Origin of the sequence: Oryzifoliimicrobium ureilyticum, assembly GCF_037199735.1 — a bacterium.
GTDB classification, from domain to species: Bacteria; Pseudomonadota; Alphaproteobacteria; order Rhizobiales; family Rhizobiaceae; genus Rhizobium; species Rhizobium ureilyticus.
In genome coordinates this window covers 1-57,526 of the sequence record NZ_JBBBVQ010000010.1, presented here as the reverse complement: position 1 = coordinate 57,526, position 57,526 = coordinate 1, and the positions used below count along the sequence as shown (strand labels likewise).

Annotated in this window: 51 protein-coding genes (1 of these 51 cut by a window edge); 23 read left to right on the top strand and 28 right to left on the bottom strand. The window is 54.6% G+C overall.

The window, feature by feature from the left end; genetic code table 11:
* A protein-coding gene (locus VQ830_RS14900; RefSeq protein WP_337268921.1) for a calcium:cation antiporter crosses the window boundary here: on the bottom strand, positions 1–1,040 show its 5' portion. 58 nt of this gene lie to the left of the window's left edge; the window shows 1,040 of its 1,098 coding nt (coding positions 1–1,040); it begins with the start codon at positions 1,038–1,040; its stop codon lies off the left edge, out of view.
* A gap of 152 nt (positions 1,041–1,192) precedes the next feature.
* Between VQ830_RS14900 and VQ830_RS14895 the strand changes: the two genes are divergently transcribed.
* Complete coding sequence (locus tag VQ830_RS14895; RefSeq protein ID WP_337268920.1) at positions 1,193–1,444, top strand: DUF2188 domain-containing protein; 252 nt, start codon at positions 1,193–1,195, stop codon at positions 1,442–1,444.
* Position 1,445: 1 nt separating this feature from the next.
* On the opposite strand, the gene VQ830_RS14890 is transcribed toward VQ830_RS14895, so the two are convergent.
* Positions 1,446–2,378: a LysR family transcriptional regulator gene (locus VQ830_RS14890; RefSeq protein WP_337268919.1), complete on the bottom strand. Its 933-nt coding sequence runs from the start codon at positions 2,376–2,378 to the stop codon at positions 1,446–1,448.
* Between the two features lie 89 nt (positions 2,379–2,467).
* On the opposite strand from VQ830_RS14890, the gene VQ830_RS14885 reads away from it, so the two are divergent.
* Positions 2,468–3,427: an SDR family NAD(P)-dependent oxidoreductase gene (locus VQ830_RS14885; RefSeq protein WP_337268918.1), complete on the top strand. Its 960-nt coding sequence runs from the start codon at positions 2,468–2,470 to the stop codon at positions 3,425–3,427.
* 12 nt (positions 3,428–3,439) lie between these two features.
* Here the strand turns inward: VQ830_RS14885 and VQ830_RS14880 are convergent, their stop codons facing one another.
* From VQ830_RS14880 to trxB, 7 genes are all read right to left on the bottom strand, one after another.
* Positions 3,440–4,360 carry an alpha/beta hydrolase gene (locus VQ830_RS14880; protein ID WP_337268917.1) on the bottom strand — a complete coding sequence of 307 codons (921 nt, stop codon included), beginning with the start codon at positions 4,358–4,360 and terminating at the stop codon, positions 3,440–3,442.
* Between the two features lie 120 nt (positions 4,361–4,480).
* Positions 4,481–5,281, bottom strand: a complete 801-nt coding sequence (locus VQ830_RS14875) for an aminoglycoside phosphotransferase family protein (protein ID WP_337268916.1) — start codon at positions 5,279–5,281, stop codon at positions 4,481–4,483.
* Positions 5,282–5,493: 212 nt separating this feature from the next.
* A complete protein-coding gene (locus tag VQ830_RS14870) occupies positions 5,494–6,615 on the bottom strand; it encodes an alkene reductase (protein WP_337268915.1) in 1,122 nt (373 codons plus the stop codon).
* 28 nt (positions 6,616–6,643) lie between these two features.
* Positions 6,644–7,807: an MFS transporter gene (locus tag VQ830_RS14865; RefSeq protein WP_337268914.1), complete on the bottom strand. Its 1,164-nt coding sequence runs from the start codon at positions 7,805–7,807 to the stop codon at positions 6,644–6,646.
* Between the two features lies 1 nt (position 7,808).
* Entirely contained in the window at positions 7,809–8,102 is a 294-nt protein-coding gene (locus VQ830_RS14860; RefSeq protein ID WP_337268913.1) for an ArsR/SmtB family transcription factor, read from the bottom strand.
* 680 nt (positions 8,103–8,782) lie between these two features.
* Positions 8,783–9,679, bottom strand: coding sequence for a LysR family transcriptional regulator VtlR (locus VQ830_RS14855; RefSeq protein WP_337269073.1), 897 nt, complete (start codon positions 9,677–9,679; stop codon positions 8,783–8,785).
* A gap of 19 nt (positions 9,680–9,698) precedes the next feature.
* Complete coding sequence (gene trxB / locus VQ830_RS14850; RefSeq protein ID WP_337268912.1) at positions 9,699–10,673, bottom strand: thioredoxin-disulfide reductase; 975 nt, start codon at positions 10,671–10,673, stop codon at positions 9,699–9,701.
* Positions 10,674–10,901: 228 nt separating this feature from the next.
* Between trxB and VQ830_RS14845 the strand changes: the two genes are divergently transcribed.
* A complete protein-coding gene (locus VQ830_RS14845) occupies positions 10,902–11,369 on the top strand; it encodes an Lrp/AsnC family transcriptional regulator (RefSeq protein WP_337268911.1) in 468 nt (155 codons plus the stop codon).
* Positions 11,370–11,421: 52 nt separating this feature from the next.
* Here the strand turns inward: VQ830_RS14845 and VQ830_RS14840 are convergent, their stop codons facing one another.
* Positions 11,422–13,422, bottom strand: a complete 2,001-nt coding sequence (locus VQ830_RS14840) for an acyltransferase family protein (protein ID WP_337269072.1) — start codon at positions 13,420–13,422, stop codon at positions 11,422–11,424.
* Positions 13,423–14,006: 584 nt separating this feature from the next.
* Here VQ830_RS14840 and VQ830_RS14835 point away from each other — a divergent pair.
* Entirely contained in the window at positions 14,007–14,696 is a 690-nt protein-coding gene (locus VQ830_RS14835) for a glycosyltransferase (protein WP_337268910.1), read from the top strand.
* A gap of 149 nt (positions 14,697–14,845) precedes the next feature.
* Here VQ830_RS14835 and VQ830_RS14830 read toward each other — a convergent pair whose 3' ends face one another.
* From VQ830_RS14830 to greA, 3 genes are all read right to left on the bottom strand, one after another.
* Entirely contained in the window at positions 14,846–15,565 is a 720-nt protein-coding gene (locus tag VQ830_RS14830; protein ID WP_337268909.1) for a membrane-anchored protein, read from the bottom strand.
* Positions 15,566–15,690: 125 nt separating this feature from the next.
* Positions 15,691–16,749 carry a glycosyltransferase family 4 protein gene (locus VQ830_RS14825; protein ID WP_337269071.1) on the bottom strand — a complete coding sequence of 353 codons (1,059 nt, stop codon included), beginning with the start codon at positions 16,747–16,749 and terminating at the stop codon, positions 15,691–15,693.
* 30 nt (positions 16,750–16,779) lie between these two features.
* The gene (gene greA / locus VQ830_RS14820; protein ID WP_337268908.1) at positions 16,780–17,256 is read right to left on the bottom strand and encodes a transcription elongation factor GreA; all 477 of its coding nucleotides are present in this window, start codon (positions 17,254–17,256) and stop codon (positions 16,780–16,782) included.
* Between the two features lie 261 nt (positions 17,257–17,517).
* Between greA and VQ830_RS14815 the strand changes: the two genes are divergently transcribed.
* Both VQ830_RS14815 and VQ830_RS14810 read left to right on the top strand, forming a co-directional pair.
* Entirely contained in the window at positions 17,518–18,747 is a 1,230-nt protein-coding gene (locus VQ830_RS14815) for a putative DNA modification/repair radical SAM protein (protein ID WP_337268907.1), read from the top strand.
* A complete protein-coding gene (locus tag VQ830_RS14810; protein WP_337268906.1) occupies positions 18,748–20,190 on the top strand; it encodes a UdgX family uracil-DNA binding protein in 1,443 nt (480 codons plus the stop codon). It begins immediately after the preceding gene.
* A 73-nt stretch (positions 20,191–20,263) separates the two neighbouring features.
* On the opposite strand, the gene carB is transcribed toward VQ830_RS14810, so the two are convergent.
* Both carB and VQ830_RS14800 read right to left on the bottom strand, forming a co-directional pair.
* Positions 20,264–23,752 carry a carbamoyl-phosphate synthase large subunit gene (gene carB / locus VQ830_RS14805; RefSeq protein ID WP_337268905.1) on the bottom strand — a complete coding sequence of 1,163 codons (3,489 nt, stop codon included), beginning with the start codon at positions 23,750–23,752 and terminating at the stop codon, positions 20,264–20,266.
* Between the two features lie 166 nt (positions 23,753–23,918).
* On the bottom strand, positions 23,919–24,947 hold the full coding sequence (locus tag VQ830_RS14800) for a zinc-dependent alcohol dehydrogenase family protein (protein WP_337268904.1): 1,029 nt from the start codon (positions 24,945–24,947) through the stop codon (positions 23,919–23,921).
* A 184-nt stretch (positions 24,948–25,131) separates the two neighbouring features.
* Between VQ830_RS14800 and ypfJ the strand changes: the two genes are divergently transcribed.
* Together ypfJ and VQ830_RS14790 are read left to right on the top strand one after the other, a co-directional pair.
* On the top strand, positions 25,132–26,040 hold the full coding sequence (ypfJ, locus tag VQ830_RS14795) for a KPN_02809 family neutral zinc metallopeptidase (protein WP_337268903.1): 909 nt from the start codon (positions 25,132–25,134) through the stop codon (positions 26,038–26,040).
* 174 nt (positions 26,041–26,214) lie between these two features.
* The gene (locus VQ830_RS14790) at positions 26,215–27,630 is read left to right on the top strand and encodes an MATE family efflux transporter (protein WP_337268902.1); all 1,416 of its coding nucleotides are present in this window, start codon (positions 26,215–26,217) and stop codon (positions 27,628–27,630) included.
* A 223-nt stretch (positions 27,631–27,853) separates the two neighbouring features.
* Here VQ830_RS14790 and carA read toward each other — a convergent pair whose 3' ends face one another.
* Entirely contained in the window at positions 27,854–29,059 is a 1,206-nt protein-coding gene (gene carA / locus VQ830_RS14785) for a glutamine-hydrolyzing carbamoyl-phosphate synthase small subunit (protein WP_337268901.1), read from the bottom strand.
* Positions 29,060–29,331: 272 nt separating this feature from the next.
* On the opposite strand from carA, the gene VQ830_RS14780 reads away from it, so the two are divergent.
* Positions 29,332–29,781 carry a GatB/YqeY domain-containing protein gene (locus VQ830_RS14780; protein ID WP_337268900.1) on the top strand — a complete coding sequence of 150 codons (450 nt, stop codon included), beginning with the start codon at positions 29,332–29,334 and terminating at the stop codon, positions 29,779–29,781.
* Positions 29,782–29,952: 171 nt separating this feature from the next.
* Here VQ830_RS14780 and VQ830_RS14775 read toward each other — a convergent pair whose 3' ends face one another.
* Positions 29,953–30,858, bottom strand: coding sequence for a hypothetical protein (locus VQ830_RS14775; protein ID WP_337268899.1), 906 nt, complete (start codon positions 30,856–30,858; stop codon positions 29,953–29,955).
* Positions 30,859–31,321: 463 nt separating this feature from the next.
* On the opposite strand from VQ830_RS14775, the gene dnaG reads away from it, so the two are divergent.
* Both dnaG and VQ830_RS14765 read left to right on the top strand, forming a co-directional pair.
* Positions 31,322–33,310, top strand: a complete 1,989-nt coding sequence (dnaG, locus tag VQ830_RS14770; RefSeq protein WP_337268898.1) for a DNA primase — start codon at positions 31,322–31,324, stop codon at positions 33,308–33,310.
* A gap of 155 nt (positions 33,311–33,465) precedes the next feature.
* The gene (locus VQ830_RS14765) at positions 33,466–33,891 is read left to right on the top strand and encodes a plastocyanin/azurin family copper-binding protein (RefSeq protein WP_337268897.1); all 426 of its coding nucleotides are present in this window, start codon (positions 33,466–33,468) and stop codon (positions 33,889–33,891) included.
* 99 nt (positions 33,892–33,990) lie between these two features.
* On the opposite strand, the gene VQ830_RS14760 is transcribed toward VQ830_RS14765, so the two are convergent.
* A complete protein-coding gene (locus VQ830_RS14760; protein ID WP_337268896.1) occupies positions 33,991–34,419 on the bottom strand; it encodes a universal stress protein in 429 nt (142 codons plus the stop codon).
* A 721-nt stretch (positions 34,420–35,140) separates the two neighbouring features.
* On the opposite strand from VQ830_RS14760, the gene rpoD reads away from it, so the two are divergent.
* From rpoD to VQ830_RS14740, 4 genes are all read left to right on the top strand, one after another.
* Positions 35,141–37,189 (top strand): RNA polymerase sigma factor RpoD, encoded by a 2,049-nt coding sequence (rpoD, locus tag VQ830_RS14755; protein ID WP_337268895.1) that lies wholly within the window; start codon positions 35,141–35,143, stop codon positions 37,187–37,189.
* A gap of 130 nt (positions 37,190–37,319) precedes the next feature.
* A complete protein-coding gene (locus VQ830_RS14750; RefSeq protein ID WP_337268894.1) occupies positions 37,320–38,564 on the top strand; it encodes a DUF930 domain-containing protein in 1,245 nt (414 codons plus the stop codon).
* Between the two features lie 177 nt (positions 38,565–38,741).
* Positions 38,742–38,903 (top strand): hypothetical protein, encoded by a 162-nt coding sequence (locus tag VQ830_RS14745; RefSeq protein WP_337268893.1) that lies wholly within the window; start codon positions 38,742–38,744, stop codon positions 38,901–38,903.
* A gap of 335 nt (positions 38,904–39,238) precedes the next feature.
* On the top strand, positions 39,239–40,462 hold the full coding sequence (locus tag VQ830_RS14740; RefSeq protein ID WP_337268892.1) for an MFS transporter: 1,224 nt from the start codon (positions 39,239–39,241) through the stop codon (positions 40,460–40,462).
* A gap of 52 nt (positions 40,463–40,514) precedes the next feature.
* Here VQ830_RS14740 and VQ830_RS14735 read toward each other — a convergent pair whose 3' ends face one another.
* The 3 genes from VQ830_RS14735 to VQ830_RS14725 form a co-directional block, all read right to left on the bottom strand.
* Complete coding sequence (locus VQ830_RS14735) at positions 40,515–40,940, bottom strand: DUF2934 domain-containing protein (protein WP_337268891.1); 426 nt, start codon at positions 40,938–40,940, stop codon at positions 40,515–40,517.
* A 220-nt stretch (positions 40,941–41,160) separates the two neighbouring features.
* Positions 41,161–41,505, bottom strand: a complete 345-nt coding sequence (locus VQ830_RS14730) for a hypothetical protein (RefSeq protein ID WP_337268890.1) — start codon at positions 41,503–41,505, stop codon at positions 41,161–41,163.
* Positions 41,506–41,995: 490 nt separating this feature from the next.
* A complete protein-coding gene (locus tag VQ830_RS14725; RefSeq protein ID WP_337268889.1) occupies positions 41,996–42,418 on the bottom strand; it encodes a secondary thiamine-phosphate synthase enzyme YjbQ in 423 nt (140 codons plus the stop codon).
* 291 nt (positions 42,419–42,709) lie between these two features.
* On the opposite strand from VQ830_RS14725, the gene VQ830_RS14720 reads away from it, so the two are divergent.
* The 3 genes from VQ830_RS14720 to VQ830_RS14710 all read left to right on the top strand — a co-directional run bounded on the left by VQ830_RS14720 (position 42,710) and on the right by VQ830_RS14710 (position 44,526).
* Positions 42,710–42,970, top strand: coding sequence for a hypothetical protein (locus VQ830_RS14720; protein WP_337268888.1), 261 nt, complete (start codon positions 42,710–42,712; stop codon positions 42,968–42,970).
* A gap of 10 nt (positions 42,971–42,980) precedes the next feature.
* Complete coding sequence (locus VQ830_RS14715; RefSeq protein WP_337268887.1) at positions 42,981–43,436, top strand: NUDIX hydrolase; 456 nt, start codon at positions 42,981–42,983, stop codon at positions 43,434–43,436.
* A gap of 154 nt (positions 43,437–43,590) precedes the next feature.
* Positions 43,591–44,526, top strand: coding sequence for a DMT family transporter (locus VQ830_RS14710; protein WP_337268886.1), 936 nt, complete (start codon positions 43,591–43,593; stop codon positions 44,524–44,526).
* Positions 44,527–44,611: 85 nt separating this feature from the next.
* On the opposite strand, the gene VQ830_RS14705 is transcribed toward VQ830_RS14710, so the two are convergent.
* Positions 44,612–44,986: a hypothetical protein gene (locus VQ830_RS14705; protein WP_337268885.1), complete on the bottom strand. Its 375-nt coding sequence runs from the start codon at positions 44,984–44,986 to the stop codon at positions 44,612–44,614.
* 164 nt (positions 44,987–45,150) lie between these two features.
* Between VQ830_RS14705 and VQ830_RS14700 the strand changes: the two genes are divergently transcribed.
* Positions 45,151–45,513, top strand: coding sequence for a hypothetical protein (locus tag VQ830_RS14700; RefSeq protein ID WP_337268884.1), 363 nt, complete (start codon positions 45,151–45,153; stop codon positions 45,511–45,513).
* A 129-nt stretch (positions 45,514–45,642) separates the two neighbouring features.
* Here the strand turns inward: VQ830_RS14700 and VQ830_RS14695 are convergent, their stop codons facing one another.
* The 3 genes from VQ830_RS14695 to VQ830_RS14685 form a co-directional block, all read right to left on the bottom strand.
* Positions 45,643–45,873 (bottom strand): hypothetical protein, encoded by a 231-nt coding sequence (locus tag VQ830_RS14695; protein ID WP_337268883.1) that lies wholly within the window; start codon positions 45,871–45,873, stop codon positions 45,643–45,645.
* Positions 45,874–46,164: 291 nt separating this feature from the next.
* Positions 46,165–48,717 (bottom strand): methyl-accepting chemotaxis protein, encoded by a 2,553-nt coding sequence (locus tag VQ830_RS14690; protein ID WP_337268882.1) that lies wholly within the window; start codon positions 48,715–48,717, stop codon positions 46,165–46,167.
* 322 nt (positions 48,718–49,039) lie between these two features.
* Positions 49,040–49,756 (bottom strand): Crp/Fnr family transcriptional regulator, encoded by a 717-nt coding sequence (locus VQ830_RS14685; RefSeq protein WP_337268881.1) that lies wholly within the window; start codon positions 49,754–49,756, stop codon positions 49,040–49,042.
* A gap of 400 nt (positions 49,757–50,156) precedes the next feature.
* On the opposite strand from VQ830_RS14685, the gene VQ830_RS14680 reads away from it, so the two are divergent.
* Together VQ830_RS14680 and VQ830_RS14675 are read left to right on the top strand one after the other, a co-directional pair.
* Complete coding sequence (locus tag VQ830_RS14680) at positions 50,157–51,842, top strand: Hsp70 family protein (protein WP_337268880.1); 1,686 nt, start codon at positions 50,157–50,159, stop codon at positions 51,840–51,842.
* On the top strand, positions 51,842–53,272 hold the full coding sequence (locus VQ830_RS14675) for a J domain-containing protein (protein ID WP_337268879.1): 1,431 nt from the start codon (positions 51,842–51,844) through the stop codon (positions 53,270–53,272). The genes VQ830_RS14680 and VQ830_RS14675 overlap by 1 nt, the downstream gene beginning before the upstream one ends.
* 117 nt (positions 53,273–53,389) lie before the next feature.
* Here the strand turns inward: VQ830_RS14675 and VQ830_RS14670 are convergent, their stop codons facing one another.
* The gene (locus VQ830_RS14670) at positions 53,390–54,781 is read right to left on the bottom strand and encodes a GntP family permease (protein WP_337268878.1); all 1,392 of its coding nucleotides are present in this window, start codon (positions 54,779–54,781) and stop codon (positions 53,390–53,392) included.
* Positions 54,782–54,859: 78 nt separating this feature from the next.
* The gene (locus VQ830_RS14665; RefSeq protein ID WP_337268877.1) at positions 54,860–54,991 is read right to left on the bottom strand and encodes a hypothetical protein; all 132 of its coding nucleotides are present in this window, start codon (positions 54,989–54,991) and stop codon (positions 54,860–54,862) included.
* 59 nt (positions 54,992–55,050) lie between these two features.
* Between VQ830_RS14665 and VQ830_RS14660 the strand changes: the two genes are divergently transcribed.
* Together VQ830_RS14660 and VQ830_RS14655 are read left to right on the top strand one after the other, a co-directional pair.
* Positions 55,051–56,109, top strand: a complete 1,059-nt coding sequence (locus VQ830_RS14660; RefSeq protein WP_337268876.1) for a hypothetical protein — start codon at positions 55,051–55,053, stop codon at positions 56,107–56,109.
* Positions 56,110–56,528: 419 nt separating this feature from the next.
* Positions 56,529–57,044: a hypothetical protein gene (locus VQ830_RS14655; protein WP_337268875.1), complete on the top strand. Its 516-nt coding sequence runs from the start codon at positions 56,529–56,531 to the stop codon at positions 57,042–57,044.
* A 102-nt stretch (positions 57,045–57,146) separates the two neighbouring features.
* On the opposite strand, the gene VQ830_RS14650 is transcribed toward VQ830_RS14655, so the two are convergent.
* A partial coding sequence (locus tag VQ830_RS14650) for a transposase (protein WP_337268874.1) occupies positions 57,147–57,526 on the bottom strand: 380 nt, incomplete at its 5' end.

Genomic DNA, 57,526 nt, shown 5'->3' with positions numbered 1-57,526 from the left:
CCCTCGATCGCATTTGTTTCGCCATCGTTGAGGTTGATGGCAGCGGCGATCAGCGTGATCATCACCATGACCGTCTGGACCGGAGACATGGCCATGATGAAAGGCTGCCCGGTGTAAAGCGCGATGCCTTCCATGACTGGCACAGTCAAAATCACCGTTGAAAGAGAGGCACCCATGGCGATGTTGACGGTTGCCTGCATGCGATTGCGCAGTGCCGCGCGCAAAGCCGTCAGAATTTCCGGCGCAGCCGAAATCGCGGCGACGACGATCGCCGTCAGGGCAAGCGGCGCTCCGGTATCCTTCAAGCCTGCGGTCATGAATGCAGACATGAATTCTGCCAGGATACCGATAATCACGACGCCGATCAGAATGATGACGATCGAGACTACGGTCGGATCTTCGGCGTGGGGTTCTCCTGGAGTCTCACGGCGCTTTTCCGCCTTTGGGTAGCTGTAGCTGAAAAAGTAGCTGTGTTGGCCAACCTGCATGCGCAGAAAGAGTGCGTAGAGCGCAATCATCGCGCAGATCGTGAACGCCGAGTAGTAATGCCAGCGATCCGATGGCACGAATTCCGGCACGATCATCGAGATGCCGATGGCTGTCAGGATCATGACGCCATAGGTTTTACCCGAATTGTCGTTGTACGGTTGCTCTCCGTGCTTCAGGCCGCCAAGCAGAGCAGCAAGCCCCAGGATGCCGTTGATGTCGAGCATTAATGCTGCATAGATCGTGTCGCGGACCAGCGTCGGTGACGGGTCGCTGCTCATCAGAATTGCCAGAATGATGACTTCGACAGCGACGGCAGAGAGCGTCAGGATCATCGTGCCGTAGGGATCGCCCACCTTGGCGGCCAAGATCTCGGCGTGATGGGCGACCCGCATCGACGCCAGAACAATGGTTACGACGAGCAGTCCGGCTGCGACGGCGGCCACGCCTCGTCCCATTTCCAAAACACTATGCTCAGTCAGATAAGCGATAACTGCGACCAAAGCAGCAATACATAAAAATATCTCGCCTCTTAGGCGCGATAGTATCATCATTCCCATGACTCCCCGTTTCCAGGGCAATCTAATCTGGCGTCGCTTCTTATCAACCCAGGCTGGCACGGCTTTGTTTGCGAGAGTGTAAAATCAGTGAGATAATGAACTTGCCCCTGAAATTCAGGGAAGATCAACTGAAGGAGGAGCCAGCGATGAAAGCGGTTTATCAGGTCGTTCAGCATGATGGCGGATGGGCCTACCGTCTCGGCGATGTTTATTCCGAAACATTTGTGACCCATGCCGATGCTTTGGCTGCAGCGCGGATCGTCGCCGCAGAGCAGCAGGTTGGCGGTGATCCGGAGGAAATCAGTTGGCAGGACGAGAAGGGCCGTTGGCATACGGAATATTCGGATGGCGGGGACCGACCGGAGACAGAAGTCGTTGATAGTGAGCCATTGAAGTGACTCAAGCTGCCGGGTTGCCTTGCCTGCGCTTGCCACCAATGTAATCCCGTAAGCCGCTTGCTAAAGCATCGAATACAGTGCGGCAGGTTGCCGACGCCTTAAGGTCTTCGTGCATGACGACATAGGTTGGCAGACTGAGCTTGATGTCGGGCAAGACTCGCAAGAGATTGTCATCGCGCTCGGCGAGCTTGCAATGACATACTCCAATGCCTGCTCCAGCCCGCAAAGCAGCGTTTTGAGCAGAGCCGCTATCGGTGCGAAATGACCATCGCGTCTCAGCTTCGTCCGGAAAATCTGGCACAGCCTTCCGCAGTGCCGCCAGCGAGTCTCGGATAAAGGGCGTTACGCTCTGAAATCCGATCAGCAAGTGATCGCGCAGGGCCGAAGGATCGGCCGGTTCTCCAAATTTTTCGATGTAGATACGATGGGCATAAAAGCCGAGGTAGATCGTGCCGACGGAGCGTGCAACAAGTGCTTTTTGCTTGGGTTCTACCATCCTCACGGCAATATCTGCATCGCGGCGAAGCAGGTCCTCCACCGCATCTGACGGTGATAGCTCGATCTGCAGAGTGGGATGATCGCGTTGAAGTTTCGCCAAAATCGCAGGCAAAACCTCTGCGCCGACGACCTGGCTTGCGGAGACTTTCACAATCCCTTTGATGAGATCCGGATCATTTTTCGAATGCCGGACGATTGCATCGGCTGCCGCCGCCATTGCCTCTGCGAAAGGCTGCAGGATGAGAGCTGCTTCGGTAGGCTGAAGGCCTTGCGGTGACCTTGTGACGAGGCTTCGTTGAAGCTGGCGCTCCAGTTCTTCGACATGACGACCGGCACTGGGCTGCGTTATGTTCAACATCTTGGCCGCGCCAGATAATGAGCCTGCCTTCAGGACGGCGCCGAAGGTCCGATAAAGATGCCAATCAGGGTCATTCATTTTTGAATATCTTCTATAGAGCTTCCATCAATTACGCATAGTCAATCATGCTGACATAATCCACTCCATGAAAACGTGGAGAGATCATCATGGAACATCATGTCTCAGAACAGAAGGTTGCTCTCGTCTTGGGGGCAACAGGCGGCGTTGGCGGTGCCATTGCCCGTCGATTGTCGAAAGCAGGCTGGAAGATCCGTGCCCTCCATCGTTCTCCATCCAAGGTTGAAGCGTTTCACACGGACTTTGACTGGATTGCGGGCGATGCAATGTCGGCAACGGATGTGGCAAGCGCTAGTGTCGGCGCTAACCTTATCGTCCACGCCGTAAACCCTCCTGGCTACAAGGATTGGGACAAGGTTGTCCTGCCGATGCTGGAAAACAGTATTGAAGCGGCGCGCATTAACAACAGCCGTCTCTTTGTGCCCGGCGGCGTTTATAACTTTGGGCCGGACACCTGGACCGATATTGCCGAAGATAGTCCGCAGCGGCCAATCACACGCAAAGGCGCGATCCGCGCAGAAATGGAACGCCGCCTGCGGATTGCTGCAGAAGGAGGCGTTCGCGTTCTTATCCTGAGGACCGGCGATTTCTTTGGCCCTCAGGCGGCAAATAACTGGTTTTCACAGGGTCTGGTGAAAACGACTCCAGGCGGCCGGAAAGTAACCCATGTCGGCCGGGACGGCGTCGGCCATCAATGGGCATATTTGCCGGATGTCGCTGAGACGGTGGCCCAACTCATTGCAAGAGACGGCGAGCTTCCGTCCTTCGCAGTCTTCAATATGCAGGGTGTCTGGGATCATGATGGCCGGCAAATGATAAAGGCCATTTTGCACACGGTTGGGGCCTCTGCCAAAGTCAGTCGCTTTCCCTGGTGGATGGTTGCTGTTGGAAGACCGTTCGTTCCGTTTTTCCGCGAGGTGTACGAAATGCGCTACCTATGGACCGTGCCTGTCAGGCTACGGAATGACCGCCTTCGAGAATTTCTTGGAAAGGAGCCGCATACACCTCTCGATCAGGCCGTGAGGGCGACATTGGCTGCCTTGGGCTGATCGATAACGACATCAAATGTGCAGGAAGCCCGCGCTCCTGCACCAATGGTGAAACTCGTTTGGCCACGCAGCCGGTTCGGTACCCGCACGCCCCATCCCCCAACCATGGCCGCCCGTATGGAAAAGTTTCAGCTCGGCGGCCACACTTGAATCTTCCAGGGCACGATACATCATCACGCTATTTTCCACGGGCGAAATTGGATCGTCCTCTGCATGGGCGAGAAACATGGTCGGCGAATCTGCATCGACGTGATGTTCAACCGACCATTCTGCGCTGTCGTGGTGGGACGGATGATGACCAATGAGTTGGACTCGCGTCGAGGAACCATCGTAAGGCGCCATCAACGTAATGATGGGATAGAGCAAGGCTGCAAAATCGGGCCTTGCACTCTTGGTGTCGATATCATCGAGAACAGGCAGGTATTCGGTGTTTGGCCTTGTCGCTGTTATCCCGGCTAGATGACCTCCCGCAGAAAAGCCCATCATACCAATCGATCCGGATTCAAAACTATGCGTGGGAGCCAGGGACCTGACCACGCGCATAGCGCGCTGGGCGTCTTCAAACGGCGCTGTCGTCGATGCCATTTCGCGGGGTAATCTGTAGATAAGTTCGAACGCTGCAATGCCCAACGACTGCAGCCAAAGGCAGGCAGGGGTGCTTTCCTTTGCTGCCTCGATGCGCTTATAGCCTCCGCCCGCGGCGACGAGAATGGCCGTGCCGACCGGTTTTGAAGGCCGATAATAGCGCAGGCGCGGGCGCAAGACGCCGGTTATCGCGCCCTTATCATCCGTGGTTTCCGTAAGTTGTGTTCCCTCAGGAGCTGCAAAGGGAGCCGGCCAAAGATCTATCTCTTCGACATCTTGCGCCGCCCGCGCGGCGCCGCTTGCCATGCTTGCTGCCAGAGCGAGGAAAAAGCGGCGCGAGATGTCCATGAAAAGCTCCTTGCCCAACAGCGCCGCCATGATGGCCGTAGAATGTTGGATCGAAACTTACTTTGCCCAATCGGGCGCTTTCAAGGCAAGTGCTGCGGGACGGATCCAGCCTTCTTCCTTCTAGCGATCTACCTGGCTCAGGGCGAGGGCGGCGAACCGTAGCTGTCGCTCCGCCTCGATCGGAAACCCATCTTCTGCAAACCATGCCGCTGACAGTCCCGCATGGGCGATGACCCAGCACAGCAGACGCTTGCTTTCAACCGCGAGAAGCTCTGCGACAAAAGGAAGTTCTGTTTGCAACCGCTCCACGGATGCGACATCGGCAAGATCAGGATTTGCAAAGATATTGGCGTAATCATAGGCGCGCTCACCAACCAATCCCCTTGGATCGATCGCCTTCCATCCCGCCTCGCCGAATTCCAGAATATTCTGTTGGTGGATGTCGCCATGCAAGACGGTAATCTCTTGTTGTTCGCTCAGCAGCGCCTCTGCAATCCGCCAGCACCGCGCATAAAGCTCTTCCTGGCTTTGGCTTGCGCGTTCCAGAGATGCAAACCATGCGCGGAGCGGAATGAGTGGCGGTCGCGGGTGAGGGTGAGGCTCGTGCAATCGTGCAGCAACACCGCAGATAATTTCTGTGGCTTTTCTATCCTCTCCATCAAGCGCCATATGAAGCAATGACGGCGAACCTACGGCTCGTTCCATGAGAATATGGGCGCCTTGGCGGCGGTAGACCCTCGCGGCGCCTTGTCCCGCCCACCACTGCAAAACCTCGCATGCGGCTTGTTCTGCAGGATCGTGAGCAATTTTCAACATTGCTGGATGACCCTCCCAAAGCACGGGAAGAAGGTGGCTCGAGCGCGTCACGATTGGCTCGCCGTCGGGAATGAGCGCCCAGAGGGCAATGCTGGTTTCAAACATAAGGCGAGCTTACGACAGAATCGGTCCGAACATCATCCGTCAAATCAGTAAAACCCGATGCATGAGTTGGGGGGCGAACCCGCTGCCATGCGCCCGCTTGAATGTTTCGGTATGCTACATGCTGATGCGAGGAACGAAGCGTTACGGAAGGCACTCAGAACGCATTGCTAAAGAAAGAAACCCGCCATAGGGCGGGTTTCGACGGAAGTAGGTTAGCTTGCTTTCGAGAGCGTGGGATAGTCTGTGTAGCCCTCAGGTCCGCCGCCATAAAGCTTTTCCTGGTTCAGCTGATTCAGAGGTGCATCGCTTTTCAAGCGCTCGACAAGGTCCGGATTTGAGATGAACGGTTTGCCGAAGGCCACGAGATCGGCATGCCCACTATCAACTGCATCGATCGCCGTGCTGCGCTGATAGCCGTTGTTGACCATCCAAGCCGCCTTGCCGCCTGCCTTATGATGAGCGGCTCGCAATGCATCATAGTCAAAAGGCTTGTCGCCTTGCTGGAAGTTCCTATCGCCTCCTGTCGCGCCTTCGATGACGTGGATATAAGATAGCTGATGGGCGGCGAGTTTTTCCACGACATAGGTGAAGAGAGGTTGCGGATCGCTGTCCGACGCATCGTTCGCCGGTGTAACAGGCGACAGGCGGATCCCTGTGCGTGACGCGCCAATGGCGTCGGTAATAGCGTCTACAACTTCAAACAGGAAGCGCGCACGGTTTTCGATCGAACCGCCGTAAGCGTCCGTGCGATCATTGATGCCGGAGCGCAGAAACTGGTCGATGAGATAGCCGTTTGCCGCGTGGATTTCGACCCCATCAAAGCCGGCCTCAATGGCAGCCTTGGAAGCTTTTCTATAGTCTTCCACGATCCCCTTGATTTCCTCTGCCGTCAGCGCACGCGGCTCTGACGTATCGGCGAATTCGCCGCTTCCGTCTGCCTTGAGGATGTAGGTCTTCGCCTTGGCCGCTTTGCTTGTTGACGAGACCGGCTTGCCGCCGTTTGGTTGCAGGCTCGTATGGGAAATCCGGCCGACATGCCACAGTTGTACGACGATCTTGCCGCCTTTTTCGTGGACGGCGCTCGTCACTTTCTTCCAACCGGCAATCGCTTCCGGCGTATAGAGACCCGGAACATCAGCATAGCCTTGGCCCTGGTGCGTGATGGCAGTTGCTTCCGTGATTATCAGCCCCGCGTCGGCCCGCTGACGATAATATTCAATGTTCATGTCGTTTGGGGCTGCGCCCGGCGAACGATTGCGCGTTAGGGGCGCCATGACGATTTTGTTTTTCAGTTCGACGTCGCCCATCTTAAAGGGTTCAAAGAGACGAGACATAAAGTTTCCTTTTCAATGACTTGGTTGATTATTCAGCGGCAGCCAGTTTTCTGCCGCCGGCGGAAAAGTAAGTCGCTCCTGTCAGGCCAAGGCCAATGACTGCAAGCAGGGCGGCTGCGAGCGGAACGAGCGAGATATCCGCTCCGGCCTGCAGCACCATGCCGCCGGCCCATGCCCCGACTGCATTTCCGACATTGAAGGCGCCGATATTCACGGTGGAGACGAGATTTGGCGCTTCCTTGCCAAAGCGAACGACGCCCACCTGGAGTGCAGGAACGGCAGCAAAGGTTGCCGCGGCCCAAAGGAAAAGAGTGATTTCCGCTGCGATGAAGTAGTGGCTCGTCAGGACGAAGACGGTAGAAAGCACGGCGACTAATGCGAAAATGGTGGTGAGCGAAGCACCAAGCTTCCAGTCCGCAAATTTTCCGCCAATGAGATTTCCGACAGTCAGTCCGGTGCCGATTAGGAACAGAGTCCAGGTCACTCCCTGCGGCGATACACCAGTTACATCCCGCAGCAGGGGCGCGATGTATGTGAACATTGCAAACATCGAGGCAGCGAAGAAAACAGTGTTGGAGAGCGCCAGCCATAGATGACGGTTTCCAAGCGCTGCGACTTCTTGCAGAATGCTCTTCGTCGCCTCAGACTTATCGCGCGGCAACGCCATGATGAGACCGACGATGGTGATCACGCCGATACCCGTCACGACAGCAAAGGTCGAGCGCCAGCCATAAGCTTGGCCGATGGCGGTTCCCAATGGCACGCCGAGAACATTGGCGAGTGTCAATCCGGTAAACATCAGGGCGACAGCGCGTGCACGACGATCGGGGCTAACGAGGCTCGCGGCGACGATCGACCCGATGCCGAAGAACGCGCCATGGCAGAGTGCGGTCACGATGCGGGCGACGAGCAGGAGCCAGTAATTTGCAGCGAATGCGCACAAGAGGTTGCCTGCTATGAAGAAGGCCATCAGCAGGATCAAAGCTGCACGGCGGGGGAGCTTGGCTGTGGCGATGGCCATCAAAGGCGCACCAAAAGCGACAGCCAGTGCATAGCCGGTGACCAGCCACCCGGCATCCGGTATCGTGACACCGAGATCGGCCGCAACTTCGGGTAATAGCCCCATAATGACGAATTCGGTCGTGCCGATCGCAAAGGCGCTGAGAGACAGCACGAGGAGAGCAAGTGGCATTCTAGAGGTCCTGGGAGAGTTGTTTCAGAAAGGCGGCGATGGTGTCTTCATTGCGCTTGTAGAAAACCCACTGGCCGATCCGGCGCGTGCTGAGAAGACCAGCTTGCGTCAGTGTGCTGAGATGCGCTGAAACCGTCGACTGAGACAGGCCGCAGCGTTCGAATTGACTGGCGCATACTCCCATGTCGAGTGGATGTTCCTGTCCGGAGAAATGAGCTTCCGGCTCTTTGAGCCAGTTCAGAATTTCAAGGCGAACCGGATGGGCGAGCGCCTTCAAAATTTTGTCCTTGTCCATCGCCGTTCTCCGAAGTGTAAATCGGATTTATCCGATATATAGATCGGCAAAGAACGATTTCAAGAAAGATTTTGGAGAATGGGTTTCTGGCTGCATCGGTAATCGTGTCGCTCCCAAAGGGCCGAGATCTCACAGGAGGTGTTAGCAGTCGGCCAAGGGCACTCGTTCAGTTGCACTGACAGCCGGACGATGCGCAAAAAAAAGGCTCGCAAAAAATAGCGAGCCATAGGTGTGAAGGCTTAAAACCTCCAGAGGGGAACAGCCGATGCAGCGGCACTGGGAGAGAACCGCGTCAGTGCATCAGCTATTACCAGATATGGCCCTTGCCGGATGAAAATCAAGAGAGAATAAAACAATCTTTAAGTTGCGCCCGCATTATCTATAAAATCCCCACATGCGTCGGGCTGCCTCTTGCTTCTCCTCGGCAAATCTCAAAAGCATGAATAGAAAGCAGATTTTTAGGCAAAAAAAGAGGGCCACCAGAAAACCGGGGCCCTTTAAAGTTGTGAAGGTAAAAACCTCCAGAGGGGAACAGCTAATGCGGTGGAACTGGGAGGAAAGCCACCGTGTGCATCAGCTGTGTGCGATATGACGCTTTAATGGGCAGACAGCAACCTTTTTTTGTGCATGTCAGTCATGCGTTTACCGCATGTTGAATGTTTAAGACCAGTTTTGCGGCCTTAAAAGCTCCAATTACGTGCTTTCGCGACGATAAAGTCTCGGAAAGCTTTCAGCTTTGCGGCGTTCTTCATTTCCGTCGGATAGCAGAAATAGGTGTCAAACGACGGCACATCGGCGTTGATCGGAAGTTGAATGAGACCAGGGTCCCTGCCAACAATGTAGTCAGGCATGCAGGCAATGCCAATTCCCAGAAGGCAGGCTCTTTTAATCGACGTCTGACTGTTGATCTGCAAATGAGGAAGACGCTTGTTGTCGGAAGACCGGCCGGCAATTTCGAGCCAGTTCACATCGAGCAGATAGTTCGGTGCTGGCTCGCCGAAGGTAATGATGCGGTGATTATCGAGATCCTCGATAGTCTGAGGCTCTCCATATCGGTTGATGTACGAGGGGGCAGCATAGACATGCATATGCACCGTAAAGAGCTTACGCTGGATCAGGTCCGACTGTTGCGGTTGGCGAAGCCGTATCGCGCAATCTGCATGCCGCATGTTGACGTCCAGTTCCTCATTATCGAGGATCAACTGGATCTGGACGTCGGGATAAAGCTGCATGAACTCCTGAATCTTGTCGGTCAGCCAGCCTTGTCCAAGGCCGACTGTGGTCGTAATGCGCAGTTTGCCCGAAGGCTTCTCGTTGGTTTCGGTCAATTGCATCTTGACCGTTTCCAATTTCAGCAGGACATCGTGCGCCGTCCGATAGAGAAGCTCACCTTGCTCCGTCAGTATCAAGCCGCGAGCATGGCGGTGAAAAAGCTTTGCGCCCACGTCCTGTTCAAGTGCGCTTACCTGGCGGCTGATCGCCGATTGCGATAGGTGCAGCTTGTCTGCAGCATGGGTAAAGGAGCCGGCTTCCGCCGCGGCGTGGAATATCCGCAACTTATCCCAGTCCAGGGGCATTCCAACGCCTCTCATCGGCTCACTCCGCGGCAACGGCAACGGGCATATGACCCGTCAGATAGCGTTCAGCCTCGAGCGCTGCCATGCAGCCCATGCCCGCAGCGGTGATTGCCTGACGGAACGTATCGTCCGTGACGTCTCCGGCCGCATAAACGCCTTCCAGGCTGGTTGACGTTGAATCGGGTGCGGTCCAGAGATAGCCGGTTTCCTTCAGTTTGAGCTTTCCCTTGAAAAGCTCGGTTGCCGGTGCGTGGCCGATCGCCACAAAGACACCGTGAACTGATAGCTCGGTGATGACCCCGCTTCTGGTATCTCTCAGGCGAGCGCCTGTCACAGAGGGCGGCATTGGCGGCTTTGCCGGCGTTCCGACAATTTCAGCGACCTCGGAATTCCAAATGATCTTTACGTTGTCCTTGGCAAAGAGCCGCTCTTGAAGAATGCGCTCTGCGCGGAAGCTGTCCCGGCGGTGAACGACCGTGACGCTCTTTGCGATGTTGGAAAGATAAAGAGCTTCCTCAACGGCACTATTGCCGCCGCCCACAACGATCACGTCCTTGTTGCGATAGAAGAACCCGTCGCAGGTTGCACAGGCAGACACGCCAAAACCTTGGAAATGCTGCTCGCTTTCGATCCCAAGCCACTTGGCCTTGGCGCCCGTCGCGATGATCAAAGTGTCAGCGGTCCAAACAGTGCCAGAATCTGTTCTTGCCACGAAAGGACGGCGGTCCAGATCAACCTCAGTGACGAGGTCATTGACGATTTCCGTGCCCACGTGCTTTGCTTGGCCCAGCATTTGTTCCATCAGCCATGGGCCTTGGATCGGATCAGCAAATCCCGGATAGTTTTCAACGTCCGTCGTGATCATCAACTGGCCGCCTTGCTCCATACCAGCAATCAGCACCGGCTCCAGCATGGCACGCGCCGCATAGATCGCAGCGGTATAGCCTGCAGGACCAGAGCCAATGATCAACACCTTCGTGTGACGGGCAGACATAGAATTTCCTTTCAAGTGACGGATGGCGGGAAGGCCTTTAGATTTCGATCTCTGCCAATCCACTGCCCATTTATGAACGACCAATGCTTTAATGCAAGGCCAGCCTTGCGTTACCAACAAGGCAAATCAAGGAGATTGTGTAACATTCAATCGCAAGAGCGAAACATTCTTGCGTAATCTTTCGCGTTATATAGAAGTTTGCGCAGGGGATTTAAAGAAAGGCCTATATTGGTGCGCGCCGAACTTGATGCCATCGATATCAAGATCCTGCGGGAGCTGCAGAATCACGGACGGATGACCAATGTCGAGCTCGCCGATAGAGTGGGAATATCGGCTCCACCTTGCCTTCGACGTGTGCGCAAGCTGGAAGAAACAGGCATTATCGAAGGTTATCAGGCGATGCTGAACAGCCCGAAGCTGGGGCTTGATCTTGTCGCATTTTGTATGGTCGGCCTCAAGCACCAGTCTGAAGCCAATCTGAAAGCTTTTGCTGCCGCGACGGCTGGCTGGCCTCTCGTCAGGCAGGCTTGGATGGTTTCGGGCGATAGTGATTTTCTCCTTCACTGCGTTGCGGAAAATCTGACCCGCTTCCAGGATTTCGTTATTGAAGTTCTGACGGCCAACGAACATGTCGATACGGTGCGGACCATGCTGACGATCCGTCAGGTCAAGCGCTTGGGCTTGGTCGAAATCTAGCTTACTACTGACGCCGCTATCCGGTCCAGAACCGCTTTTTTGCGATTTGAGATTACTGTCCTGATGCGCCGCTCCGCTTTATTTGCTCCATGATCGGTCCGAAGGCTGGCGATAGTATCGCGGCACCTTTTGAGGAAAGGTGGTCCTTATCCCTGTAAAGAACAGTGTCTCCCACAATCAAACGGCATTTGGTGTCGTCGCAAATTTCCTTTAATGGATCGGCCAGAGGCAGGTCGTTGGCCTTTGCGACATCTTCCAGAACCTTCCTGGAAAGCGCCTGACGCTGCCTTGTAAAACTGAGGGGAAGGGCGATGTCGAACGATTTGTCTGACAGTTCTGCCTTCGCCAATACTTCAGGGACTGCATAGCCTGCTTCAGGCACATCGAAGATCAGTACAGGGATGATGTTCTGGGCCTTGAGCTCTGCGGTCACGCGCATCAGACCGTCACGGATCGGAGCAGAATGGTCTTCCAAGGGCGGTGGCTTGGTCGGATCAAAGAATATTCCCTGCGAGGGCAATTCTGCCCTATGCACGTATTTAGGCCAATATCCCGCCATGAAGACATAGGGATATTTGTGGCGCTTAATGAGTGCCATGACTGCGTCATTGTAAGGTTTGCAAATCTCGTCGATGCTCGATTGGGCAAAGTCCCCATCTGGTAGTGGTGGGCATGACGCCTTCGCAACGAACGTGCCAGTGAGGCCGAACTCTCGGGCGGCGCGATCGATTGCGGGTGCAATTGCAGCCGCATGAGAGTCTCCCCACAAAAGAAATTGCGGAGGACCAGGCTTATCGGCGCCGATGGTGCAAAGCCTGTCATGCTCAATGTCGTCAGTGCTGATGCCAGGGGTGTTCGCTTCAGCAAAGCATTTTTGCGAGAAGAACTTCCCCCGGTCATAGGTCGCTTCGTAAATCCGCAGTGCCTGATCCGGAAGACGGTTTGGAAATCCTTGTTTGTCTTGCACGACATTGCTGAACAGCACCGCAAGGATGAAGGCGCAACTGCTCGCGCCAATTAGCGCAAGCTTGGAAGGCGCTCTGGGACCGTGGCGCATGGGTTGTTCGATAAAGCGCCACGACAATGCCCCGAGGCCAAGAGACATCACGACAACAAACAAAGACCATTCAACATTAAGGGCATGCCCGAGAAAATATCGCAGGAATACGATGAGCGGCCAATGCCACAAATAGACCGAATAAGAGATGCGGCCGACGAAAATGGATATTGGATTGTTCAAGATCGGCGAAACGAAGCCCGTTTGGCACGAGGCGTGAATGATCAGCGCGGCGCCGAGACAGGGTAGCGCAGCGGCAACGCCCGGGAAGGGCGTGTCCTTGGTGTAAAGGAATATGCTGATGAGGATCGCAATTAAACCCGCCGCTGTAAGAGCGTTGGTGGTGATCATACGATAAGCGGGCCGGGGCAGGACGGCCACAAGGCTTCCGAGCAAAAGCTCCCACACCCGACTGTAAAGAAGGTAGAACGCCTTTTCTGGTGAATTCGCGACCGACCACTGACTCACCGCAAAAGAAATAACGGCAGTGGCAATTACGATATGAAGGATCCGGCGGCGTGCAAAACGAAAGCAGAGCGTCATCGCAAGAGGAAGCAGGAGATAAAACTGCTCCTCCACCGCGAGCGACCACGTATGCAGTAGGGGTTTCATATCCGCTGCAAGGTCAAAGTAGCCGCTTTCCCGCTGAAAATGGACGTTGGCGTAAAAGAGTGCTGAGGCAGCCACGCTTCTTGCATAGTATTCAAGCTCCTCGGGCATGAAGAGGAACCATGCCGCCACGCTGCTGCAGGCGATCATCGCGAACAAAGCTGGAAAAATTCGCCTTGCGCGCCGCAGATAGAAGTCGACAAAGCTGAAGCTGTCTGTTTCCAAGCCACCCAGTATGATGCGGGTCATCAAATAGCCTGACAGAACAAAAAAGACGTCGACGCCGACATAGCCTCCGCTCACGACGGAAAAGCCCGCGTGAAACAACAAAACCGGCAAGATCGCCAGTGCTCGCAGACCGTCGAGATCCGGCCGATAGGTAAGCATCCTGTTGCTGCTTATCGTGCCCGTAACATGCGCTTCAGCGATCTGTTGCCCTTTTTCTTTCGGCGGAGCTTTCGCTATACCCAAGTTTGTTTCCTTTGTCTTTTTCGTGCCGACGGGCTTTTTTAGTTTGAGGGACCACTACAGCATCAGTCCGAAAATCGGAATCCTTTTCGGCAGAACCCAATACAGGGGTTTCGAAGTGCGTTACCCTTCTGCATCATTTGCCATGTACGGCCTCTCGAGGTTTGCCTCGGCTCGGCAGTACCACCGGATTTAGGCTTATCCATTGCAAAAGTCGCTGTGGAGGAAGGGAAGGGCCGTCATATTCTCGACGGCTCAGATCAGATCGAATTTGCGCAGCGATCGCGTCATGACGCTACCTTTTCCTCAAAATCTTGTATGGTTTTGGAAGGCATTGCTGTTAAAGCATTGCCCTTGTGCAGCTTCCGCCCTAGCCTAATCGCCGTTGCCAAGGGAGCGATAGACTTCATCCGTGATCGAGGGCGCGCGGGGCGGCGTTTCGATCGCGCTGCGAGGTCGTTTTCCGGCTGGGCCTACAAAAGAGAATATGAGGATAGGATTTCATGACGCATGGTGCTCACGTCTATATCGGTTTTGACAGCAAAGAAGTCGTCGCCTACCACGTCCTTTGCCAGAGCATTCTCGAAAAGAGCTCCATTCCGGTTACATTCACGCCCATCTACCTCAACAATGTCGGGAGCGTCTTTACGCGAGAGCGAAACGCTTTGCAGTCGACCGAGTTTTCCTTCTCACGGTTTCTGACGCCGTATCTCAGCAATTTTGAGGGCTGGTCGCTGTTCATGGATTGCGACATGCTGATGCGCACCGATATCGCCGAGCTGTGGGAATTGAGAGACGACCGCTACGCAGCCATGTGCGTCAAGCATGATTATGTTCCCAAGGTAGAAACGAAATTCTTGGGGCAGGTTCAGACCAAGTACGAGAAAAAGAACTGGTCGAGCGTTATTTTGTTCAACAACGCCAAGTGCCGAAAGCTCGACCTTGACTACGTCAATACGGCCACCGGACTTGAGTTGCATCAGTTCAAGTGGCTGGAATCAGACGAACTTATCGGCGAATTGCCCGCTCAGTGGAACTGGCTCGTCAATGAATACGCGTACACGCCTGATGCCAAGCTGGTGCATTTCACCGACGGCGGCCCTTATTTTGACGAGTACAAGGATGACGATTATGCCGAAGAATGGTTTGCAACTCGCGAGCGCGTACTGAGTGTCACCCAGCGTTCATCATGATGCATATGTGATGCTTTTGATCCTGCGATCGGACCCAAGATCGATTCAGTCTTGGGTCCTGTCCTAGGGCGGTTTGGATAGCGCTCCTCGGTGAGCAGCACCACCTACTTTTCAAAAGTGCCAGAAATGCAATCGCTGGTATTTCCGCGTCACTTCCAAAGCGGCATGTTCATTTCGGCAGCGACGGTCGGATCTGCCGTAAAGATGGGATGACCGGCATCCAGCAATTTTCGAAGCACGAACATATCCATTTGAGTGTGCTGCCGGTGCAAATCGGCGGAATTGTAAATATGGCCGGATGAGTTTGGATTAATTCCCGAAATGATGACGGCAGGAGCTTTGTGATAGAGTGCGAAGAGGACGGCCGTGACGCCGTTTGAGCACTTCGCTTCGTCATCCATTTCGAGTGTGCGGAATCCAGCCACGCGATCGAGAAGCGACATCCGTGCGTAGCGATTGACGATATGCAACTGGTCATAGCTGTAATCAAAGGCCCGGAGGCCTTCGGCAAGCTCGTCCCGTTTGTTTCGCGGCCAGAGCATAACGTAAAGGGCGCCTGTGCTTTTGCCGCGCAAGACACGCCGCACCTCGACAGGGTTTTTCGCTGTCCCTTTTACCTGATTATAGCGCATGAATGTGATGTCAGGCTTTTCAATTCCCCAGCCTTCCAGCACGGATTGCGACCCGTTGATGGTGATAACCGAGAAGCTGCTGTCGAAACGCTCCGGTTTATGGGAGACTGGCGCGGAGCCGAGAACAAGCACTGGTCCATTGAACGGTGATGGCGCAGGAGGAGGCGATGGCCTTGTGAGCGTGTACCTTATGTTGCGAAGGCAACGCTTACGCACTTCAGTAAATCGCGAACTCATTCCCTGGCTTTATCTCTGATTGTTGCGAGGTAGGCGCAATATGGCGCGGTAGTTTCAAAATGGAAGACTAAAATAGTCGCATGCTCAGATGCTTGCCTTACTTAAGACGTTCGGTAAAGCGGCTTTTATTGATTTAAGATTGTATTGTAGAGCTGTGCCAGTCTGCGCGCTTCCGTTTCGATCGCAAAACGGCTGCGCGCGTGACGTAAAGCATTTTCAGCCATCAGGCTTCGTGCATCGTTATTATCCATGATGCCACCGGCACCGGCCTCCATGGCTGCAAGATCATCGCGCGGTATGATCATCCCTGTGCTATCTTGTCCGCCCTTCATCAGTTCAGGAAAGGCCCCGACATCGGTGGCGAGAACGGGAACGCCGCTTGCCATCGCTTCAAGCGGAGTGAGCCCAAAGCCTTCCCAACGTTGCGGAGCGACAAAAAGATCGAGTGCCTGGTACCAGCGTTCGATATCCTTGTGCTCGCCGACGAACAGGATGCGCTCGCTCAAACCTGCAGCCTCGACCTTTTCGCGCAAGCTTTTTTCAAAGGTCACGTGTTTTTCGGTGGCGCGGCCAGCGATCACGGCGCTCCATTGCGGACGCGACGGCAGGAGCTTGATCATGGCATCGACAAAAAGATCCGTACCCTTCTGATGCCTGATACGTCCAAAGCAGCCGACAAAGTTTTGTTGGGGATCAAGATTGCACGCCCGTTTTGCTTCAATCTTGTCAGTTGGGGGTGCAAAGCGGTCGGCATTGATGCCGTGCATGATCACTGTGCTTGGCACCTCCAGATAGGACGCCGTTTTTTCACTTGTCGAAACGACCGCGTCCATGCGTGAGATGAGCCATTTCGTCCAACCTGTATGATGGCGCTGAGACGCTGACGTGAAGACGATCCGAAGGGGCATGCGGAAAACATCACGCATCAAGATCGCTGGCAGCATCTCAATATTGCGGCGTGCGTGCCAGATTCTCATGCGCCGTCCGGCTGGCGGCGTCCAAAGTTGGAAAAGATCACTGAAGCGAATGTGCGGCAGACGCTCTGGCAGGCCTGGTCCCAGTGTCGCGATCTTCTGGCCGAGCGCAACTTGGGCCGGTATGAGCTGGATGAGCGTCGAGGTTACGCCAGAAAGGCGCCGCTTGAAATGCGGCGCAATGACTTCGACGTTTTCAATAGCGACGATGTTTGCCTGACCGGCTTCAGCCACTGAGGATCAACCCCAGGAGACCGCAATGATTTCGTAGGCTTTGGAACCGCCGGGTGCGTTCACTTCAACGGAGTCACCCACTTCCTTGCCGATAAGCGCGCGCGCGATCGGGGAGGAAATCGAGATCATGCCGGCTTTCACATCGGCTTCTTGGTCGCCCACGATCTGGTAGGTCTTTTCCTCTTCGGTATCCTCGTCCACAAGCTTGACCTTGGCGCCGAACTTGATCTTGCTTCCCGACATCTTTGTCAGGTCGATGACTTCGGCACGCGTCGTCAGGTCTTCAAGTTCGCTGATGCGGCCTTCGTTGTGGCTCTGTGCTTCTTTTGCAGCATGGTATTCGGCATTTTCCGAAAGATCGCCATGGGCGCGTGCTTCCGCAATAGCCTCGATGATTCTCGGACGTTCTTCCTGCTGACGCCAACGCAGTTCTTCCTGCAGCTTGACGAAACCGCCCGGAGTCATCGGAACCTTTTCAACCATGTCTTTTCATCCTTCGATCTTCTTATCAGCCCGAGATAGGGGCAGATACAAAAGAAAACAGGTCCCGAAGCAGAACTTCGGAACCATCCAGCAAATAATCTTTAGGCGGGTTATAGCAGAATGATGACAACGATTTCCATCAAATTCGACATTTTCCCGCCGCGCGTTCCTCGCAAACATGTCGGTCGATCGGTAAAGACCGTCCAAAAGCCCGGGCAGCACGACCTTGACATCCCTGTAAGGAACATTTAGTGAACAAACATGAAGAAGTCGTTGAAAGAGCGATTGGCAATCCTTTCAGATGCCGCAAAGTATGATGCGTCCTGCGCGTCCAGTGGAACGACGAAGCGTAATTCTGCGCATAGCGGCGGGTTGGGTTCGACTGAAAGCTCAGGCATCTGCCACGCCTATGCTCCGGACGGCCGGTGTATCTCGCTTCTGAAAATTCTTCTGACGAATTTCTGTATCTACGATTGCGCTTATTGCGTTAATCGCTCTTCCAGCAATGTTGAGCGAGCGCGGTTTTCGCCAGAAGAGGTCGTATGGCTGACACTGGAATTTTATCGGCGAAATTACATTGAGGGCCTATTCCTATCCTCCGGCATCATCCAGTCTTCCGATTATACGATGGAACAGATGGTTCGCGTCGTGCGGGATCTTAGAACCAAGCATCAGTTTCAGGGCTATATCCATCTTAAGTCTATCCCTGAAGCATCACCCAAGCTCATTGAGGAAGCTGGCCTTTACGCTGATCGTCTTTCTTTGAATGTTGAGCTTCCGACGGACAAGGGTGTGGCTGAGCTTGCTCCCGAAAAGCGGCCCGAGGGCATTCGCCGCGCAATGGGAGACCTGAGGTTGAAGATCGAGGAGGCCTCCGAGGTCAGTTACAAGGGCAAGAGACGAAAGTTCGCGCCCGGCGGCCAAAGCACTCAAATGATTGTCGGAGCTGATGGGGCGGATGACGCAACTATTCTTGGCTCCAGCGCACGCCTTTACTCGAGCTACGGCTTGCGCCGAGTGTATTACTCTGCGTTCAGTCCTATTCCGGATGCGTCGAAAAATCTGCCATTGATCGAACCGCCTTTGCTGCGGGAGCATCGCTTGTATCAGGCGGACTGGCTCTATCGCTTTTACGGCTTTGGCGTGGACGAAATCACCTCCGTCAACGACGATGGTATGCTCGATCTGAAGCTTGATCCAAAGCTCGCCTGGGCGCTAAAGCACCGAGGCAATTTTCCCGTTGATGTCAATTCAGCCGATCGGGAACGTTTGTTGCGCGTTCCAGGTTTGGGCACAAAGAGCGTCAAGGCGATTTTGTCGGCGCGACGGTTCAGGCGGCTTGGTCTTGATGATCTCGGACGGCTTGGGGTTTCCGTTCGCAAGGTGCAAGCCTTCGTAACGGCAGAAGGCTGGACACCACGACGCCTGATCGATCGTGCGGACCTGCGCGTGATGTTCGAGCCGCAGCCAAAGCAGTTGGCGCTCTTTTAGATGTATCATATCCGCTTGCGAGGAAGAGGCGATTTGGCAGAGTGGCGGCAGTGTGCGCGGGCGCTGGTGCTGGCAGAAACACCCCCCGAGACGATCGAGTGGCGGTGTACCGGCGATGATCCCGACCTTTTTGCGGAACACCATCCTTTGCCAGAGGTCAGGGAAGAGGCTCAGCTGAGCGTTCCTGCTGCTTTTGTCTCTCTCGCGCAACGGGTCATCTGTCATAGTGATCCGACGCGTTTTGACCTTCTTTACCGCCTTTTATGGCGTCTGCGTTCGCAGAAGCGTCTTCTGGAGATCGCCTCTGACCCTGATGTCGTGAAGGCCCATTTCATGGAAAAGAGCGTTCGACGAGACGCCCATAAGATGACGGCCTTTGTTCGCTTCAAGGAGGTTGAGGTTATAGCGTCAAGGAGACGATTTCTTGCTTGGTTTGAACCGGAGCATTTCATCGTTGGACTGAAGGCGCCGTTCTTTCGCAACCGGTTTGCCGATATGGACTGGATGATCCTGACGCCAAAAGGCTCAGCCGGATGGGATGGCGAGGAGCTGAGCGTTAGCGATGAGCCTTGTCAAAAACCTGATATCAGCGACACCACCGACGATCTTTGGAAGACGTATTACGCGTCTATCTTCAATCCGGCTCGATTGAAGATCAAGGCAATGCAGGCTGAAATGCCCAAGAAGTACTGGAACAATCTTCCGGAGGCCGAGCTTATTCCTCATCTGATTGCAGATGCTAGAGAAAAGGTTCGATCCATGACCGGTCGTGCGGCAACGGAGCCACCCGTTCATCATCATCGCATGCGAAGTCCGGCTCGTGTCGCGCCGCCTGTGCCAAAACCGGAGGAGGGCACTTTAGAGGCGGTCAGAGAAGAAGCGCGCGGATGCACCCGATGTCCCCTTTATAAACCGGCGACGCAGACGGTGTTTGGCGAGGGGCCGGAACGCGCCGATGTGATGTTTGTCGGCGAGCAGCCGGGAGACCAGGAAGATCTCGCTGGCCGGCCTTTTGTCGGCCCTGCGGGAAAGGTGTTCGATCAGGTCGTGCAAGAGGTCGGCATTGACCGAAAGGCGGTGTATGTCACGAACGCGGTCAAGCATTTCAAATATGAACCCAAGGGCAAGCGCCGCATTCACCAAAGGCCGAACATGGGCGAGGTGCGTGCCTGCCGATGGTGGCTCGATCTTGAGCTCGATCTGATCCGGCCAAAGCTGGTGGTCGCTCTTGGCGCGACAGCCTTGGCATCTCTCACTGACGGTCATGGCAAGCTGAGTGAAATGCGCGGGCAGGTGCTGACCTTTGATAATGACAGGCGTCTTTTTGTCACTATCCATCCATCCTACCTATTGCGCATTCCCGATCGCGAGCGGAAAGAAAGCGAGATGGCGCGCTTTCGTGAGGATATCCTGAAAATTAAAGAGCTTATGACCGCAGATTAAGAAACTGATTCCTCTTCTTCACAAAGAGATTCAAGGTAATCGCGAATTGATCGCGATTACCTTTGAAGGCTTCTTAGTTGAAATAGCTTTGCAATGTGCGAACTTCGAGATTGCCGGCACGCAGAGCCTTGATCGCCCTTGCCGCCGCTTCTGCACCTGCCATCGTCGTGTAATAGGGCACCTTCTGCATCAAGGTTGCCCGACGCAGTGACTTGGAGTCAGAGATCGCCTTATTAGAGTCGGTGGTGTTGAACACGAGCTGCACCTGACGGTTACGGATCGCGTCTTCGATATGCGGCCGACCTTCCAGCACCTTGTTGATTTTGATGGCCTCAATGCCGTTTTCAGCCAAGAAGCGTGCAGTGCCGCCGGTTGCCATGACCCTGAAGCCTTCCTCGACCAAAAGACGGATGGCAGGCAGAACGCGCACCTTATCATCGTCCCGGACAGATACGAAAACCGTTCCTTCGCGCGGCAGCTCCACTCCTGCGCCAAGCTGGCTCTTGGCGAAGGCCAGTGCAAAATCGCTGTCGAGGCCGATAACTTCGCCTGTCGAGCGCATTTCCGGTCCGAGCAGGATATCGACACCCGGGAAGCGGGCGAACGGAAAGACAGCTTCCTTGACAGAGATATGCGTGAGGGCGCGTGGATTGGGCTTTCTCCCATAGGCTGAGAAGGCGGTATCGAGGCCTTCTCCCGTCATGATGCGCGCTGCGATCTTGGCAATCGGGGCGCCGATCGTCTTTGCGACGAAAGGCACCGTTCTCGATGCGCGAGGGTTGACCTCGAGCACGTAGATCGTGTCATCCTTGATGGCATATTGCACGTTCATCAAGCCGCCGACGTTGAGGGCTTTTGCCAGCGCTTTCGTCTGGCGCTCCAGCTCGTCGAGCATTTCGACTGATAGAGTGCGAGGCGGCAGCGAGCAGGCCGAGTCGCCGGAGTGGATGCCAGCCTCCTCAATATGTTCCATGATTCCCGCAACATAGACATCCTTGCCATCGCAGAGCGCATCAACGTCTACTTCCGTTGCATTGGACAGATAGCTGTCGAACAAGAGCGGGTTTTTGCCGAGCAAGGTATTGATCTGGCCCGTCTTATCGTTCGGGTAGCGTGCTTTGATATCCTCAGGCACGAGTTCGGGAACCGTGTCGAGGAGATAGGTTTGCAACTGGCTTTCCGAGTGAATGATCTGCATGGCGCGGCCGCCAAGAACGTAGGATGGGCGCACCACAAGTGGGAAACCGATCTCGCCGGCGATGAGACGTGCCTGTTCGACCGAATAGGCGATGCCGTTTTCCGGCTGGGTCAGATCGAGCTTCTGCAGCAGCTTCTGGAACCGGTCGCGATCTTCTGCAAGATCGATGGCGTCCGGCGCGGTTCCGAGGATCGGAATACCGTTCTTTTCAAGTGCCTCTGCGAGCTTCAGCGGGGTCTGGCCCCCGAACTGCACGATCACACCGACAACCTCGCCATTTTCCTGCTCTGCGCGCAGAATCTCGATTACGTCCTCGGCTGTGAGCGATTCGAAGTAGAGCCTGTCCGACGTGTCGTAGTCGGTCGATACCGTCTCCGGATTGCAGTTGACCATGATGGCTTCGTAACCGGCGTCCTTCAGGGCGAAGGCGGCATGGCAGCAGCAATAATCGAATTCAATCCCTTGACCGATACGGTTTGGACCACCGCCAAGGATAACGACCTTCTTGCGATCGGAAACCTTGGCTTCGGAGCGCGGCGCACCTGCGAAGGGGACCTCATAGGTCGAGTACATGTAAGCTGTCGGTGAGGCGAACTCAGCCGCACAGGTATCGATGCGCTTGAAGACGGGACGCACACCGAGCTTGTTGCGCAGTTCAGCGATTTCCTTGGGGCGCTTGCCTGTGAGGGTGGCGAGCCTTGCATCGGAGAAGCCCATTGCCTTGAGCATACGCAGGTTGGTTTCGTCCTGGGGCAGGCCGTGCTCGCGCACGCGTGATTCGGTATCAACGATGGCTTTCAGCTGCGCGATGAACCATGGGTCGATTTTCGAACCTTCATGCGCTTCCCCTTCGGTAAAGCCGAGACGCAAGGCCTGGGCCACCATACGCAACCGGTCGGGCGTTGGCGTGCCAATCGCTGCACGGATAGCATTTTTCGCGCCCGCATCGTCGTCCAGACCGGGAATTTCAATTTCGTCAAGGCCCGTCAGGCCGGTCTCCAGTCCGCGCAAGGCTTTCTGCAAGCTTTCTGCGAAGGTGCGGCCAATTGCCATGACTTCGCCAACCGATTTCATCGCCGTGGTCAAAGTCGGCTCGGCCCCGGGGAATTTTTCGAAGGCAAAGCGTGGGATCTTCGTGACGACATAGTCGATAGAAGGTTCAAAGGACGCCGGCGTGGCACCACCGGTAATGTCGTTTTCCAGTTCGTCCAGCGTGTAGCCGATGGCTAGCTTGGCTGCAATCTTTGCAATCGGGAAGCCCGTTGCCTTGGACGCGAGTGCCGACGAGCGCGACACGCGCGGATTCATCTCGATGACGACAAGGCGGCCATCTTTTGGATTAACGGCGAATTGGACGTTTGAGCCCCCCGTTTCCACACCGATTTCCCGCAACACAGCGATCGATGCATTTCGCATGATCTGGTATTCTTTGTCGGTTAGCGTCAGGGCTGGAGCGACGGTGATCGAGTCGCCGGTGTGGACGCCCATGGGGTCAATATTTTCGATGGAGCAGACAATGATGCAGTTATCCGCCTTGTCGCGGACGACCTCCATTTCATACTCTTTCCAACCGAGCACGCTTTCCTCAATCAGGACCTCGGTCGTCGGCGATGCGTCGAGACCGCCAGATATGATTTCGAAAAACTCCGACCGGTTGTAGGCGATGCCGCCGCCCGTACCGCCGAGCGTAAACGAAGGCCGAATGATCGCCGGCAGTCCCACATGGTCAAGCGCCTGAGCAGCGATGGCCATCGCATGGCTCATATAGCGCTGTTTGCGGTCACTTTCGCCAAGGTTCCACTGATTTTCCAGCGCATCGAGCGCCTTGTCCAATTCTTCGCCGGAGAACTTCTCTCGAAGTGCAGCGCGTTCGGCTTCATGCGCGGTGCGATCCTGAACCTTGATATCAGTGGCGTTGGCCAACATCGAACGCGGCGTCTCTAGCCCGATTTTGGCCATGGCTTCACGGAATAGGGCGCGGTCTTCCGCTTTGTCGATCGCAGCAGGCTTTGCGCCGATCATCTCGACATTATAGCGATCGAGCACGCCCATCCTTTTCAAGGAAAGAGCCGTGTTCAATGCAGTCTGCCCGCCCATGGTCGGCAGCAGTGCGTCAGGCCGTTCCTTGGCGATGATCTTGGCGACGACCTCGGGCGTGATCGGCTCCACATAGGTTGCATCGGCAAGATTTGGATCGGTCATGATCGTGGCTGGGTTGGAGTTGACCAGGATAACCCGAAACCCTTCTTCCTTCAGCGCCTTGCAAGCCTGAGTTCCAGAATAGTCAAATTCGCATGCCTGACCAATGACAATCGGTCCCGCGCCGATGATGAGGATGGACTTGATATCTTGGCGCTTCGGCATGGCTCTATCCGTTTCTTGCTGCGCAAAAAGCCGGCCAGTGCGGTGCAATACCACGGCCGGGTCGCGCAAGGAGGTTTTTCAGGCTAGAAGCGGCTTATAGGCAAATGTTTTTGTAAACGGAACCCCATAAATCGTGGAATCGACAGGATTCGTTCCAGGTGAAGCTTCAGCCAAGCGAGGGCACCAACAAGGCACGAATTTCGCCGCCCGGTGCAGGCGCATGGATTGTTTCCAGTGCTTCGGAAAAACCGATCTTGCGCGTGATCAACGGCTCGACTTTGATCGCGCCCGAGGCGATGAGACCTGCCGCGCGCGTTTGCGTGAAGGGATTGACGAAGGAACCGATCAGTTTGATTTCGCGAAACAGGATGTCGAAAGGTTCGATTTCGACCTTCTCGCCCTGAGGCAAGACGCCCAAAATGACGACAGTGCCGCCACGCCGGGCGAGAGAGGGCGAAAGTTTCACTGTTTCAGCAACACCAGCACATTCGAAGACTGTGTGTGCCCCAGAGGCCAACAGGCCACCTTCGGCCAAAGCTTCTGCCAAGGCTGCTTCGTCCGATGGATCAATGGTGGCTGTCGCGCCGATGCCTTCCGCCAGCTTGCGCTTTTCGGCGCTTCTGGTCAAAAGGACGACATTGGTCGCACCAGCGAGACGCGCGAGCTGGACGACTAGAAGGCCGATGACGCCGCCGCCCAGCACTGCCACCGAACTGCCTGTGCGGATGTTTGCGAGATCAACGCCATGCAAGCAGCAAGCGAGCGGCTCGCATAGCGCACCGTATAAAGGATCCAGCGCGTCAGGAAGCACAACAGCCTGCGTTTCAGGCATGGCGACGTATTCGGCAAAGCCGCCATTGCGATGGATGCCGATAGCACGCAGGTTGCGGCAAAGATTGACATGACCGTCTCTGCATTCGGGGCATATGCCGCAGGCAATGTTCGGATCGCATGTGACGCGCATTCCCGGTCTGATCGACCTTACTTTCGCGCCGACGGATTGAACGACGCCGGTCAGCTCATGTCCCAGGGTGACCGGCGGTGCTGCCGGAAATTCGCCATGCAGAAGGTGCCTGTCCGTACCGCAAATGCCGCAGGCTTCGACCTTGACCAGAATTTCATCGGGCTGGGTTTCAGGCATCTCTACATCACGAAGGACGAGTTTTCCAATTTCCTCAAGAACAAGCGCCTTCATGACATTCTCCCATTTCTCCCCGACGAAGAAGAAAGCGAAAGGCGCGGAAGGTCAAGTCCATCATGGATGGTTGCCGTGCGGCAGATGAGATTGTTGTGACGGATTTTTTCAAGAATGGATTTGGGCGATTTGTCATCTATATGCGTTCTCGTTCCGAACGATGGTTTGCGCGGGGAGATGCGTCATGGAATGGAAAGGTCGGCGGGAGTCTGATAATATCGAGGATCGCCGCAGTGGCGGCTTTGACGGTGGCTTTGGCGGTAATGACTATGGCGGCCGGCGCGTTCGCATACCTATTGGGGGTCGCGGCGGCGGTATAAGCATTGGCGGTCTTCTCGTCATCCTGGTCATTTGCTGGTTTCTCGGCATCAACCCGCTTACGCTTCTTGATGGCGGCGGCATGACGCCCTCAAATTACGATCAAAGCCAGTCCGGTTCGGGCGCTCCGCCAGCCAATGATGAGATGACATCTTTCGTCAGAACGGTTCTTGCCGATACGGAAGACGTCTGGACAGGGATCTTCCAGAACAGAGGAGCCGTTTATGAAAAGCCGACGCTTGTGCTTTTCAATGGCTCCACCCAATCCAGTTGTGGTGCCGCGTCAGCTGCGACTGGCCCATTTTATTGCCCCAATGATCGCAAGGTTTATCTCGATACCAATTTCTTCCGGCAGCTTAGTCAGCAGTTCGGTGCTTCAGGTGAATTCGCCGAGGCTTACGTCGTCGCGCATGAAGTTGGCCATCATGTTCAGAATCAACTGGGGATCCTCCAGAAGTTCAACGAACAGCGTCAGCGTGTCAGCGAGACGGAAGCCAACAAGATGTCGGTGCGCGTCGAGCTGCAGGCTGATTGCTTTGCGGGTGTCTTCGGCAAGTCAGAACAGGCAAAAGGCTATATCAACGAGAAAGATGTCGCTGATGCCCTGAATGCTGCTCAGCAGATTGGCGACGACACACTTCAAAAGCGCGGCCAAGGCTACGTCGTTCCTGATAGCTTCAATCATGGCACGTCAGAGCAGCGGGTTCGCTGGTTCAAGCGGGGCTTTGATGCTGGCCGGATCGATGCCTGCGATACATTTGCAGGACCGGTATAAGACGTTCCTCAGAATTGGCGTGCCAAGCATCAGAAACGGTGATGAGATGATGAATATTTCATCATCTGCCTTGTTTCGGGTGGTTCAAAGCAATTTCTTTAGCTAAGGCTAAGGGATCGCTGCTACGTCGCAAGATCGTGCTGCAGCTAATTCGAGACGACCAGGAAGAATGAAATGGACACCCAGGCTGACGCGAACGTTTACGCGCCCGCAACAGATAATCGTTGGGCTTCGCATATTCGTGCGACGCTGATGCTTGGAATCCCTTTCATTGGAGCGCAGCTAGCTCAGCTCGGCATTCACACCACCGATGTGATGATTGTTGGCCGTCTAGGTGCCGAACAGCTGGCGGCGATGGTTCTTGCTGCCCAATTCCTTTTCGTCATCCTGTTTTTCGGTTCAGGTTTTTCCATCGCCGTTATTCCCATGGTCGCGCAGGCTTATGGACAATCTGATATCATCACCGTTCGCCGTTCGATGCGAATGGGTCTTTGGGTTGTCATTGCCTACTGGCTATTGTTGCAGCCCGCTTTTTTCTACGCCGAGGATATTCTTCTGGCTGCCGGACAAAAACCCGATGTGGCGCGACTTGCCGCCGATTATGTTGCAATTGGGCACTTTGGTCTGCTTCCCGGCCTGCTCTATAACGTGTTGCGCGCTCTGATCAGTGCAATTGGCCGGGCGGCTGTGATCCTTAACGTGACAATCGCGATGCTCGTCACCAATGCAGTGCTGGCATATGCCTTGGTACTCGGACATTTCGGACTTCCTGCGATGGGGCTGCATGGCGCTGCGATCGTTTCGGTCGTCGTGCAACTCGCAGGCTTTCTCTTTGCGGCGGGCTATGTGCAGCTCCAAGAAGAAACGCGCCGCTATGAAATATTCGTCCGCTTCTGGCGGCCGGATTGGCGAGCCTTCTTTGAGGTCGTTCGCCTCGGTCTGCCGATCGGCATTACCATCCTTGCTGAAGTCAGTCTTTTCACTGCGGCTTCCTTGCTCATGGGACATATCGGCACAATCGAGTTGGCTGCTCATGGCATCGCGCTGCAATGGGCCTCGATTGCGTTCATGCTGCCGCTTGGGCTTGGTCAGGCGGCAACGGTGAGGGTTGGCGTTGCCCATGGGCAGGGTGATCATCTCGGCGTTTTGCGGGCCTCCATCACCGTGCTCGTCATGGCGGTAGCAACATCATCGATTGGAGGCCTGCTGTTCTTCCTGGAGCCCACCTATCTTGCGAGCTTGTTTCTCGACACAAGAGCGCCGGAAGCAGAGGCGGTTCTCGCCTATGCCGGCCCACTTATTGTCATTGCCGGCATCTTCCAACTGGTGGATGGTTTGCAGGCCGTCGCTAATGGCGTTCTGCGTGGCCTCAAGGATGCGCGCATCCCTATGATCCTGGCGTTGATAGCCTACTGGCCTGTCGGCTTTTTCCTGGCCTGGGTTTTCGCATTCCCGTTTGGCATGGGCGGCAGGGGTGTTTGGTTTGGCTTTCTCGTCGGACTTGCCGCCGCGGCAATCATGCTCATTGCGCGGTTTTATCTGCTGATGCGCAAGGACACCTCTGGCCGCCATCAAGCTGCATTGATCTGATCGGTTTTGCCCCTTAGCTTTGCTCTAGCGAGCGTTGGAGCTTTTCCAGGTCAAATGCGCGCGGGTCAGTCATGCTCTTTTCCGAGCCTGCGCTGTGTCCTTTCAGGACCGAACGGCAGCTGTTGGTCCCGCTTTGCTTCTAAGCATCAACGACAAGAAAATCGCGCAGCTCATAATGGAGCTGCGCGATGATCAAGATCAGGTCTCTCGAGACAATGGTCGATTATCTCTCTGCGAGAGCCGGTTCGCCCTTGCGCTCACGCACGAGGTTGACGAAGCGACGGAAGAGATAATGGCTATCCTGTGGGCCGGGCGAGGCCTCTGGGTGGTGCTGAACAGAAAATACGGGCTTGCCGGCAATCCGCAGACCGCAATTGCTGCCGTCGAAGAGGGAAATGTGAGTCTCTTCAACGCCTTCAGGAAGCGACTTCGAGTCGACTGCGAAACCGTGATTCATGGAAACGATTTCGACTTTGCCCGTCGTGTGATCCTTGACCGGATGGTTGGCGCCGTGATGACCTTGGTGCATCTTTTCGGTCCGCGCTCCGACCGCAAGACCAAGCATCTGGTGGCCGAGGCAGATCCCAAAAACAGGAATATCTGTATCGATCAATTTGCGGATAACCGGGACGGCATATTCTCCTGTTGCGGCCGGATCGCCGGGTCCATTGGACAGGAAAATGCCATCGGGCTTGAGAGCGAGAACATCGTCCGCGCTGGCATCTGCAGGCAACACGGTAACCTTGCAGTCAAGCCCGGCGAACAGGCGCAGAATGTTGCGCTTCACCCCATAGTCAAGGCAGACGATGTTGTATTTCGCTTCCCCGTCGCCAAGCTCTCCGTGACCTTCGTTCCAGATCCACGCTGTCTGGCTCCAAGTTGAAGACTGGCCGGACGACGCCACCTTAGCAAGATCGAGCCCTTCCAGCCCGCTCCAGGCGCGTGCCTCGGCCTTCAGCGCTTCAATATCGAAAATGCCGTTCGGATCGTGGGCGATCACGGCGTTGGGCGAACCGTTCTCGCGGATCCACGCGGTCAGCGCACGTGTATCGATGCCGCTGAGGCCCACAATGCCGCGAGCCTTGAGCCAGTCATCAAGATCACGCGATGCCCGGTAATTGGACGGTTCGGTAATGTCCGCTTTGAAGATCACGCCGACAGCGCCATGTCGTGCAGCCGGTGTCAAATCTTCGATATCGTCATCGTTCGTGCCGATATTTCCGATATGCGGGAAAGTAAAAGTGACGACCTGGCCAAGATAGGAAGGATCCGTCAGAATTTCCTGATAGCCGGTCAACGCGGTATTGAACACTACTTCGGCTTGAACCTTACCGGCTGCGCCAACTCCCTTTCCTTCAATGACCGTTCCATCAGCAAGAACGAGCAAGGCAGTCGGCTTTTCGGTAGTCCAAGGTGATGTCGCGGTCATCTTCATCCGTTTCCGGCTGCGCGTCGCCACGGCGGAGGCGATCGCCGGCCTTTGGTTGCAAGCAAACTCCGCGCATTGGCGTGCGCGTTGTATGCCTTGTCAAAAATGTCGGTGCAGGCGGCGGTAAATAACACGTCAACGCCTCAGGTCAATCTATATAGGAATGTTTTGCGCCGCTTTCCTGTATTTTACGCCTGCCTTAGTCAATTCGTTTGATCCGGCGTACCCGCTTGGTTTAAGAAGCGGCATTCTTAAACAGGAGTTCGACCAACATGCGCGATCAGCTTGCCGCCGCCCTTAAAGATGCGATGAAGAGCAAGAACGCTGAGCGTCTTTCCACTGTGCGACTCATTCAGGCCGCGATCAAGGATCGCGACATTGCCAATCGCGGTGTCGGCAAAGCCGAAGCGAGTGACGACGAGATCCTCCAACTGCTTGCCAAAATGGTGAAGCAGCGGGAAGAGTCGGCAAAAATCTATGAGGAAAATCAGCGGCCTGAACTTGCAGCAAAGGAGCGTGCCGAAATCCTTGTGATTCAGGAATTTCTGCCTAAGCAGCTTTCTCAATCTGAAGTCAGAAGCAATATTGCAGAGATCATAGCGGAAACGGGCGCCAGCGGGGCAAAGGACATGGGAAAGGTTATGGCCGTTCTCAAGGAGCGCTTTGCCGGGCGCATGGACTTTTCCAAGGCGTCAGCGACAGTGAAGGAACTTTTGGGCTGACCTCTCGTCAAGACGGCTAACATGCGCTGACGAATTAGGACCTGATGCATGTCGCGCGTTATCAGGTCTGATTCCGTCAGGCCGACATGCACCGGGTTCAAAATGATCAATATGGTGTTCGCGTCGACGGTATCCGCGAGCTTTCATACATCCGCTAATATGTGACCCCCGCTAGCTGAGCGCAAGCGGAGAGCGCCGGGCCTGGCGCTGACGAGCTGAATCCGGCCAAAAGCGGGCAAAGACGTGATTTGCGGCTGTGTCCACAATAACTATTTTTTCTGCCTGATAGCGAAGATATTCATCGACAAAGGACCGCGCTAGCCAAAGCTCATTTTTATCTGGCTCGGGCATCCATCCCGTACTGCCTATCTCCTTTGATTGCTTGAGCAGCCGCTTTAGGTTCGTGTTGGAGATCAGGAACTGATCGCAGATCTTGCTCAGCGACAGACGGCCAATAGGAATGCGCTTGGCGGAAATATCTTTGTCAGCCAGTCGGCTCATGAGGTAGTCCATGACCGCACCGCCCGCATTGGCGTCATTGAAAAGATCAAATGTCGGGCTGACTTTGCGTATTGTTTTGCTGGTCAAGATCAACTCTGCAATCTTGGCTTCAATAGCGGCAAAAGCTGCTGCATCGCCGAGGATGCGCTCTACGCGGCTTTTTCCCGTGATGTGATCGGCGATCGATACATGCGTGCGAAGCCAGTGACCGAGATAGGTTGTTGCAACTTCTGTGGGTTCTAAGTTGCGCGTGCGCGCGTCGTTGCTTTCGACCAGACGCAAAAAGCGATAGGCCTGCATCTCCTGAAGAAAAGAGGCAGCAGTGTTTCGGCTTGCAATGTCATATTTCGCGCAGGCTCGAATAAAGCGGCCCGAATAAAGCCCTGTGCCATTTTCTCCCGGCAACCCATAATAGAGGGCGAGACCAAGATGAGCCATCAGCCATCTTTGTTGCGAGGCAAAGATGGAGGCGATACGGGCATTTTCATTATAGACTTCGAGCAAAGCATCGATGCAACTCATCACGATGGGAAAGAAGTCAGGGTCTGCAGCGAGCTTACGGGCTGAAAGAGACATAACGATGCCTGCGATAAAACAATATGCTGAGCTATTAGCGATGAAAGCTAATTTTGCATATAGGTCATAAAACGTAGAAGCTAAGAGCTTGACCTTGCGACAATAAAAGAAGGCAGGAACTGGGGGAGTTCCTGCCTTCTTGCTCTTTGCCTACCGTCAGCGACGCAGGACGCAAGGTCCATGCCGGCGGCTATCTTGCAAAGACACCCTTTTGCGAGGCGGCGCCGGGGGTAGGGATGGTGCCTCGCGAGGGGATCGCTCTGTTGAGTTAGAAGCTATTGCGTCGCACCATCGATTTCAAATTACAAAAAAATAATAATTGCTGCCTTGTTGGCGCCCTAAATGATAAACCCGTGGCTGAGCGTCCGCCAATGCTGTAAGGACACGATCAGATGGGGTTCTTCGCTTCTGCGTGGAGCCGCAGGACGAGTGGGCCGATCTGGCCTTTGTCCATGAGGTGTAGATGCGTTTTTCAAATTCCTTTCTTGACGAAATTCGTGACCGAGTTCCGATATCGGAACTGATCGGTCGACGTGTGACGTGGGATAGGCGAAAGACCAATGCCCCGCGCGGTGACTACTGGGCGTGCTGCCCGTTTCATGGAGAAAAGTCGCCGAGCTTTCACTGCGAGGACCGCAAGGGGCGCTATCATTGCTTTGGATGCGGCGTAAGTGGCGATCACTTCCGGTTTCTTGTAGAACTGGACGGTATGAGTTTTCCCGAGGCTGTCCAGCACGTCGCCGATATGGCCGGCGTTCAACTGCCCGCGCCCGATCCGGCAGCTGCCAAGCGAGAGAAAGAGCGCACTAGCCTTATCGATGTGATGGAACTTGCCGCGAGCTATTTTCAGGATCAACTGCAAACTGCTGCCGGTGCGCGGGCCAGAGCCTATTTGCGCGATCGCGGCCTTACCGGGCGCACCATCGAGACCTTTCGTCTTGGCTATGCTCTCGACAATCGAAGCGCTCTTAAGGAGTATCTGGCCGGTAAAGGCGTGCCTCGCGAACAGATCGAAGCTTGCGGTCTTGTCGTTCATGGCCCCGACATTGCCGTATCCTACGACCGCTTTCGTGACCGCATCACATTTCCTATTTTGTCGTCACGGGAAAAGGTTATTGCCTTTGGCGGGCGTGCCATGGCGGCGGACGCGACAGCCAAATACCTGAACTCGAATGAGACGGAGCTCTTCCACAAAGGTAATGTACTATATAATTTTGCGCGGGCGCGCCGCGCACTCCAAACCTCTGGAACGATTATTGCCGTCGAAGGCTACATGGACGTGATCGCTCTCCATCAGGCTGGCGTCGAGAATGTAGTCGCGCCTCTTGGGACGGCGCTGACTGAGGCTCAGCTCGAACTTTTATGGAAGATGAGCTCGGAACCCGTCCTGTGCTTTGACGGAGACGGCGCAGGAATACGAGCGGCCAATCGCGCTGCTGATCTTGCGCTGCCGCATCTTAAGCCAGGCCGCAGCGTTCGATTTGCGCTTTTGCCGGATGGCAAGGATCCGGATGATCTCGTGCGTCATGAAGGCCGAGCTCCTTTTGACAAGGTTCTCACCGATGCGCGTCCTCTGTCGGACCTCCTCTGGAACCGGGAGATTTCCGGCGGTCGTTTTGATACGCCCGAAGCAAGGGCAGAGCTCGAAGCGAGATTGAAGCAAAAGGTCGCTGTCATCAGCGATGAAAATGTGCGCCGGCACTATCAGCAGGCCATGCGTGAGCGCTTGAACAGTTTCTTTCAGCCGGCCTATCAGCAGCGGTCGACAGGTGGCGCGCGGCGCGAATTTCCTGCCGGGCGTGGCGGTTTTCGCGAAGGGCGCAATGGACAAAGAGGCGCACAGGCCAGCGCTTCAGCGCATGTCGTGTCGGACAGGCTGGCGCGCTCCGGGCTTGTCCGCGGCCATCAGCACATTCCGGCCCTTCGCGAAAGCGTGCTGGCACTTACCGTTGTCAATCACCCAGGTCTGATGATTGACGATTACGACGAGATTGCAGCTATTTCCTACGATAACCGCGAACTGCAACGCTTGTGGTCAGCCATGTTGGCGGCTGCCGCCATGGTGGCAGCGCCTCATCTGACGCGGGACTATCTTTTGGAAGTCCTCGAACATCAGGGGTTTGGCGAACTTCTCGCGGGTCTTGAGCAGCAGATTCGCAATGCGCGTCTTTGGACCGCCACCAAGGAAGCTGCCTTGGAAGATGCGCGGGAAGGCTATCGCCAGGCACTGGCATTTCACAACCGCGCCAAAACGCTTCGTGTGCAAAAGAATGAGCTTGAGCGGGAGATTGCAGAGGCGACCGAGGCTGGCGACGCGTTTGCGGTCGAAAAGCTGATGGAGGCTTTCCAAGAGGTTCATCTTGAAGGCCTTCGATTGGAAAACCAAGAGGCAATCATCGATGGCTTCGGTGTTCTTTCCGGCAAAGTAAAGGGTTCGGCCGGCGCGCACTGACATCAGCAGAGCAGCATCAGGTCGTCAATCGGAACGCCCAGCGCCAAATTCAACGTAAGGGTTTGGTGAGCAAGATACCCAGGGCGTTGCCGTTCAGGCATGTGTCAGCAATCTACGTTAGTGCAGGCGCAGGCTTATGAGAGAGGTTATACCTGATGCGTCAACGCCGTTTTGCTTTTGCTGCAGCGACATTTTTCTGTCTGGCTTCCGCCTCGTGGGCGGCGACCGCCGTCAAGGTTACAGAAGGTGGGGAAGGGGGCGGCCCCATGACCCTGACGATCGACCAGCCAACGATCAAGGCAGGGGATGTTGTGTTTTCCGTCCACAACGCCGCTATGACGGAAGAGCATGAAATGGTGCTGGTAAAGTTGAAATCCCCCGATCAGCAAATTCCGCTCGTGACAGCGAAGCATCGAATTGATGAAAAGAAGTTGAAAAGCTTGGGTGAGGTCTCGGATCTGAAGCCGGGAGCTGACGGTAAGCTGAAGGCGAAGCTAGAGCCGGGCAGCTATCTGCTTTTCTGTAACATCAAGGGGCATTACGAGGCTGGCATGCATGCTATGCTGACGGTCACGAAATAGCGGTTTTCGTGAAAAGCACGGCGTTTTTGCGCCGTGCATCCACGTCCCGATGCGATCATTTACATTGATCCGCACGAGGCGAAGAACAGGAAGATGAAATCAAGCGCCAGCGGCAACAGACGGGCGCTCAATATAAACCGAACAGTCCGCTTTGTGCACGATGTGGTCAACGACGGAGCCGAAGAGCTTGTCGAGAACATCTTCTTTATGCGCCGCCATGACGATCAGGTCGGCTTTCACCTCTTTGGCAATAGCCAACACGACTTGATCGACGCGGCCGGTGCGCACGCAAATAACAGGCGTGATAAGAAGATCCCGACTGATTTCGGCCAATCTCGCTTCCGCATCCGCAACCACCATTGTAGCCCAGGCATCGGGGGATGACTTCGCAGTCGACGGAAACTGATCGACGGCGTGAACAAGATGCAGCGTGCCTCCGGGAGCCAGCAATCGCGCCGAGGTTTGAACGAGATGCTCGATCTTCTTCCTTGATCCTAACCCGATCGCGCAGACGATGGTGCTGAACATCGAAAATCATCCCTTCCGTGGTCTTCTCAAAAGTTTCTGCCTTGATCTGGCAGTTGGCTTTCGGCCTGTTGCAGCCTAGCGCTCATATTTCTTCACGCTAAAACGCTAGGCTTAACCAAGTCTACTTGCCCGACATTGATCTTCCTCAAACAAATTCGGCAGGGCAAGCAAGCAGTTCATGGCTGTTGCGCTCCGGGTGATAGCGGTGGGCAAGGACGCCGCGAAGATTTCCGTCCGTCAGCAATGACTTTTGGCGGGCGATGGGAAATTGGCGCAAGCCTGTCTTTTATTGAAGATAATTGGTATTAAAAGGTGCTATGTGGACGGTTCGAATTCGGGCTCGAAGCAGGGGGCTTGTCTTTAACCTGTCAGTCCCTATCTAAGGTCCGCAACCACGCGTAAGGTGGTCTAGCCTGTGGATAAGGCTTTTTCCGTCATTTATTCGAGTTTTTTACTGGAAAAGCTTGACGGGAACAAAAATTGTGGGAATCACCGTTTCGCTTATCGGCGAGTGAACTGGGTCAGGCGGATCGCAACTATCATGGCCGGATTTTTTGATGCACGTATGCTCTGTCTTTTGGCGCCGGCAATCGTGGTTAATCAGGCTTTAATCTCGCCCCGGTAGTTGAGGGTGAGATTCAATGCAGCTGCGTCTGGCGGCGCGCCTTAGGCCGTAGTCGCTGCAGCGAACTGGAATAGCGTCAGGAAGGCGACGAACTACATGGCAACGAAAGTCAAAGAGAACGAAGAAGCGGAAGTCGAACGCGACGGCAACAGCGACGGCCCTCTTCTCGATCTTTCCGATGACGCGGTCAAAAAAATGATCAAGGCCGCGAAGAAGCGCGGCTACGTCACGATGGATGAACTGAACGCAGTTCTGCCCTCTGAAGAGGTGACGTCTGAGCAGATCGAAGACACCATGGCGATGCTGTCCGATATGGGCATCAACGTCGTGGAGGACGAAGAAGCCGAAGAGCAGGCTCAGAACGAAGAAGAGGACAGCGGCGACGAAGAGTCGGAAGGCGGCGAGATTGCCACCACCGGCGGGACCGCCCTCGCAGCGACAAAGCGCAAGGAACCGACGGACCGGACAGATGATCCTGTCCGCATGTATCTGCGTGAAATGGGCTCTGTAGAGCTGCTGTCGCGCGAAGGCGAAATCGCGATCGCCAAGCGCATCGAGGCTGGCCGCGAGACGATGATTGGCGGTCTGTGCGAAAGCCCGCTGACGTTCCAGGCGCTTATCATTTGGCGCGACGAGCTGAATGAAGGCACGACGCTGCTCCGCGAGATCATCGACCTCGAAACAACCTATTCCGGCCCTGAAGCCAAGGCGGCTCCGCAGTTCCAAAGCCCGGAAAAGATCGAAGCTGACCGAAAGGCGGCCGAGGAGAAGGAAAAGACCCGCCGCGCCCGTTTTTCAGGCGATGACGACATTACCGATGTCGGCGGCGAAGGCATGCCTCTCGAAGAGGAAGAAGAGGACGATGACGAGTCGAACCTCTCTCTTGCTGCTATGGAAGCCGAGCTTCGCCCTCAGGTCATGGAAACGCTCGACATCATTGCCGAGACCTACAAGAAGCTGCGCAAGCTTCAGGACCAGCAGGTCGAGCAGCGTCTTGCTGCAACCGGCACTTTGTCGTCGGCGCAGGAGCGGCGTTACAAGGAATTGAAGGACGAGCTGGTTAAGGCAGTGAAGTCGCTGTCCCTGAACCAGAACCGTATCGATGCCCTTGTCGAGCAGCTTTACGACATCAACAAGCGCCTTGTTCAAAACGAAGGCCGCTTGCTGCGTCTTGCTGAATCCTACGGCGTTAAGCGGGAAAGCTTCCTGGAGCAGTACCAAGGCGCGGAACTTGATCCCAACTGGATGAAGTCGATTTCCAACCTTGCTGCGCGCGGCTGGAAGGAGTTCGCCAAGAGCGAAAACACGACCATCAGGGATATCCGCCAGGAGATCCAGAACCTTGCGACCGAGACCGGGATTTCGATTTCGGAGTTCCGCCGTATCGTGCACATGGTCCAGAAGGGCGAGCGTGAAGCCCGTATTGCCAAGAAGGAAATGGTCGAAGCTAACCTTCGTCTCGTGATTTCCATCGCCAAAAAGTATACGAATCGCGGGCTGCAGTTCCTTGACCTCATTCAGGAAGGCAACATCGGCTTGATGAAGGCCGTCGACAAGTTCGAATATCGCCGCGGTTACAAGTTCTCTACCTACGCCACATGGTGGATCAGGCAGGCCATTACGCGTTCTATCGCCGATCAGGCGCGGACGATCCGTATTCCTGTTCACATGATCGAGACGATCAACAAGATCGTTCGTACCTCGCGGCAGATGTTGCACGAAATCGGTCGTGAGCCGACGCCGGAAGAATTGGCTGAGAAGCTTGCCATGCCGCTCGAAAAAGTGCGCAAGGTTCTGAAGATCGCCAAGGAGCCGATTTCGCTTGAAACCCCTGTCGGTGACGAAGAAGATTCGCATCTCGGCGATTTTATCGAAGACAAGAATGCTCTTCTTCCGATCGATGCCGCGATCCAGGCTAATCTTCGCGAAACGACAACGCGCGTTCTTGCCTCTCTCACGCCGCGTGAAGAGCGTGTTCTACGCATGCGTTTCGGTATTGGCATGAACACCGACCATACATTGGAAGAAGTGGGTCAGCAGTTTTCTGTTACGCGTGAGCGTATTCGACAGATCGAAGCCAAGGCGCTTAGAAAGCTCAAGCATCCGAGCCGTTCAAGAAAGCTGAGAAGCTTCCTCGACAGCTAGGCTGATTATCTTCCGGTTATTAATTGACATGGACAAACCCGGCTTTTGCGGCCGGGTTTTCTGTTTCGGGGCTTGATGGCTGGTGTCGGGAAGTCCACATGCGTTCGAATGGCAAATTGATCGGACGGACATGACGACTGATCCTAAGACAGGCGGAAAGGTGACGGGCTGGGGCTTGGCGGCTGCCGTCGTCCTTCATCTCGCGCTTTTGCCATTCCTCTTTGCGCCGATGCCGGGCCTTTCCTCAAATTCTGCGGACGAAACCGTAGATATTTCGCTGGTTCCTCCACCTGAGGAAGAAAAGGCTAAGGAGGAGAAACCTCCGGAGCCAGAGGAAAAGCCCGAAGAAAAGAAGCCGGAAGAGAAAAAGCCAGAAGAGAAAAGGCCGCAGGAAAAAGAACCCGATCGACCACTTCCGCCTGCCGAGACCGCAGGCGGGCAGAAACCACAGCCTGAAAAGGCCGAACGCGCTGAACAGGCCGCTCCGAAACCCGAGCCGGAAAAATCCGAAGAGCCTGCTAAATCTCCTCCGCCTAAGGAGGAGGAAAAAGCAGACAAGCCTGAAGCACCGCCGCCTTCGGCGGAGGATGCCGCAAAGCGATCGGAAAGTGCCAATGCTCAATCTGAGCGAGCTCCCGGGGCGCCCGTTGCGGAATTTGGTGAAAAAGATACGGGTCCAGAGAAATCCTTGGAGGGATCTATATCCTCTTCTCTGAAGGGACCCCATACACCCAGTGACGAAGCTCAAGAGCCTCAATCCCAAGCGGGTGGTGAAGAAGCCAAGAAAGAGGTCACCGAACCGCAATCCTCGACATCAACTCCGCTTCCTCCTGACGTTGATCTCCCGAAAGTCGATGCTCCAGACACATTGGCATCTCTAGAGGGGCCGGATGCGCTTCGAGCAGATTCACAAACAAGGCTTCCCGACGTCGCGCCAAGACCGCTGCCCAAACCGGAGATGTCGCCAGCCAGCAATGCCGGTGGCGGTGGAGACATGCAAACTGTGACGCTGACGCCTGTGTCCAAGATCTATTCCAGGGCCGCAACGGGTGATCCGAGGGTTCGAACGGCCATAGGCAAGCTGCCTCCTCAACAGCGGTTGATCATACTGTGCTCCAATGAGTTGACGGCCCATCTTATTAGGCTAACAGGAGGTCGTAAGGTGGATAGCGTTCCAAAATACGAGACTACGGATGCAGCAATCATCTTGGATAAGCCGGACGCTGCTTATCTTGCTGTAGATGGAAAATGGTATCACCTCAGCTTCCGTTGTCAGGTCGATCAGGACTCAATGCGCGTTGACTCCTTTGCCTTTAAGGTGGGTGCCCAGGTTGCAGCCTCCGAAAGAGCCAAATACGGCATCAAAGACGATTAAATGATGTGTTGGCTCGGCAAAGCAAACAATTGTTGGCTGTCGATAGGCGCGCTGAGAATAGAATTCGTCTTCTGTCTTGACGTTAATACTTTGTTAATCTCTCGACAGCTTTGCGCAAGCCACGCTCGTTAGTTCTGTTTCAACCGGAATGGTTCCGGAAATGAGGGGGACAATGATATGTCAAACGAAATCGAGACTTCTTCCGTCGTCAACGACGCTGCATTCAAAGCTTTCATTCTAGATGGTATGGCAGACGAGCTTACGGATGTGCTTGTCGAAGCCTTGGAAAAAGCTCTCTTGTTCCTTTCCGACGATACTTCGGGCGAAACACGCCATTGACGGATGCGGGCATGGTCGTTCCGTCTCAGAACGATCATGTCATTTGAGGGCGTAGTGGCGAGCAACTGAGCGCTGCGCACGTCCCTTCAGGGTTGCTGCATGTGTCCATTGTGCTGGCGTCTATGGCCGGATGTTGCAGCGTGGACGGTTGGCGATGGCAAGGGCATCGAGGTTTCTGGTGCGCGGATAATGCAATCATAACCTCAGAACGAAGTTCCATGATACATCAGATGCGCCAACAAAAATGATCTTGAATCATTGACAGGCCACACATTAGGGCACACTGGTTTCCAGTCAGCAATACAGAGGCGGTGCCCTTCCGCCGGACAGTGATCATGAGCGTTTCCGTAAAGCCTGACGGCGGTGTCTTTCGTCATCCAGGCTATCTCAATTTCGCAGCTTCCCGCGTCTTCTCTTCCATCTCCTACCAGGGTGTTGCCGTAGCGCTTGGTTGGATGATCTACGACAAAACCCACAGTGCCTTTTCTCTAGCGCTCGTCGGCTTTTGCCAATTTTTTCCCATGGTCATTTTTACGTTTCTGGTCGGCCATGTCGCTGATCGCTTCGATAGGCGCAAAATTGGTCTCATATGCCAAGGGCTTGAAGCTGTGGTGTCGCTCGTCCTTGCAATTGCCGTTTGGCAGGACTGGCTGACGCCCACTGGTATCTTGATTGCCGTCACAATAATCGGCGCAACGGTTGCATTCGAGCGGCCGACAATGGCGGCTCTTTTACCCAATATTGTGCCCGGCAACATGTTGCAGCAGGCGATCGCGACATCGACCTCTCTCATGCAGACGGCGTTGATCGTCGGGCCGTCGTTGGGCGGTCTGCTCTACGGTTTTCACCCGACCGCGCCCTTTTTGGTATCGTTCGTATGTTTCACGGTCGCCAGCATCAATGTCATTTCCATTCGTATGACCTGGAAACCGTCCAAGCGTGAGCCGGTGACGCTTTCTTCCGTTTTCGCGGGTGTATCATTTATCAAGAGCCAGCCCGTCATGCTCGGCACGATTTCTCTCGATCTCTTTGCGGTCCTGCTGGGAGGGGCAACGGCACTGTTGCCGATTTTCGCGCGAGACATTTTGCATGCGGGGCCTTGGGGCCTCGGTTTCCTTAGAGCTGCTCCCGCTATTGGCGCCCTTTGCATGTCGATCGTTCTTGCGCGGCGACCGCTAAATAATCAGGTGGGCAAGAAGATGTTGGGCGCAGTTGCCGTTTTTGGGCTTGCAACGATCGTCTTTTCTTTCTCGACGAGCATCGTGCTATCGGTCGCGGCGCTATTTGTCGTGGGAGCGGCCGACACGGTCAGCGTAGTAGTGCGCAGTTCGTTGGTGCAATTGCTGACGCCGGATGCGATGCGCGGACGGGTCAACGCGGTCAATTCTCTCTTTATCGGAACGTCAAACCAGTTGGGCGAATTTGAGTCTGGACTTGTTGCCGGTGTGGCGGGTCCGGTTGCAGCGGGCGTCATTGGTGGCTTTGGAACCCTTGCCATCGTCTTGCTATGGATGCGGCTGTTTCCAGCCCTCCGCAAGGTGGACACCTTAGCTGGTTGACGGCACCGACTACCGGTGTGCTCGTGTATCGGTTGCCGTCTATCACCTGATGCTAAGCGTTTGGAGCGGTTTTCGCTCCTACTTTGACGCTGCCGTTTTCCGCGGCGCCATTAGCGTTTGATTTTGCCGCTGGCTTCTCTTTGGCTGAAGATGCTGCAGTCTTCTTAGCCGCTGGAGTTTTCTTTGGCTTCGCTACCGGTGGGGAAGCGACTGCTGGTTCGCTTTGAGCGGCTGTTTCGGTCTTTGCCTCTGCAGCCTTTTTAGGAGCCCGGCTCTTGGGCGCCGGTTCTGCTTTGCTGTCGGCCTTCGTCGCTTTTTTCGACCCTGATGGTTTTGCTGCTGCTTTTGTCGCAGAGCCAGACTTCAATTCTTCAGCGGCTTTTTTCCAATGGTCGTGATGCATGCCATGCGGCTTGCCTTCGCGTTCCCAAATCTCATAAGCACGCTGTCTGATTTTCTCTTCGTGATCCGCACCCATTCATGCTCTCCCGCTGTTTTATGGCGATGCACCATTCAAGCTAGTGCAAATCTAGCAAATTAGTAGAGCCTTGATAGTCGGCGTTTGCTACAAAACGTTATAGAGCAAGAAATAGAGACGATATTTGTCGCTTTTTTCCTGCCCGCTAGTGATGGCGGGCAGGGTGGTCTTTAAATTCGTATTACCGATCGGACGTAGACGGCCAAGCCGAACCGAACGCTTATCGGCGCAGTACAGGGCATCCCGGACGGTTCGCAAAGCTGATTTCGCCGGGGCCACGACGGGTCCAACCCTCTACGACGACACGGCGCGGCGTCACGTCTACAACACGCGCGCGGCGAAAGCCGAAATCACGCGCTATGTCTTCAGCCATGGCGGGGTTGCAGCCACGGCGAGGGCGGTCCCAACCGTAAGGCGGCGGGTCGGCACGATAGTAACGGGGCGGTGGTGGGCGATCCCGGTCGACATAGACATCGACTTGCGCAAATGCCGGCGCTGAAAGTGCCGTCAAAGCGGTCGCAACGAGGACGACTGCAGTATTGGCTTTGGTGAAAAAACGGATCATGAACCTCTCCTGTTGATCCTGAGATAAGACTTTATGTGTGTGTTAAAAACTGACTCCGTCGCAACACAAGGTGCCTGATTAGGCGGGGTTAACGGTAAGCGCTACCGACGAATTAGCGGGCAGCCTTGCCGGTTGGAAAAAGCAATGCGGATTGGGCCGTAATGATCTCGGCCGCGTACGACAATGCGGCGCGGCGTAATAGCTACAATGCGCGTATTTCTCAAACCATAGGCACGTGCTTTGCGAACCGCCTCAATCGGCGAACAGGTTCTCAGACGATATTGGACCTCGACCACGGGCCTGGGTTCCCGCGCTATTGCCGCTATTGGTGCGGCTGTGGCAGGCAAAGCCATCAGAGATGCCAAGCAGACTATTCCCGCAAGGTGTATGAGTGATTTCATAAAACCTCCCGCTCTTTGCGCGCGATTCGATTGGTGAAAGCTAGGGCGATGTTCGTGAATATTTTCAGAACCTGCGGTTCATCTTCTATTCAGCCAGAGATATGAAGCACCACATTGCGCCGGTGTGGGTAATCCCGATGCTCAAAAAGGTAGATGCCCTGCCATGTCCCAAGGGCCAACCGCCCATGCACGATGGGTATCGATAGCGATACTTGCGTCAGCGCTGCTTTAATGTGTGCCGGCATGTCATCGGGGCCTTCCGTCGTGTGCACCACCCAGCGCATCGACGGATCCGAGGAAGGAGGAACCAGTCGCTTAAAAAAGGCCTGAAGGTCTGTTTTCACGTCTGGATCTGCATTTTCCTGAACGATCAGAGAACAGGACGTATGTTGAACGAAAATGGTCAGCAATGCTTCCTGATGGTCGTAGCCTTTGACAAAGCTTTGGACGGCATCGGTAAATTCATAAAGTCCCTGACCTCTCGTTTCGAGTGTGATCTTTGTTTGAGGCATGGCAAAATCTCTTTCTTTGAAAGCGTCTGATATGGATATTTGGTTGGTGAAGCCAAGGGATGTCGTTGCATAACTTTGCCTATCGACCCTTCTCGATGTCTTGAGGAGGACGTCTACCGACGAATACCAGCAGAGCGGTAATTCGCTGCGAGCCAAACATGCCATTCCGAGCCCCGTACAAATCAACAGGTTGAAGGCACAAATAGGCTTCTCAAGACGTTCTTCTGTCGAGGCGGCTGTTCAAAGCAGCCAGATCGCCCGCTGGGCATGAAGAGAGGAGGACGCTGCTGTATGACACCTGATAATAGACGGGAGATATTTTCCCACCGCGATGAAGCCGCGGTCATCAAGGGTATTTCGCAGGATGACGGAAGTGAAAGAACAATCACCGATAAATCACTAGGCGAAGCCATTGTATTCGTATCGGAGCAGGCTGCGACTGATGCTGCCACTGCCTATATCGTCTATGGGCAGAGCACCTGCTTGAGCTATACCGATTGTCTCAGCGTATATCGCGACTATGGAGCGGTTTTAAGACAGGCGCAGCGTTAAGGACATCGCAATGCCAAAGCGAAGCGCCGGTTTACTGATTTATCGCGATCGAGGGGAAGGTCCTGAGGTTCTCCTCGTTCATCCGGGTGGACCGTTTTTTGCGCGCAAGGATGAGGCAGCATGGTCTATTCCTAAAGGTCTGGTAGACGATCGCGAGGACGAGCTTATCGCAGCCAGACGCGAGACAGAGGAAGAGACAGGTTTATTGCCCGACGGGCCTTTCCGCTTTCTCGGCGAATACAAGCAACCAGGAGGAAAGACTGTTGTCGCTTGGTCAGTCTGTGTGGGGACAGATCTCAATCCACTTATAAAGCCCAGCAACATGTTTACAATTGAGTGGCCGCCGAAGTCCGGTCGCTTCCAGGAATTTCCCGAAGTGGACCGGGTTGAATGGTTCACGGTAGAGCAGGCTTTCATAAGAATGTTGAAAGGACAGCGCCCGATTTTGGATGCCTTTCAAGCGTAACCCGCTTGTTCGTGGTTTTCACTGAGGCATCTTCCGTGAGACTTTCTACTCATTCTCGTCACGCATGGCTGCCATTCAAGGAAAAGCTGGGCGTTCCTGCCATGGATTGGCATAAAGGCGGGAACCTTCGAATCGAATGAGAAGCAGCAATCTCATGTCATCCTCTTCGCGCGGTGTTCTCATCGCCTTCTTTTCCTATGCCGTCTTTGCTTTCAGCGACGCGTCAGTAAAGCTGCTGCATGGAAGTATTCCGGCCTATCAAATCGCCTTCACGGGCGCTCTGTTCGGGCTTTTCGCGTTACCCTTCATCAAGGGTCCTGGCGATAGCTGGCTTGATACAGTCCGGTCTTCCAATCGAGGCTTGTGGATGCTTCGGTTCTTTTGCGGCGCGACTGGTGCCATTACCTCGATTATTGCATTTACAAAGCTTTCTATGGCGGAAGCCTTTTGCTTGCTATTTCTCTTGCCATCCTTCGTCACCATTTTGTCTGTCATCTTTCTCAAGGAGGATGTCCGCTGGCAACGATGGGCGGCCGTCATCATTGGCTTCATCGGCGTGCTCGTGGTGCTGAGACCTGGCTTTCGTGAATTGTCAGCCGGGCATTTGGCGGCAGCAACCGGAGGATTGGTCGCAGCGATTTCCATCATCGTGATGCGCAAGCTTGGATCAGCCGAAAAGCGCCTGTCCCTTTATGGCGCCTCACTTCTCGGAACTCTGATCGTCAGCGGTCTCCTGATGATTTCAGATATCAAGGTACCGAGCCTTACCGAATGGGCTTACCTCGCCAGTTATGGCCTACTTGCCGCTGTCGCCAGCGTGGCGCTCATGACGGCAGCGCGTCTTGCACCCGCCAATCTCGTCGCGCCGCCGCAGTACAGCCAGATGCTTTGGGCGATCGCCTTCGGCTATCTCATTTTTGACGATAAAATCGACCTAGCGATGGGGCTCGGCATTGTTCTGATAATATTTTCGGGGCTTTTGACGCTCGCTCGTGAAAGGCGCAGGGGAACTCCTTTGCCGACAGCGGTAGCATCCTCTGATCCGCAGGCCGCCGTTGCGACCGTACCTGAGCAGTCGACGGAAAGCTGACAGTTCTGAACCGACGCTCCTAAACAATACGGCCACCCCAGGGAGAGGCGGCCGTTTTGAAGACTTGATGGTCACGTGGGTTGGTTCAGTCGCTAGAACGGCATGCATCCGTCGATGATGCGCCGCTGATGCCGCCGCGCGTGTGAACCGTTGGATCCTTCTTGCCATAAAGATTATTGCAATCAGGCAAAGGCGTCGTGCTTGCCGTTGCAGTGGTATCGATCTTTCTGGCATGCTCTACGGGATGTGGCGTCGCAAAATTCGTATCGGCGGGACCGTCATCCGAATACATTACAGGTCCGACCTGATGCGGCGTCACGGATTTGTAAGCTTGTACTTCATGTGGCGTTGCGTGATTACTGTCGGCCCCATCATCGCTCGAATAGAGCGGTTGTGCGAACGCCATTCCGGCGGAACCCACCAGCGCCACACTCAGGACTGCTGACAATACTAAACGCATGATATCCTCCATCTCGGTCATTACCGCACCTCCGCAGCAGACCGGCGCATTATAATTAACATAGACATAGATAGTGGCCTATCTAAATTTTGGAAATGCTTTCAAATTCACATTTTCGTGTCTTTCAGAAGCAGCTTCAGTGGACGCTGCGATCATTTATTGTCATGATCGAGTTCAATGAGCGGAAGCGAAGGGGTGTTTGTATTCTCACACCAGCCAGCGAGGCTTCCGCTGTTAGGATCTATGTGACATCGACCGATTTACGACAGTTGCTTCAGACGCTTTACGACGCAGGCGCATCACGCGTTCCCGCTTCGCAGTTGCCCTGGACATCCGATGATGCTGGGGTCATTCATCGGGCATTGAACATGCAATACATGATCCGGCGGGAGGGCCGGAATGATGTGACGTTCTCCCTATCCGAAGCGGGCTATAAAGCCATCGGTCAAGGTGCACCGACCCACATGTCGCTCGCCAGAGTGATACGATCTTTATTCGGCGGGTTTCGCTTTGGCGGCGATCTCTAACTTCGAGCAGGGTTTAACCAAGCTGTTGTGCCGGAAATGACCTCGATTTCAAGGCAAGTTTTTAGATTTGCTTGATGAGATGTAGATGCTCGGGTGCAGGTCCAGTTTTGACCTGCGGCCGCTACGTTCTCAATGCTGAAACAAAGCGTCGTTGCCAAGCCATTTATGTTTTTGGGCAGCTGCGCGCAGCTCTGGGACCGTGACATTGCCTTCACTGAAGAGGACAAGAAACACGCTTGCCGCAAGCGCTGCATCTTCTGATTGCTTGGCAACACCATGCCGCAAGAGCCATTCATTCAGGGCATCAGACAGTACTTTTACAGAATCAGGACCAAGGACGCGGTCATTAAAGAATTGCATTCGAAGCCTCACAACGAGAACCTTTACGATATAGGTCGCAAAGCGCATCACATAATGCTCATCATGGCGGCAAGTTTCGTTGTCTTAGAAAAAGTGATCGGTCTGTGACGTTCTCAGTCTACAGGGAAGTGCTGGACGTCCGCAGCCGGTTTGAGGATCATGCAGGCGATCACATATTCCTTGTCGCTCGAGGGGCTGTCTGCGCCGTCAATGCTTGAGGAGAGCGTGAGATTCCTGATCGGAAGTACACCACATCAGGGAACAAAGGCGCTTCATCCACGCCGTTGTCCATCAAGCGGCATATACGTGACTGTCCCTCGATGAGGAGCCCTGGCGATGGGGCGCGGGATGACCTGTGCGGAAGCCACTGATCTTGTCAGCGAGCAACTCCACCTGATGTCTAAGGCCGTGGATTTCCGCATTGGTTTCCTCGACCATGGCGGCATTGCGCTGCGTAATGTGTTCCACCTGATGCATGGCGCGGGTAACCTCGTCGATGCCTGTCGACTGTTCGGTGGTAGATGCGGAGATCGTGCCGATAAGTTTGCGCACATCAGATACGTGCGTAATGATCTGAGATAGAGCTTGGCCGGTTTCTTCCACCAAGTGGACACCTTGGTTGACCTGATCGGAACTTGCCGAAATCAATTGCTTGATTTCCCGTGCCGCGCCGGCACAACGCTGTGCCAGTTCACGAACCTCTTGCGCAACGACGGCAAAGCCGCGACCTGCCTCACCAGCGCGTGCCGCCTCAACGCCTGCATTCAAGGCGAGAAGATTGGTCTGAAAGGCAATCTCGTCGATGACGCCGATGATTGTTCCGATTTTTGCTGAAGATCGGCTGATGTCACCCATTGCATCGACTGCCCGTGCCACGACAGCGCCCGAGCGCACTGCAAATTCCTCAGTTTCATTGACCGAAGACGATGTCTTCTGCGCGCTGTGGGCTGTGGATTTGACGATCTCGCTCAAATGCTGCAGCGCGCGCGTACTTTGTTCCAACGCGGCTGCCTGCTGTTCCGTCCGATGAGCAAGGTCATCGGCAGCCGCGCCGAGATTGCCGGTGCCTGCGTCTATTTCATCCGTGGCAGCCCTCACGTCGGCAAGGGTGGCGCGCAGCGCCTCCACGGCCTTGTTATAGGTGTGGGCCATCTCGATAAAGTCTTCGGGAAGAGTGTCCTCCATGTTGCGCTCAAGGTCACCTTCCGCAAGTCTGCTGAGGACATCGCTCAGAGCATTCAAGGCGTGACGTTGTTCGCTTGCGATACGGGCGCGATCTGCCGCGCGGCGTTCAGCCTCTGCGGTCGAAAGTTCACGTGCTGCATTGGCCTCCTGTTCGAGGCGAATGTTTTCGACCGCCGCATCGCGAAATACGCTGACGGATCTTACCATATCGCCGATCTCGTCGCCGCGCTCGCGTCCTTCGATCGCAACGTTGAGATCGCCATCAGCAAGGCGCTTCATGACTTCCGTCACCCGGCGCAGCGGACCCCGTAAGGTCTCGACCAGCATCAAGCCACCTGCGATTGCCAGCAAGGTTCCGACAATCATGGCGACCACCGACACAGTCGCGGATCGTTCGCTATCCTGCTTCCCAACTTCCTGCGCCTGTGCCACGAAGTTTTTCAGGCTCACCATGCCTTGCTTCAGGGTCTCGATGGCTTCAGTGCGGGCCGTGCGCCAGTCGCTTTCGATCGATACCAGCAAAGCGCCTTCTTTGGAGAGTGCTGCCAAGGGTGCTTCCAAGCTCAAAGAAAACGCCTTGAGGTCCTTATCGGCGGCGCCGAGCTCAGACACCTTCGCGGCGGACGTCTTGAGCTCTGCAATATCTTCAAGAACTTGCTGTTGTGCGCCAGCATCCAGTTGTGCGCGCAGCCGCTCCATATGAAGCGTCAGAAGGTTGATCATAGCGGATGAGTGGTCCACTTGTTCGGCAAGTTCCCGGGTTGCATCCACTTCCGCCTCAAGACCGACAAAGCGATCGGCCGCATCGCCGGACTTCTTGACGATCTTCGCCTGAAGATCAGTTTGGAAATGCAACAAAGCGTCGGTCGCAGTGCGTACATTTTGCGCCTTTGCGCCAATATCTCCCGATTGGACAGTAATAGTCTGAAGTTGCTTGGCGCTTGCCAACACAGGATCAAGGCCGCTCATGATCTTTGCGGCGACCAGCGGACGGACCTTATCGAATTCCTTGATCAACGGATCGACGTAGAGGGCCGCGGTTTGCACAGCTCCGTCGTCGCTCGTTGCGCCCTTCATTGCAGCGCGCAAATTCTCAAGCCGATCTGCAATCGACTTGTATGCATACGATTCCAGGACGGCAGATTTGGCGAATCGCTGCTTGTTTTCGAACTGCTTGCGAATGTCTCCGACGCGCTTGTCGATGGTCGTGCCGAGGTTTCCGATATCCTTGATATTGCTGGTAATGGAAGCGCTATTGTTGTCACGCGACTGCTTGACGGTCCAAAGACGGTCCGCCTTCTGACGCATCTGCGCTGCCAGAGCCGTCACGGCTGACAATCGACCCCGATCCTCAGGCGATTGAACGAGCCGATCAAGGTTTTCCACTCCAACTGCCTGACGTGAAATCGCGTCATTCAGCATCTGCCAGCTCTTATCGTCAGGAGTATCGGTAAAATTTTGAAGCGCGGCTTGAAGGTTTTCGAAATCGCTGATGTTTTCGATCGTCGCGCGCGTGACGGTCATGTGCCCATTCAGCGTTTTCGCGGTGTGGTAGCCTGCAAGGCCGATACCGGCAATCAACAAGACGAATGGAACAACAAAGAGCAGCACCTTCGTGACGATCTTGCGACCCTGCAGGAGGCGATCGATAAAGGACATAGGCTTTCACAACCATCATGCCGACCTTCGCAGTGGCATCTGCGAGGCAAAGGCGTGCCTTCCCGCTTCATGCAAGAACAAGTTATCTGCACAATCGAGAGTTTTCGTTGCGCAACCGTTAAATTGCATTGGCCGCCAAAAGTTTTTTCCGTGGCTCAACCGGCAAGTCGCGTCGATGCTGATCATGCGCTCGCAAACGAGTGCAGCCTGAGCTTACCAAGGTGCGCGCAAGACGGCTGGTCAAGGTGGAATTGGCACTTGGAGGTCAAGCACTGATTCAGGAAGCTTTCATTGAGCGGGCGCTTATCCTGCTGGGAGATCCTTAGAAAAGGTCCTGCATCAAGCGGCGATACTCTTCCTCGGGTCGCCCATAGGCGTCGTGAGCAAACTCCTCAAGCGCACGCCGATTTCTAATCGTGATGTTGCCTCTTTGGGCTTTAATAAAGCCATTGCCCTCGAGAACATGAAGGGAGGTCGTCACGCTTGGGCGACGAACTGTAAGCATCACTGAAAGAAAATCGTGGGTAAGGGCAAGCTCATTGCTTGGAACGCGATCGTGGCACATTAGAAGCCAGCGCGCCAACCTCACATTGACATCGTGGACCGCGTTTGATGCAGCCGTATAAGAGACCTGAATGTTGAATGCCTCCATGGCCCGCACCACGATCCTGAACAGGCTTCGAAATCGCTCGATGTTCGTGCGGAATGCATCGAAGTGCATTCTATAGGCACCGCCATCCATCTGCATGGCAACATCATGCGGGGAGGTTCGCACCTCGCCGATCGCTGATGTCGGTGCGTATCCTTCGAACCCGAAGAGCCCCGCTTCCGCGCGGTTTCCTTCCGGAGTTCTGATCATGACCGAACCGATGCCCGATGTAATGAAGTAGATATAGTCGATTGGCTTATCAGTCTGGCCAAGGACGGCGCCGCGCGGCAGGGCCACGTATTCCAGATCCTTGGCGACCTCGCGATAATCTGCTTCAGGAAGTATTGCCAGCAGTTTGTTGCTCATACTGGATTGGTGTGGAATTGCCACGCACTTGTTCTCCTGGTCATGAGGCCGGAGCATTACGAACCACTCAGCCGTCCGTGCCTAATTATTATAGGCGGCGGCGGAACATAGTCTTTTTTCACGAGTCGAAGATTTGCGTACGATCGCTGACAAACTTCTGAGAACGCACGATAAAAAGCTGCTGGACTTCAGGTTTGTGACAGTCGGACAATCCCGAAGAAGCACATCGCGTTTCTTGGCCTCGATGGGGAAGGTCGGGCGGCCAATTGGAGTGCATCACGCTTGCAGAGGGCGCTGCCTCGTGAACACTTCAAGAAAGCTTTGATGAGCTTGGCTTTCCAATATTGTCGACTTCGTTTGACGCACTATAAATTGCAGTCGAAAGAAAGATTGCTCTCATTGTTTGTTATTTTGAGGCTCATGGATGATTGTCGGTATCGATCTTGGAACGACAAATTCGCTTATTGGCTCTTATGTTTCTGGAAATCGCGTCCTTTTCCCCAACGTATCGGGGTCCTTTCTTACCCCGTCATTCGTTAGCCTTGACGAAGACGGCATCATCGTAGGCGAAGCGGCGCGCGACAGATTAATTACGCACCCGGACAGAAGCGTCGGTGCCTTCAAGCGTTGGATGGGCACGTCGCGAGAAACCCAATTGGGCCAGAAGTCTTTTCGTGCAGAAGAGCTCTCCTCGTTCATCCTGCGCAGCTTGATGGCGGATGCCGAAGCCGCGACAGGAGAACGGCCGACCGAAGCCGTCATTTCAGTTCCTGCTTACTTTTCTGATGCCCAACGGAATGCGACAAGGATCGCAGGCGAGCTCGCCGGGCTGAAGGTAGAGCGTTTGATCAATGAGCCAACGGCCGCTGCACTTGCCTACGGTCTCGAAAAACGCGACCGCGAGGCTCGCTTCTTGGTTTTCGATTTGGGCGGCGGAACGTTCGACGTTTCCATCGTTGAGATTTTTGATGGCGTCGTCGAGGTGCATGCCACTGCGGGCGACAATTTTCTTGGAGGCAATGATTTTCTTGATTTGCTGGTTGATCGCGCTGCGAGCGACCTTGGCCTAGACTATCAACGTCTGCCTCCGGCAGATCAGCTACAGATGCGGCGTCGCCTCGACCTTTTGAAAGCCAAGCTTAGTACAAGCGATACTGTCGAGCTGAAGCTTTCTCTTTCTGGAAAAGACTATTCTTGGGAGTTCAATCAAGAGCAGTTTGCAGAGCTTTCCACGCCTCTTGTCCAGCGTATGCGACTTCCTCTGGAGCGGGCGCTTCGTGATGCAAACCTCTCCGGCCAGGAGCTCGACGAGATTGTGTTGGTCGGCGGGGCAACCCGCATGCCGTTGGTCGTCAAGATGGTTACACGGTTGCTTGGCAAATTGCCGCTACGCACGGTAAATCCAGATGAAGTCGTTGCACATGGCGCGGTGGTCGCAAGTGGATTGAAGGATCGCAACGAAGCCCTGCAAGAAATTATACTCACCGATGTCTGTCCCTATACGCTTGGACTAGAGGTCATGCGTCGAGACCCTCAGAACGTGTTTCATGACGGTTACTTCGAACCGATCATCAATCGCGGGACAACTGTGCCCGTCAGTCGAGAAAAGACGTTCTATCCGATAAGCGAAACCCAGCAGCTTATCCGATGCCAAGTGTACCAGGGCGAGAGCCCTCGGGTAGAAAAAAACATTCTATTGGGGTCTCTCGAAGTGCCTCTTCCGAGCTCCAACGACCCGGAAGCGCGTTCAATCCAGGTCAGGTACACCTACGACATCAATGGGGTTCTTCAGGTTGAAACAACCGTAACAGGGACCGGCGAAGTTCATGAATTGATATTCGAGCGGACACCAGGCGCAATGACGCCGGAAGAGTTGCGCGCGAGTCTAGAAAAGCTTTCCGCGATTAAGGTGCATCCCCGAGCACGCCACGAAAACCTGCAAATCATCGCTCGTGCCGAACGCGTTTTTGAAGAGTATCTGGATCACCGAGATATGCTCACGGATATGATACTTGCATTCAAGTCCATTCTCGAAAGTCAGGATGACCGGCGGATAGCAGAAGTCCGCAAGCTCATTGAGATCGATCTTGATCGTATCGAGAAACGGTGATGGATCCGTTTGTCGCGCTTGGCATACAACCGGATGCCGATGAGAGGCAGATAAAGCGTGCCTATGCAAAAAAGCTAAAGCAGGTTCGCCCAGACACCGACCCTGTAGGCTTTCAAAAGCTGAACGACTGTTACCAAAGGGCCTTAGCTCTCCGAAAAGACCGGACTGGACTTCCGCATCTGTCTTCAGGCCTTTCGGACGGGCCTGATTTTTCAGAAGAACCGCCACAAGCCGCCGAAGATCCAAAGACGCTCTCGCAGGAAAATCGAGATGCTGATGAGGGGACCGATCGAGAGATTGTCGATCAGGACGTGGCGGCGCGAATTACCAGAGTGGAATTGCTGGAAAGTCAGGAAAGCGAGGACGATCAAGACGCTCCCTTTTCGTTTGACGAGGATCACTTCTTTGACGGCCTTCTGCTCGAGCTTCAGAAGGAAGACGTGAACCCGTTACGGTCTTGGCTGGCCGACCAAGTTGGTTCATGGCCTTTTCCTCTCAGACCCGCGTTAGCAAATCGCATCATTTCGATTCTCATTGATCATCCTGCATCCGTTACGCCTGCGCAGCTTGATGTGATCACTGGGGAACTCGGCCTCGACGATGTGCATATGCTCGCTGATCCTGTCGCACTCTCATTATACAAAGAGAAGGTTGTCACGACGTGGGATTACTGGCACGGCGAGGCAGCCCGAGCGAGAGAACTGGAAGCAAGGGCAGAGGCCTTTCGAAAGCGTGATGAACGCATCCTCTACGCGCTGGTCATTGGCTGCGTGATCGCATTGGCCGTGATTGCTTGGCTCGCGCACGGTGGCTTCCGATACCTTTATCAAACATCCGATGGTGATAGCCAATTCGAACCATCACTTACAACGCCGGTTATTTATAAGCTTATCGAGGCTGCTGCCGACTTCGAAGGCAAGGGAGAGATCGATAAAGCCTTCAAGAATTACGACTTCATCCTAAGCAGACCGCCAAGGGCTGATGATTTGGCGTCTTCGCGGCTGTACGCGGTCGCCATGTACAGCAAGGCGACTCTTTTAAGAGACCAAAACAGGACGGCGGAGGCTATTAACACTTACCGGGAGTTAACCGGGACCTTTCAGAACTCACTGGATCTCACCACCGGTATTTACGTCGCTGCATCCTTCGTTAATGTCGGTTTCCTTCAGCAGGATCTGGAGAGATGGGAAGCCTCATTTCAGACATTCGAGAAGGTGACATCGACCTACGTTTACGGGCAGTCAGACGCGTTGGACGTGCAGATAGCGAAGTCTTTCATTGGCGAGGCCGAAGCTAAGGTAAAGCTGGGTAACGTGGCGGATGCAAAAGCATTGATTTCACGAGCTCTTGCAATGCCTGAAGGTTTCACCGAAGCGGCAAAGAACACCAAAAAATCCGCTGAGGCGTTTCAAAAGTCACTTGAGAATTAGAGGGTCCGACATTTGAGCAGATCCATTTAAATGCGCTAAAACTTTTAACAGTATCAAGCTTGGCTATCTTCTTTAGCTCGGTCCTGCTGCTGCCATCTCCTGGAGCGAATGGTCATTCTAAATCAGAGGCGGCAGCAAGTTCATCAGCAGCACCATAACTAGGCCGATAATCGAGACGATCGACTGGATGACGGAGATTGTTGCGGTTCCTTCTCCCATTGTCATGCCAAAGGATTCCTTGACCAGCCAGAAGCCCGCATGGTTGGCATAGTTGAAAAACAGCGATCCGCACCCGATCGACAGTGCGAGCAAAGGCACGTTCATTGTCGCGCCGGCAGCAAGCGGGGCAATAAGCCCTGATGCGCCAACAATGCCCACTGTAGCTGAGCCTGTGGAGACCGACAGCAGCATGGATATTACCCATCCAAGGACGATAGGCGAGACAGAGAACTGCTGGCTCATGTGCATAATCGCATCACCAACTTTAGCATCGGTCAGAACGCGCTGGAATGCGCCTCCGCCAGCGATGATCAGAAGGACGTTCGCAATGGGTTTGACGCTCGCGGACATCGCCTTTCGCAGGGCTTCTGTCCCTTCACTTCGGGCAGCTTTCAAAATCAACGTTGCGAATACCACACCGATCAACATCGCGATCGTGGGTTCTCCGACGAAGCTGGTGAGCTGCAAGACGGGAGATTCTTTCGGAAGGATCAATTCCGCGATTGCATTGGAGAGCATCAGGATTGCAGGCAAAAGAGCCGTAAAGAGACTGAGCCCAAGGCCAGGCGCGTTGGAAGAGCCTTTCCCGGTATCCTCTGTTGGTGGGGAAAACTGGTCGATGAGTGTTTGATCGGGTTTGACTTTCAGTCTGGGCGTAATGAACGCGCCATAGACCGGACCTCCAAGGACTATGGCGGGAATGGCCGCGATGAAGCCGTACAGCATGGTCGCGCCAGTATTCGCCTTTAGCGCTGCAATGGCCGTGAGCGGACCGGGATGTGGCGGCACCATGCCGTGCATAGCGGCAAGTGCAGCAATGACCGGCACGCCCACGTAGACATAAGCAGAGCCTTTGACGGCAGAAGCGGAATCCAACTTACGTGCGACGCTGAAAATCAAAGGAAGGAGTACGACAAGCCCGACCTCAAAGAACATAGGAATGCCCACCACAAAGGCGGCCGCTGCCATAGCCCAAGGCAGGAGCCGTGTCGGCGTTCTGCGGATGATGAGGTCCGAAATACCCTCAGTGACGCCGGCATCGGCGAGTAACTTGCCGAGCATCGCGCCCAAGGCAACGACAAGGCCAACGCCTCCAAGGGTGTTGCCAGCCCCGGTTTCTATTGCCTTGATCAATTTATCTGCCGGCATTCCGGCTAGAAGGCCGACGCAGACCGACGTGATCATCAGTGCAATGAGCGGGTGAAGTCGAATACGGGATATGATCAGTGCGACGAGGAAGATCACTCCGCCTGCTGCAGTCAGTAGAAGTCTTATATCGTCTGGGGTCATGTCAGTTGCAACGCCATGAGCGGGAGGTTTTGATGAGCGCTGGCTATAAAGCACGCATGAGCTGTAAGATAAAGGCAGTTATCGTTTGAACTTTTCGCGATAAACCGGCAGGAGCTGTCGCAGACCGGGATTGTCGATCGGCCCCTTATTTTTTGCGCGCACCGTGCCGCGATGGGCGGCATACGCCTTGACGCCTTGAAACTCAGCCATAATTCGCTCCTCAAGATTGGGGGAAGTTAGGAATGGCAAGACCTTTCATCGCGCTCATCTTGGCGGGCCTTTTCTATATTGTGCTCTGTCATATTCCATTCCCGGGTGTCGATGTCAGTGCACTTTCCCGTTCGCAGCAACTTTCCGGCTTTTCGGTAACTGCACGATTTTCAGTCCTTGCACTGGGCGTTACGCCTCTTCTTTTGGCTGCAGGCCTTGTTGAATGTTTCAAGCTTTTCTTCTTCAGGATCAACGCATTTCGGGGGGCTGCCACCCCTCATAACGTAACTGAAATGGTGGTGCGCATAGGCGCACTTTTGCTGGCTGCTTTTCAGAGTTATGGGCTGGCAATCGCATTGAGTCAGGCAAATATTGTCACTCTTGAGCGACCTGTTGTCGTCTGGACTACAGTTGCCTCATGCCTGGGGAGTACTGCCCTCCTAATTTTTATATCGGAGCGAATTAGATGGCAGGGTCTGGTTGGAGGCCTTTGGTTTCTATTGCTTCTTCCTGACCTCCTTGATCTACCCAACAATTTCTCACTTATTTCAGAATTGCTGAGAACAGGTAGGATATCGGAAATTCACCTCATGGCTTCGATCGCGTTCACGATCGCCAGCGTTTATGCCATCATATTCTGCTTAAAGTCATGGAGTTCACTGCTTGCTTCGCGCAGCTTGAATGCAGGCGTTGCACGCGGCCCCGATTACGCCATTATGGTTTGGCCGCCCTACCTCACGCAGATTGTCCTCTCATTGATGCTTCCGCTTTTTTTCCATCTGCTTCCCGCTGAAGAGCCGCTGGATTCTGCCCACATCAAACGCGTCGCAACCGTCGCATGGGCAGTGATCATGCCAATCTTTACCTTCCTGTATATCATCAAATTTTCGGTATCGAGGCGTCGTATTCAAAAGCCAACTTACACGGCATTCGCCATGATCGCGGCAACACAGATTGCTGTAATCCTAGCGAGTAATATCTTTTCCGAATTTTTGGTGCTTCCTCTGTCAGGGATGGCGATCATCGTCGCGGTGACACTTTTCTTTTCGCTTGACCAACTCCAGACAGAGCAAAACATGAAGGTCACGGCAAAAATCGGGAGGCCTCAACAGAAATAAAGCGCTCAATCAATGTCGCTGACGCGATTGATGCGAGTAACGTGGATCGACGCTTTGGGAATAAGGGTTTGCGATTGAGGTTGTGGCTTTTGGCTTGCCGCGGTCACGGCGGTGGTGCATCCGAGGCCATCGATACCTTTGCTGCCTCGCTTGATCTACAGACTTAACCGCGCTGAAAGCGGCTCAAACACGTAGTTTGAGGTTAGCGCTGTTCTTTAGAGATTGTCAGAGGCGGAATAATGATTGGGCTTTTCAAAGTAATATTCAAGTTTTAAGTATTCACGATACTTATGAAGTTCCTCCGTATTCCTTTTGATATTGTTGACTTTATATTAACGGAAAGTTAATCGTCCTCTCTAGCGCGCTCTTAGTAAAGGTCTGCGCTTTAAGTAAATTCGGTTCTTGGGGGATGATATACTATGAAATTCAGGTATCTGATACTCGCAGCTGTGATGGCGTTTGCCGGCCCGGTCCTTGCTGCGCCTGCACCTGCCACCACTGTCAAAAGCGTCACGACAAGCGCTAGTGCCTCGGGCAGGGGCTCTGGCTTCGGTACCAACTCGGGCTTTTTGACCTTGGGTCCTGGCAACTACATTTTGAATTTGACGCTGAGTGGCGCCGCATCCTCGGTGAAAGGCGCCGCCTTGCTTACTGAATTCGTGAGTGGTCGGTTCCTTCCGAAGTACATCGCAGGATTGGATTTGACGTCGGTAGGGATGAAATCCTTTGCTTTTAGCGTGACAGGCAAGAGCGGTCTCTATGCATTGACGACGGCAGTGACTGTCCGCGGCGGAAACGGTGTGTCCATGGCGTCTGTGCAGAAAGTTGCTGCTGTTCCGGGTCCCGAGGCAGGAGCTGGTATCGGGGCGCTGGCGATGGGCGGTCTTGCCGTCTATTTGCGACGCCGCCGCACGAGCGAAGCCTTAGCTGCTTAGTCTGCGGCTTTCACACAAAATTAGTCATTGCTTTAGGCGCCATTTGGCGCCTCTTTTTTTAACTATGATCGGGCCTGCAGAAGCTACTAGAGCGCGTCCACTTTAATCCGGATCATATCCGCAGGCAGCGAAGTAATTGGCACACTCATTCGGCGTGAAGATTTTGACGATTTCGCCAACCGTGTTCCATAGGCCTTCGATGGAACGCTCGGCCTTTGCCCTGAGCGCTGCCTTCAGTTTGGAAAAGGCATTCTCAATCGGATTGAAGTCTGGACTGTAGGGTGGCAGGAACAGCAGGCTGCATCCGGCGGCTTCGATGGCGAGGCGGGCACCCTCGGTCTTGTGGGCAGGTAGATTGTCCATGATGATGATGTCGCCGGGGGTGAGCGTGGGGACAAGAACCTGCTCGACATAGGCTTTGAAGGCGACGCCATTCATCGCCCCATCAAGGACGAAGGGGGCGGTCATGCCGCAAAGCCTGA

Excerpts from the sequence above, each read along its gene's own strand:
- VQ830_RS14895 (WP_337268920.1), top strand. The coding sequence starts at position 1,193 with ATGAAAGCGGTTTATCAGGTCGTTCAGCATGATGGCGGATGGGCCTAC.
- VQ830_RS14890 (WP_337268919.1), bottom strand. The coding sequence starts at position 2,378 with ATGAATGACCCTGATTGGCATCTTTATCGGACCTTCGGCGCCGTCCTG.
- VQ830_RS14885 (WP_337268918.1), top strand. The coding sequence starts at position 2,468 with ATGGAACATCATGTCTCAGAACAGAAGGTTGCTCTCGTCTTGGGGGCA.
- VQ830_RS14880 (WP_337268917.1), bottom strand. The coding sequence starts at position 4,360 with ATGGACATCTCGCGCCGCTTTTTCCTCGCTCTGGCAGCAAGCATGGCA.
- VQ830_RS14875 (WP_337268916.1), bottom strand. The coding sequence starts at position 5,281 with ATGTTTGAAACCAGCATTGCCCTCTGGGCGCTCATTCCCGACGGCGAG.
- VQ830_RS14870 (WP_337268915.1), bottom strand. The coding sequence starts at position 6,615 with ATGTCTCGTCTCTTTGAACCCTTTAAGATGGGCGACGTCGAACTGAAA.
- VQ830_RS14865 (WP_337268914.1), bottom strand. The coding sequence starts at position 7,807 with ATGCCACTTGCTCTCCTCGTGCTGTCTCTCAGCGCCTTTGCGATCGGC.
- VQ830_RS14860 (WP_337268913.1), bottom strand. The coding sequence starts at position 8,102 with ATGGACAAGGACAAAATTTTGAAGGCGCTCGCCCATCCGGTTCGCCTT.
- VQ830_RS14855 (WP_337269073.1), bottom strand. The coding sequence starts at position 9,679 with ATGCCCCTGGACTGGGATAAGTTGCGGATATTCCACGCCGCGGCGGAA.
- trxB (WP_337268912.1), bottom strand. The coding sequence starts at position 10,673 with ATGTCTGCCCGTCACACGAAGGTGTTGATCATTGGCTCTGGTCCTGCA.
- VQ830_RS14840 (WP_337269072.1), bottom strand. The coding sequence starts at position 13,422 with ATGCTTACCTATCGGCCGGATCTCGACGGTCTGCGAGCACTGGCGATC.
- VQ830_RS14835 (WP_337268910.1), top strand. The coding sequence starts at position 14,007 with ATGACGCATGGTGCTCACGTCTATATCGGTTTTGACAGCAAAGAAGTC.
- VQ830_RS14830 (WP_337268909.1), bottom strand. The coding sequence starts at position 15,565 with ATGAGTTCGCGATTTACTGAAGTGCGTAAGCGTTGCCTTCGCAACATA.
- greA (WP_337268908.1), bottom strand. The coding sequence starts at position 17,256 with ATGGTTGAAAAGGTTCCGATGACTCCGGGCGGTTTCGTCAAGCTGCAG.
- VQ830_RS14815 (WP_337268907.1), top strand. The coding sequence starts at position 17,518 with ATGAAGAAGTCGTTGAAAGAGCGATTGGCAATCCTTTCAGATGCCGCA.
- VQ830_RS14810 (WP_337268906.1), top strand. The coding sequence starts at position 18,748 with ATGTATCATATCCGCTTGCGAGGAAGAGGCGATTTGGCAGAGTGGCGG.
- carB (WP_337268905.1), bottom strand. The coding sequence starts at position 23,752 with ATGCCGAAGCGCCAAGATATCAAGTCCATCCTCATCATCGGCGCGGGA.
- VQ830_RS14800 (WP_337268904.1), bottom strand. The coding sequence starts at position 24,947 with ATGAAGGCGCTTGTTCTTGAGGAAATTGGAAAACTCGTCCTTCGTGAT.
- ypfJ (WP_337268903.1), top strand. The coding sequence starts at position 25,132 with ATGGAATGGAAAGGTCGGCGGGAGTCTGATAATATCGAGGATCGCCGC.
- VQ830_RS14790 (WP_337268902.1), top strand. The coding sequence starts at position 26,215 with ATGGACACCCAGGCTGACGCGAACGTTTACGCGCCCGCAACAGATAAT.
- carA (WP_337268901.1), bottom strand. The coding sequence starts at position 29,059 with ATGACCGCGACATCACCTTGGACTACCGAAAAGCCGACTGCCTTGCTC.
- VQ830_RS14780 (WP_337268900.1), top strand. The coding sequence starts at position 29,332 with ATGCGCGATCAGCTTGCCGCCGCCCTTAAAGATGCGATGAAGAGCAAG.
- VQ830_RS14775 (WP_337268899.1), bottom strand. The coding sequence starts at position 30,858 with ATGTCTCTTTCAGCCCGTAAGCTCGCTGCAGACCCTGACTTCTTTCCC.
- dnaG (WP_337268898.1), top strand. The coding sequence starts at position 31,322 with ATGCGTTTTTCAAATTCCTTTCTTGACGAAATTCGTGACCGAGTTCCG.
- VQ830_RS14765 (WP_337268897.1), top strand. The coding sequence starts at position 33,466 with ATGCGTCAACGCCGTTTTGCTTTTGCTGCAGCGACATTTTTCTGTCTG.
- VQ830_RS14760 (WP_337268896.1), bottom strand. The coding sequence starts at position 34,419 with ATGTTCAGCACCATCGTCTGCGCGATCGGGTTAGGATCAAGGAAGAAG.
- rpoD (WP_337268895.1), top strand. The coding sequence starts at position 35,141 with ATGGCAACGAAAGTCAAAGAGAACGAAGAAGCGGAAGTCGAACGCGAC.
- VQ830_RS14750 (WP_337268894.1), top strand. The coding sequence starts at position 37,320 with ATGACGACTGATCCTAAGACAGGCGGAAAGGTGACGGGCTGGGGCTTG.
- VQ830_RS14745 (WP_337268893.1), top strand. The coding sequence starts at position 38,742 with ATGTCAAACGAAATCGAGACTTCTTCCGTCGTCAACGACGCTGCATTC.
- VQ830_RS14740 (WP_337268892.1), top strand. The coding sequence starts at position 39,239 with ATGAGCGTTTCCGTAAAGCCTGACGGCGGTGTCTTTCGTCATCCAGGC.
- VQ830_RS14735 (WP_337268891.1), bottom strand. The coding sequence starts at position 40,940 with ATGGGTGCGGATCACGAAGAGAAAATCAGACAGCGTGCTTATGAGATT.
- VQ830_RS14730 (WP_337268890.1), bottom strand. The coding sequence starts at position 41,505 with ATGATCCGTTTTTTCACCAAAGCCAATACTGCAGTCGTCCTCGTTGCG.
- VQ830_RS14725 (WP_337268889.1), bottom strand. The coding sequence starts at position 42,418 with ATGCCTCAAACAAAGATCACACTCGAAACGAGAGGTCAGGGACTTTAT.
- VQ830_RS14720 (WP_337268888.1), top strand. The coding sequence starts at position 42,710 with ATGACACCTGATAATAGACGGGAGATATTTTCCCACCGCGATGAAGCC.
- VQ830_RS14715 (WP_337268887.1), top strand. The coding sequence starts at position 42,981 with ATGCCAAAGCGAAGCGCCGGTTTACTGATTTATCGCGATCGAGGGGAA.
- VQ830_RS14710 (WP_337268886.1), top strand. The coding sequence starts at position 43,591 with ATGTCATCCTCTTCGCGCGGTGTTCTCATCGCCTTCTTTTCCTATGCC.
- VQ830_RS14705 (WP_337268885.1), bottom strand. The coding sequence starts at position 44,986 with ATGCGTTTAGTATTGTCAGCAGTCCTGAGTGTGGCGCTGGTGGGTTCC.
- VQ830_RS14700 (WP_337268884.1), top strand. The coding sequence starts at position 45,151 with ATGATCGAGTTCAATGAGCGGAAGCGAAGGGGTGTTTGTATTCTCACA.
- VQ830_RS14695 (WP_337268883.1), bottom strand. The coding sequence starts at position 45,873 with ATGCAATTCTTTAATGACCGCGTCCTTGGTCCTGATTCTGTAAAAGTA.
- VQ830_RS14690 (WP_337268882.1), bottom strand. The coding sequence starts at position 48,717 with ATGTCCTTTATCGATCGCCTCCTGCAGGGTCGCAAGATCGTCACGAAG.
- VQ830_RS14680 (WP_337268880.1), top strand. The coding sequence starts at position 50,157 with ATGATTGTCGGTATCGATCTTGGAACGACAAATTCGCTTATTGGCTCT.
- VQ830_RS14675 (WP_337268879.1), top strand. The coding sequence starts at position 51,842 with ATGGATCCGTTTGTCGCGCTTGGCATACAACCGGATGCCGATGAGAGG.
- VQ830_RS14670 (WP_337268878.1), bottom strand. The coding sequence starts at position 54,781 with ATGACCCCAGACGATATAAGACTTCTACTGACTGCAGCAGGCGGAGTG.
- VQ830_RS14665 (WP_337268877.1), bottom strand. The coding sequence starts at position 54,991 with ATGGCTGAGTTTCAAGGCGTCAAGGCGTATGCCGCCCATCGCGGCACG.
- VQ830_RS14655 (WP_337268875.1), top strand. The coding sequence starts at position 56,529 with ATGAAATTCAGGTATCTGATACTCGCAGCTGTGATGGCGTTTGCCGGC.